General features: G+C 66.6%; 53 protein-coding genes and 1 pseudogene (2 of these 54 running past the window's edge). 31 read left to right on the top strand and 23 right to left on the bottom strand.

Features of this window, described 5'->3' with window-relative positions:
* On the bottom strand, window positions 1-766 hold the 5' portion of the coding sequence (locus ACO057_RS07050) for a Bug family tripartite tricarboxylate transporter substrate binding protein (protein ID WP_421990036.1). 221 nt of this gene lie to the left of the window's left edge; 766 of the gene's 987 nt are visible here — the first part of the coding sequence; it begins with the start codon at window positions 764-766; its stop codon lies off the left edge, out of view.
* Between the two features lie 135 nt (window positions 767-901).
* On the opposite strand from ACO057_RS07050, the gene ACO057_RS07045 reads away from it, so the two are divergent.
* Window positions 902-1,447 (top strand): carboxymuconolactone decarboxylase family protein, encoded by a 546-nt coding sequence (locus ACO057_RS07045; RefSeq protein ID WP_421990034.1) that lies wholly within the window; start codon window positions 902-904, stop codon window positions 1,445-1,447.
* A gap of 39 nt (window positions 1,448-1,486) precedes the next feature.
* Here ACO057_RS07045 and ACO057_RS07040 read toward each other — a convergent pair whose 3' ends face one another.
* Entirely contained in the window at window positions 1,487-2,296 is an 810-nt protein-coding gene (locus ACO057_RS07040; protein ID WP_421990032.1) for an SDR family NAD(P)-dependent oxidoreductase, read from the bottom strand.
* The gene (locus ACO057_RS07035; protein WP_421990030.1) at window positions 2,289-2,750 is read right to left on the bottom strand and encodes a MarR family winged helix-turn-helix transcriptional regulator; all 462 of its coding nucleotides are present in this window, start codon (window positions 2,748-2,750) and stop codon (window positions 2,289-2,291) included. The genes ACO057_RS07040 and ACO057_RS07035 overlap by 8 nt, the downstream gene beginning before the upstream one ends.
* Window positions 2,751-2,792: 42 nt before the next feature.
* Between ACO057_RS07035 and ACO057_RS07030 the strand changes: the two genes are divergently transcribed.
* Window positions 2,793-4,325 carry a tetratricopeptide repeat protein gene (locus tag ACO057_RS07030; protein WP_421990028.1) on the top strand — a complete coding sequence of 511 codons (1,533 nt, stop codon included), beginning with the start codon at window positions 2,793-2,795 and terminating at the stop codon, window positions 4,323-4,325.
* A 95-nt stretch (window positions 4,326-4,420) separates the two neighbouring features.
* On the top strand, window positions 4,421-5,365 hold the full coding sequence (locus tag ACO057_RS07025; RefSeq protein ID WP_421990026.1) for a cation diffusion facilitator family transporter: 945 nt from the start codon (window positions 4,421-4,423) through the stop codon (window positions 5,363-5,365).
* A gap of 19 nt (window positions 5,366-5,384) precedes the next feature.
* Here the strand turns inward: ACO057_RS07025 and ACO057_RS07020 are convergent, their stop codons facing one another.
* The 8 genes from ACO057_RS07020 to ACO057_RS06985 all read right to left on the bottom strand — a co-directional run bounded on the left by ACO057_RS07020 (window position 5,385) and on the right by ACO057_RS06985 (window position 14,439).
* Window positions 5,385-6,263 carry an ABC transporter permease gene (locus ACO057_RS07020; protein WP_421990024.1) on the bottom strand — a complete coding sequence of 293 codons (879 nt, stop codon included), beginning with the start codon at window positions 6,261-6,263 and terminating at the stop codon, window positions 5,385-5,387.
* Window positions 6,263-7,195 carry an ABC transporter permease gene (locus tag ACO057_RS07015; RefSeq protein ID WP_421990022.1) on the bottom strand — a complete coding sequence of 311 codons (933 nt, stop codon included), beginning with the start codon at window positions 7,193-7,195 and terminating at the stop codon, window positions 6,263-6,265. Before ACO057_RS07015 ends, ACO057_RS07020 begins: the two co-directional genes overlap by 1 nt.
* Window position 7,196: 1 nt before the next feature.
* Window positions 7,197-8,168 (bottom strand): ABC transporter ATP-binding protein, encoded by a 972-nt coding sequence (locus tag ACO057_RS07010; RefSeq protein ID WP_421990020.1) that lies wholly within the window; start codon window positions 8,166-8,168, stop codon window positions 7,197-7,199.
* On the bottom strand, window positions 8,165-9,133 hold the full coding sequence (locus tag ACO057_RS07005) for an ABC transporter ATP-binding protein (RefSeq protein ID WP_421990018.1): 969 nt from the start codon (window positions 9,131-9,133) through the stop codon (window positions 8,165-8,167). Before ACO057_RS07005 ends, ACO057_RS07010 begins: the two co-directional genes overlap by 4 nt.
* Window positions 9,126-10,691 (bottom strand): ABC transporter substrate-binding protein, encoded by a 1,566-nt coding sequence (locus tag ACO057_RS07000; protein ID WP_421990016.1) that lies wholly within the window; start codon window positions 10,689-10,691, stop codon window positions 9,126-9,128. The genes ACO057_RS07005 and ACO057_RS07000 overlap by 8 nt, the downstream gene beginning before the upstream one ends.
* 4 nt (window positions 10,692-10,695) lie before the next feature.
* Window positions 10,696-12,312, bottom strand: coding sequence for an ABC transporter substrate-binding protein (locus ACO057_RS06995; RefSeq protein ID WP_421990014.1), 1,617 nt, complete (start codon window positions 12,310-12,312; stop codon window positions 10,696-10,698).
* Between the two features lie 21 nt (window positions 12,313-12,333).
* A complete protein-coding gene (pehA, locus tag ACO057_RS06990; protein WP_421990011.1) occupies window positions 12,334-13,902 on the bottom strand; it encodes a phosphoric/sulfuric ester hydrolase PehA in 1,569 nt (522 codons plus the stop codon).
* Window positions 13,903-14,220: 318 nt separating this feature from the next.
* A complete protein-coding gene (locus ACO057_RS06985) occupies window positions 14,221-14,439 on the bottom strand; it encodes an excalibur calcium-binding domain-containing protein (RefSeq protein WP_421990602.1) in 219 nt (72 codons plus the stop codon).
* A gap of 829 nt (window positions 14,440-15,268) precedes the next feature.
* Here ACO057_RS06985 and ACO057_RS06980 point away from each other — a divergent pair.
* The 6 genes from ACO057_RS06980 (at window position 15,269) to ACO057_RS06955 (ending at window position 21,962) form a co-directional block, all read left to right on the top strand.
* Window positions 15,269-16,318 carry an SPFH domain-containing protein gene (locus ACO057_RS06980; protein ID WP_421990009.1) on the top strand — a complete coding sequence of 350 codons (1,050 nt, stop codon included), beginning with the start codon at window positions 15,269-15,271 and terminating at the stop codon, window positions 16,316-16,318.
* A 9-nt stretch (window positions 16,319-16,327) separates the two neighbouring features.
* On the top strand, window positions 16,328-17,011 hold the full coding sequence (locus ACO057_RS06975; protein WP_421990007.1) for a hypothetical protein: 684 nt from the start codon (window positions 16,328-16,330) through the stop codon (window positions 17,009-17,011).
* A gap of 5 nt (window positions 17,012-17,016) precedes the next feature.
* On the top strand, window positions 17,017-19,437 hold the full coding sequence (locus tag ACO057_RS06970; RefSeq protein WP_421990005.1) for a TonB family protein: 2,421 nt from the start codon (window positions 17,017-17,019) through the stop codon (window positions 19,435-19,437).
* A gap of 283 nt (window positions 19,438-19,720) precedes the next feature.
* Window positions 19,721-20,227, top strand: coding sequence for a DUF2924 domain-containing protein (locus ACO057_RS06965; RefSeq protein ID WP_421990003.1), 507 nt, complete (start codon window positions 19,721-19,723; stop codon window positions 20,225-20,227).
* On the top strand, window positions 20,224-21,567 hold the full coding sequence (locus tag ACO057_RS06960) for a recombinase family protein (protein WP_421990001.1): 1,344 nt from the start codon (window positions 20,224-20,226) through the stop codon (window positions 21,565-21,567). Before ACO057_RS06965 ends, ACO057_RS06960 begins: the two co-directional genes overlap by 4 nt.
* Before the next feature lie 14 nt (window positions 21,568-21,581).
* A complete protein-coding gene (locus ACO057_RS06955; protein ID WP_421989999.1) occupies window positions 21,582-21,962 on the top strand; it encodes a hypothetical protein in 381 nt (126 codons plus the stop codon).
* 248 nt (window positions 21,963-22,210) lie between these two features.
* Here the strand turns inward: ACO057_RS06955 and ACO057_RS06950 are convergent, their stop codons facing one another.
* Entirely contained in the window at window positions 22,211-22,642 is a 432-nt protein-coding gene (locus tag ACO057_RS06950) for a hypothetical protein (protein WP_421989997.1), read from the bottom strand.
* An 8-nt stretch (window positions 22,643-22,650) separates the two neighbouring features.
* Here ACO057_RS06950 and ACO057_RS06945 point away from each other — a divergent pair, with 8 nt between their 5' ends.
* From ACO057_RS06945 to ACO057_RS06935, 3 genes are all read left to right on the top strand, one after another.
* Window positions 22,651-23,391, top strand: coding sequence for a cytochrome b/b6 domain-containing protein (locus ACO057_RS06945; protein ID WP_421989995.1), 741 nt, complete (start codon window positions 22,651-22,653; stop codon window positions 23,389-23,391).
* A complete protein-coding gene (locus ACO057_RS06940; protein ID WP_421989993.1) occupies window positions 23,388-24,176 on the top strand; it encodes a molybdopterin-dependent oxidoreductase in 789 nt (262 codons plus the stop codon). Before ACO057_RS06945 ends, ACO057_RS06940 begins: the two co-directional genes overlap by 4 nt.
* A 100-nt stretch (window positions 24,177-24,276) precedes the next feature.
* Complete coding sequence (locus ACO057_RS06935) at window positions 24,277-25,386, top strand: pyridoxal phosphate-dependent aminotransferase (protein ID WP_421989991.1); 1,110 nt, start codon at window positions 24,277-24,279, stop codon at window positions 25,384-25,386.
* A gap of 1 nt (window position 25,387) precedes the next feature.
* Here the strand turns inward: ACO057_RS06935 and ACO057_RS06930 are convergent, their stop codons facing one another.
* From ACO057_RS06930 to ACO057_RS06905, 6 genes are all read right to left on the bottom strand, one after another.
* The gene (locus ACO057_RS06930; RefSeq protein WP_421989989.1) at window positions 25,388-26,428 is read right to left on the bottom strand and encodes an NAD-dependent epimerase/dehydratase family protein; all 1,041 of its coding nucleotides are present in this window, start codon (window positions 26,426-26,428) and stop codon (window positions 25,388-25,390) included.
* A gap of 13 nt (window positions 26,429-26,441) precedes the next feature.
* Window positions 26,442-27,140 carry a glycosyltransferase family 2 protein gene (locus ACO057_RS06925; protein ID WP_421989987.1) on the bottom strand — a complete coding sequence of 233 codons (699 nt, stop codon included), beginning with the start codon at window positions 27,138-27,140 and terminating at the stop codon, window positions 26,442-26,444.
* Window positions 27,137-27,901, bottom strand: a complete 765-nt coding sequence (locus ACO057_RS06920; RefSeq protein ID WP_421989985.1) for a TIGR04282 family arsenosugar biosynthesis glycosyltransferase — start codon at window positions 27,899-27,901, stop codon at window positions 27,137-27,139. The genes ACO057_RS06925 and ACO057_RS06920 overlap by 4 nt, the downstream gene beginning before the upstream one ends.
* A gap of 6 nt (window positions 27,902-27,907) precedes the next feature.
* On the bottom strand, window positions 27,908-29,239 hold the full coding sequence (locus tag ACO057_RS06915; protein ID WP_421989983.1) for a hypothetical protein: 1,332 nt from the start codon (window positions 29,237-29,239) through the stop codon (window positions 27,908-27,910).
* Window positions 29,240-29,336: 97 nt separating this feature from the next.
* The gene (locus tag ACO057_RS06910; protein WP_421989981.1) at window positions 29,337-30,476 is read right to left on the bottom strand and encodes a hypothetical protein; all 1,140 of its coding nucleotides are present in this window, start codon (window positions 30,474-30,476) and stop codon (window positions 29,337-29,339) included.
* A gap of 1,297 nt (window positions 30,477-31,773) precedes the next feature.
* Window positions 31,774-32,145: a response regulator gene (locus tag ACO057_RS06905; RefSeq protein WP_421989979.1), complete on the bottom strand. Its 372-nt coding sequence runs from the start codon at window positions 32,143-32,145 to the stop codon at window positions 31,774-31,776.
* Between the two features lie 360 nt (window positions 32,146-32,505).
* Here ACO057_RS06905 and ACO057_RS06900 point away from each other — a divergent pair, with 360 nt between their 5' ends.
* The 9 genes from ACO057_RS06900 to ACO057_RS06860 are packed head-to-tail and all read left to right on the top strand — an operon-like array spanning window position 32,506 to window position 43,676.
* Entirely contained in the window at window positions 32,506-34,290 is a 1,785-nt protein-coding gene (locus ACO057_RS06900) for a methyl-accepting chemotaxis protein (protein WP_421989977.1), read from the top strand.
* Window positions 34,290-35,708 carry a chemotaxis protein CheW gene (locus ACO057_RS06895; protein ID WP_421989975.1) on the top strand — a complete coding sequence of 473 codons (1,419 nt, stop codon included), beginning with the start codon at window positions 34,290-34,292 and terminating at the stop codon, window positions 35,706-35,708. Before ACO057_RS06900 ends, ACO057_RS06895 begins: the two co-directional genes overlap by 1 nt.
* An 8-nt stretch (window positions 35,709-35,716) precedes the next feature.
* A complete protein-coding gene (locus ACO057_RS06890) occupies window positions 35,717-36,802 on the top strand; it encodes a protein-glutamate methylesterase/protein-glutamine glutaminase (RefSeq protein ID WP_421989973.1) in 1,086 nt (361 codons plus the stop codon).
* Entirely contained in the window at window positions 36,799-37,647 is an 849-nt protein-coding gene (locus ACO057_RS06885) for a CheR family methyltransferase (RefSeq protein WP_421989971.1), read from the top strand. Before ACO057_RS06890 ends, ACO057_RS06885 begins: the two co-directional genes overlap by 4 nt.
* Entirely contained in the window at window positions 37,637-39,541 is a 1,905-nt protein-coding gene (locus ACO057_RS06880; RefSeq protein ID WP_421989969.1) for a chemotaxis protein CheA, read from the top strand. Before ACO057_RS06885 ends, ACO057_RS06880 begins: the two co-directional genes overlap by 11 nt.
* The gene (locus ACO057_RS06875) at window positions 39,538-39,786 is read left to right on the top strand and encodes a hypothetical protein (protein WP_421989967.1); all 249 of its coding nucleotides are present in this window, start codon (window positions 39,538-39,540) and stop codon (window positions 39,784-39,786) included. Before ACO057_RS06880 ends, ACO057_RS06875 begins: the two co-directional genes overlap by 4 nt.
* A 59-nt stretch (window positions 39,787-39,845) precedes the next feature.
* Entirely contained in the window at window positions 39,846-40,229 is a 384-nt protein-coding gene (locus tag ACO057_RS06870) for a response regulator transcription factor (RefSeq protein ID WP_421989965.1), read from the top strand.
* Entirely contained in the window at window positions 40,226-40,870 is a 645-nt protein-coding gene (locus ACO057_RS06865; RefSeq protein ID WP_421989963.1) for a chemotaxis protein CheX, read from the top strand. Before ACO057_RS06870 ends, ACO057_RS06865 begins: the two co-directional genes overlap by 4 nt.
* 40 nt (window positions 40,871-40,910) lie before the next feature.
* A complete protein-coding gene (locus ACO057_RS06860; RefSeq protein ID WP_421989961.1) occupies window positions 40,911-43,676 on the top strand; it encodes a PAS domain S-box protein in 2,766 nt (921 codons plus the stop codon).
* A gap of 361 nt (window positions 43,677-44,037) precedes the next feature.
* Here the strand turns inward: ACO057_RS06860 and ACO057_RS06855 are convergent, their stop codons facing one another.
* Window positions 44,038-44,217, bottom strand: a complete 180-nt coding sequence (locus ACO057_RS06855) for a CsbD family protein (protein WP_421989959.1) — start codon at window positions 44,215-44,217, stop codon at window positions 44,038-44,040.
* 755 nt (window positions 44,218-44,972) lie between these two features.
* On the opposite strand from ACO057_RS06855, the gene ACO057_RS06850 reads away from it, so the two are divergent.
* The 4 genes from ACO057_RS06850 (at window position 44,973) to ACO057_RS06835 (ending at window position 47,917) form a co-directional block, all read left to right on the top strand.
* Window positions 44,973-45,767, top strand: a complete 795-nt coding sequence (locus tag ACO057_RS06850) for a DUF3489 domain-containing protein (RefSeq protein ID WP_421989957.1) — start codon at window positions 44,973-44,975, stop codon at window positions 45,765-45,767.
* The gene (locus ACO057_RS06845; protein WP_421989955.1) at window positions 45,767-46,321 is read left to right on the top strand and encodes a recombinase family protein; all 555 of its coding nucleotides are present in this window, start codon (window positions 45,767-45,769) and stop codon (window positions 46,319-46,321) included. Before ACO057_RS06850 ends, ACO057_RS06845 begins: the two co-directional genes overlap by 1 nt.
* 316 nt (window positions 46,322-46,637) lie before the next feature.
* Window positions 46,638-47,165 (top strand): hypothetical protein, encoded by a 528-nt coding sequence (locus ACO057_RS06840; RefSeq protein WP_421989953.1) that lies wholly within the window; start codon window positions 46,638-46,640, stop codon window positions 47,163-47,165.
* Window positions 47,166-47,305: 140 nt separating this feature from the next.
* Window positions 47,306-47,917 (top strand): hypothetical protein, encoded by a 612-nt coding sequence (locus ACO057_RS06835; protein ID WP_421989951.1) that lies wholly within the window; start codon window positions 47,306-47,308, stop codon window positions 47,915-47,917.
* 215 nt (window positions 47,918-48,132) lie between these two features.
* On the opposite strand, the gene ACO057_RS06830 is transcribed toward ACO057_RS06835, so the two are convergent.
* Complete coding sequence (locus ACO057_RS06830; RefSeq protein WP_421989949.1) at window positions 48,133-48,642, bottom strand: hypothetical protein; 510 nt, start codon at window positions 48,640-48,642, stop codon at window positions 48,133-48,135.
* A 593-nt stretch (window positions 48,643-49,235) separates the two neighbouring features.
* On the opposite strand from ACO057_RS06830, the gene ACO057_RS06825 reads away from it, so the two are divergent.
* From ACO057_RS06825 to ACO057_RS06800, 6 genes and pseudogenes are all read left to right on the top strand, one after another.
* Window positions 49,236-50,030: a DUF3489 domain-containing protein gene (locus ACO057_RS06825; RefSeq protein WP_421989947.1), complete on the top strand. Its 795-nt coding sequence runs from the start codon at window positions 49,236-49,238 to the stop codon at window positions 50,028-50,030.
* Window positions 50,030-50,719, top strand: a complete 690-nt coding sequence (locus tag ACO057_RS06820; protein WP_421989945.1) for a recombinase family protein — start codon at window positions 50,030-50,032, stop codon at window positions 50,717-50,719. The genes ACO057_RS06825 and ACO057_RS06820 overlap by 1 nt, the downstream gene beginning before the upstream one ends.
* Window positions 50,720-51,073: 354 nt before the next feature.
* Window positions 51,074-51,412, top strand: a pseudogene (locus ACO057_RS06815) (transposase); the annotation flags it as partial.
* A 35-nt stretch (window positions 51,413-51,447) separates the two neighbouring features.
* Window positions 51,448-51,600, top strand: coding sequence for a hypothetical protein (locus ACO057_RS06810; RefSeq protein ID WP_421989943.1), 153 nt, complete (start codon window positions 51,448-51,450; stop codon window positions 51,598-51,600).
* Window positions 51,601-51,678: 78 nt separating this feature from the next.
* Window positions 51,679-53,223, top strand: coding sequence for a phytoene desaturase family protein (gene crtI / locus ACO057_RS06805; protein WP_421989941.1), 1,545 nt, complete (start codon window positions 51,679-51,681; stop codon window positions 53,221-53,223).
* Window positions 53,220-54,800 (top strand): phytoene desaturase family protein, encoded by a 1,581-nt coding sequence (locus tag ACO057_RS06800; protein WP_421989939.1) that lies wholly within the window; start codon window positions 53,220-53,222, stop codon window positions 54,798-54,800. Before crtI ends, ACO057_RS06800 begins: the two co-directional genes overlap by 4 nt.
* A 100-nt stretch (window positions 54,801-54,900) precedes the next feature.
* Here the strand turns inward: ACO057_RS06800 and ACO057_RS06795 are convergent, their stop codons facing one another.
* The 3 genes in view from ACO057_RS06795 to ACO057_RS06785 are tightly spaced (each overlapping or abutting the next) and all read right to left on the bottom strand, a layout consistent with a single transcriptional unit that may run on beyond the window.
* The gene (locus tag ACO057_RS06795) at window positions 54,901-55,386 is read right to left on the bottom strand and encodes a hypothetical protein (RefSeq protein ID WP_421989937.1); all 486 of its coding nucleotides are present in this window, start codon (window positions 55,384-55,386) and stop codon (window positions 54,901-54,903) included.
* Complete coding sequence (locus tag ACO057_RS06790) at window positions 55,383-56,663, bottom strand: site-specific DNA-methyltransferase (RefSeq protein WP_421989935.1); 1,281 nt, start codon at window positions 56,661-56,663, stop codon at window positions 55,383-55,385. The genes ACO057_RS06795 and ACO057_RS06790 overlap by 4 nt, the downstream gene beginning before the upstream one ends.
* Window positions 56,660-56,697: the final stretch of a hypothetical protein gene (locus tag ACO057_RS06785; RefSeq protein ID WP_421989933.1), read on the bottom strand. Its footprint extends 349 nt past the window's final position; the window shows 38 of its 387 coding nt (coding positions 350-387); its start codon lies beyond the right edge, outside the window; its stop codon occupies window positions 56,660-56,662. Before ACO057_RS06785 ends, ACO057_RS06790 begins: the two co-directional genes overlap by 4 nt.

Raw genomic sequence — 56,697 nt, 5'->3', positions numbered from 1 at the left:
AATAGACCACGCCGGTGAAGCCGGGGATCGTCTCGGCCACCGTGGGCACGCCCGGCCAGGCGGCGCGGCGCTCGGCGCTGGTGATGGCGATGGCGCGCACGCTGGGCGTGTTGCGCACCGTCTCGGCCTCGGGCAGGCCCATGCAGCGGGCGTGGATGCGGCCCGAGAGAAGGTCGGTCATGGCCTGGGTGCTCTGGCGATAGGGCACGTGCACCATCTCGAGCCCCAGGCGCTCGCCCATGTCCTCCATCAGCAGATGCGTGCTGGCGCCGACGCCGGCGGAGGCGAAGTTGAACTTGCCCGGATTGGCCTTGATCCAGCCGACAAGCTCGGAGAAATTCTCGGCCGGGATGGAGCGGTGAACGACCACCGCATGCGCCGTCGAACAGAACTGGCCGATGGGCAGGAAGTCCTTCTCCCAGTCGTAGGACAGGCTGCGATAGAGCAGGGCGTTCAGCCCGCTATTGGTGCCCATGGTGGCGATCATCAGCGTGTAGCCATCGGCCGGCGAGCGGACGAAGGCCTCGGCGGCCGTGTTACCCGCCCCGCCCGGACGGTTGTCCACCATCACGGGCTGGCCGAGGCGCTGCTGCAGCGCATCCGCCGTGACGCGGGAGACGATGTCGGTCTGGCCGCCGCCGCCATAGGGCACGATCAGGCGGATGCCGCGGTCGGGGAAGGCGGCGCGCGCGATCCCCGGGGCCGCCAGCGCCCCGGCCAGTCCGAGCGCGGCCCGCCTGGGGAGGCGGAGATCTCGGTGCATCATGGATAGCTTTCCTCTGTATAATCTTTGGGGACAATCTGTGCCGGAAATCCACGTGGGTCAAAGTGCCGGGGCGGCCTGTTCAAGCGCGCGCGGAGCGATCAGGCTGGACGCCAAGAACCCCTGGAGGAAACGCGCATGGCCCGGCTGCCCTATTTGAATCCCGAAGACCTCGCCGAGGCGGATCGCCCGCTGCTCAAGCGCATGATCACGCTGCACCGCTGCCTGGTGAACAGCCCCGGCGCGGCGCGCGCCTTCAGCGGGCTGGGGCAGTACATCCGCTATGGGATGAAGCTCGACGCGCGGCTGCGCGAGCTCGCGATCCTGCAGGTGGGCTGGCTGGCGCGCTCGCCCTATGAGTGGTCGCATCACGTGAAGATCGGCTACGACTTTGGCGTCACGGATGACGACATCGCGGCCCTGATCGCCGAGACGGACGGCAAGCCGAACGGGCTGGATCCGCTGGCGAAGCTGGTGCTGAAGGGCGCGCGCGAGGTCTATGCCGGCGGCATGTCCCCGGAGACCTTCGCCGAATTGCAGAAGCATTTCGACAACGAGGCGATGGTGGACCTGACGGTCACCGCCGCCTTCTACTGCGCCGTGGTGCGCACGCTGGCGAGCCTCGCGATCGACGTGGAGCCGGACTACCAGAAGTACCTGGACAAGTACCCCTTCCCGGGCTGAGGCGACGCCGGGGATTCGGGGCCGCGCCCCGAATCCCCGTCACCCCGCCAGGAACCCGCCATCGGCGCAAAGCGTGTTGCCCACGACGTAGCTCGCCTCGCCGGAAAGCAGCCAGCAGACCGCCGCGGCCACCTCCTCCGGCCGACCCATCCGGCGCAGCGGCAGCCCGGCGGCGACCTGGCGCATATCGGCGATGCCCGAGCCCAGCATCATCTCCGTCACCACGCGTCCCGGCGCGACCGCGTTGATGCGCAGGCCCTGGGGCGCATATTCCATCGCCGCCGAGCGCGTGAGCATCAGCGCCGCGGCCTTGGAGGCCGAGTAGAGCGACAGCCCGGGGTTGGGATTTCGCACCCCGCTCACGCTCGCATTGTTGACGATGGTCCCGCCGCCGCCGGCCAGCATCGCGGGGATCTGGTGGCGCATCGCGAAGAAGAGCGCGCGGAGGTTCGTGTCGAAGACCTGGGCGTAGACGGCGTCGGTCTGCTCGGCGAGGGGCGCGCGCTTCTCCTGGAATCCGGCATTGTTGAAGACGGCGTCCATCCGGCCGAACCGTTCCATCACCGCCGCGACGAGGGCCGCCACCTCCGCCTCGCGCGTGACATCCGTCGCGACGAAGAGCCCTTGCGTCCCGGCCGCGCATAGCTCCTGCGCGACGGCGGCGCCCAGCGCCGCGCGGCGGCCCGCGATCACCACCGCCCGCGCACCCTCCTGCGCCATGCGCAGGGCCGTCGCGCGGCCGATGCCGCTGGCGCCGCCCGTCACCAGGCAGACCTTTCCCGCGAGCTGGCCCGAGGCAGAGGGAGACGGTGCCGGCCCGGCCAGGGCGGTGAGGCTCTCCTCATCCATGGGCGTCGCTCCGGGATGCCGCCAGCGCCTGTGCATAGCCAGCGAGGCTATCCGCCAGCCGGGCCCGCCCGTCCGGCGCCATATGCGCCAGGGCGGCCAGGACCTGGCGGCGCGCGAAATCGTCGATGCCAGCCAGGGTCGCGCGCCCCTGCCGCGTCAGCGAGAGCGGCTTGGCGCGGGCGTCCTGGGCGCTCACGCCCTCCATCACCTCGCCGGCGGCCACCAGCTTGCGCAGCATCCGGCTCACGCTGGACTTGTCGAGCACGAGGAGCTCGGCCAGCGCGGCCGCCGTCATCGCGGGGCGCGCGCCGATCTCGACCAGCGCGTGGACCGCGGAGGCGGGCAGGGCGGTCCCGGCGAGGGTGGGGCGCAGGAAGCCCAGTTCCCGCACCAGCTGGCGGGAGGCGCCGCGGATGCTTTCGGTGAGGGGATCGGTGCCATATGGTTGCATCATGCAACTATATCGGCATCCGGCGTGTCGCGCTATGGGAGACCGATGGACCAGACGAGCCTTGCCGAAGCCGATCAGCAGCACCTCGCCGGTCGCTACGACGAAGCCATTGCCGCCTACGAGGCCCACGTTGCCGCCGACCCGGCGAGCTTCGACGGCTGGAACGGGCTGGGCCACGCCCAGGCCTCGCGGCTCGAATATGGTGGGGCCATTCCGGCGCTCCGCAACGCGCTGCGGCTGCGGCCCGACGAGGCCAAGGTCCGCGTCAACCTGGCCAAGGCGCTCTTCGCCATCGGCCATGTCTCCGAGGCCGTGCGCGAATATGCCCGCGCCTGGCGCGAGGGCGATGGGGAGACGCGCGCCGCCGCGCTGCGCAACCTCGCCGTGATCGCGCCCGGCGATCCCGAGCTCGGCCATGCCGCGGTCCGCGAGATCCGGCGCTATTGGGCGGAGGCCGAGGGGGCCGGCCTCGTACCGATCGCGCCCCGGCATCGCCCCGGCGCGAAGCTGCGCCTCGCCTATTACGGCGCCTTCTTCGACCGGCCGAACTGGATGAAGATGTATATGGGCGTCATCAACGCCCATGACCGCACGCGCTTCGAGCTGCACCTCGTCGCCGACGGCCCCCCGCCCTGTGCCGCCGCCGGCTACTGCGACCACCCCGAGGACCGCATCTGGCAGGTCGAGGGCATGCCCAATGCCGAGCTGGCGCGCCACCTCGCCGAGGCCGGGATCGACGTTCTCGTGGACCTCAACGGCTATAGCCACCCCGCGCGGCTGCCCCTGCTGCTGCATCGCGCGGCCCCCGTGCAGATCGCCTGGAACGGCATGTACGGCACCACCGGCTTCCCGCACCTCGATGCGCTGGTCGGCGACCGCTGGAGCATCCTGCCCGAGGAGGAGAGCTTTTGCAGCGAGCCGGTCCGCCGCGTGGGGCAGACCTATCTTCCGTTCCGGTTCTTCTACCCCACGCCCCCCGTCACCCCGCCGCCCTGCCTGGAGGCGGGACACATCACCTTCGGCAGCCTGAACTCGGCCTATAAGCTCACCGATCCGACCCTCGCGGCCTGGGCGGCGGTGCTGACGGCCGTGCCCGGTTCACGGCTGCTGCTGCGCAACCGCGCGCTGGACCACGCCTCGAACCGGGCGGACCTGCTGGCCCGCTTCGCGGCGCAGGTGCTGGGGCCGGAGCGGATCATCCTCGAGGGCGGCGGTTCCCATGAGGACTTCCTCGCGACCTACGGCCGCATCGACTTCGCCCTCGACAGCTTTCCCTATAACGGCGGCACCACCACGGCCGAGGCGCTGTGGCAGGGCGTGCCCGTGCTGACCACGATCGGCGACCGCTGGGCGGGGCGTACCAGCCGCTCGATCCTCATGGCGGCCGGGCTCGGGGAATTCGTGGCGCCGGATGTGGCGGGCTTCATCGAGCTGGCCACGCGCCTGTCGCGCGATCCGCAGGACCTGGCCCGGCGCCGCGAGAGCCAGCGCGCGGCCCTCGCCGCAAGCCCGGCCTGCGACCCGGCGGCGCTGTGCCGCGAGCTCGAAGCGATCTACCAGGAGACCGTGGCCTCGTAGAAACCGGCCCCGCAGGCAGCGCGGACAGCGAATGCGGGGCCGCAGCCGGACCTTGTGCTACGCACGGAGGAGAAGCCGGCATGGGAATAGAGCGTTTGAGACGCATTTTCGACCTGACCACCGAACGCGGGGTCCTGGCGACGTCGGTCGCGGTCACGCTGGTCGTGGCCTTTCTCGGGATCGGCTTCGGCCTGTTCTCGGGCTCCTTCTCCATCGTCTTCGACGGCATCTATTCGATGATCGACGCCAGCATGAGCCTTCTGTCGCTCGTGGTGGTGAATCTCATTTTGTCCCACGCGGTAACCGGAAGCCTGTCGCGCAAGCTCCGGGAGCGCTTCTCCATGGGTTTCTGGCATCTGGAACCCATGGTCCTGGGGCTGAACGGGACCCTGCTGATCAGCGCGGCGCTCTATGCTCTCGTGACGGCCGTGGGCAGCCTGCTGAAGGGCGGTCGCAGCCTCGAATTCGGTTGGGCCATCGTCTATGCGGCCGTCACGGTCATCGCCTGCGTGGGCATCGCCACCGTGGAGATCCGCGCCAATCGCAAGATCCGATCGGAATTCCTCCGCCTCGACGTGAAGGGCTGGATCATGTCGGCCAGCATCACCGCGGCGCTGCTGGTCGCCTTCAGCATCGGCTACTTCGTGCAAGGCACGCGATGGCAGTGGATTTCGCCCTATATCGACCCCGCGGTCCTGGCGATGGTCTGCCTGCTGATCATCCCGCTTCCGGTCTCGACGATCCGCCAGGCGCTGGCCGACATCTTCCTCGTCACCCCGCTCGACCTCAAGCTGCATGTCGACACGGTGGCGAAGGCCTTCGTCGTGAAGCACGGCCTGGCCTCCTATCGCGCCTATGTCGCGCGCGTCGGGCGGTCCAAGGATATCGAGCTCTATTTCATCGTTCCCGCCGACGCCCCCGCACGCACCATCGCCGAGTGGGATGCCTTGCGGGACGAGGTCGGCGATCTGGTCGGGGAGGCGGGGCCGAACCGCTGGCTCACCGTCGTTTTCACGGGCGATCCCGCCTGGGCGGAATGAGCGCGGCGTCTTGGGCCTGTCACCCCAGGGTCGGGTCCAGGCGATCGCGCAGCCAGTCGCCCAGGGCCGAGACGCAGAAGGTCGTCAGCACGATCACCGCCGCCGGGGAAAGCAGGATCCACGGCGCCCGGGTCAGGTATTCGCGCCCATAGCCGACCATGGAGCCGAGCGAGGTCTCGGGCGGCTGCACGCCCAGGCCGAGGAAGGACAGGCCGCTTTCGAGAAGGATGATCTCGGGGAAGGCCAGCGTCATCGAGACGATCAGCGTCGAGGCGATGTTGGGCAGGATGTGCCGCGCATAGATCCGCATCGGCGTGGCGCCGAGCTGCCGCACCGCCGCGGCATAGCCCTGGGCATTCGCGCCGATGGCCAGGCCGCGGGCGATGCGCGCATAGCGCTCCCAGGCGTGCAGGCCGAGCAGCGCCACGAAAAGCCCCAGCGAATTGCCGAAGAAGGCCAGCACCGAGAGCGCCAGGATCAGGAAGGGTAGGCTCGCCGAAAAGTCCACCAGCGCCATCACCGCCTGCTCCACCAGCCCGCGGAAATGCGCGGCCAGCAGGCCGAGCGTGGTGCCCAGCGCGGCGCCGATGATCGTGGCGCCGAAGGCGATGAGCAGGCTCGTGCGGATGGAGAAGATCAGCCGCGAGAAGACGTCGCGCCCCAGCTCGTCCGTGCCGAGCGGATGCAGCCAGGCGCCGCCCATGCCGATCGGCGGGGAGAGGCGGTTGCGCAGGTCCAGCGCGGTATAGGCATAGGGCGCGATGACATCGGCCAGCAGCGCGGTCGCCAGCATCAGCCCGAGCCAGGACAGCGCGAAGACGGCCAGCAGGGGCAATTTCTTGCGCGCGCGCCTCGGCGCGAGGATCGCAGGCGCGGACAGGAGAGGGGCCTCAGGCATCAATGCGCTCCCTTCGGGCTGGCGCGCAGGCGCGGGTCGAGGGCGCCGTAGAGCAGGTCCACGATCAGGTTCGAGGCCACCATGGTTCCGGCCACCACCAGCAGGATGCATTGCACGACGGCGAGGTCGCGATTGGCGACGGCCACCACCAGCAGCCGCCCGACGCCCGGCCAGGAGAAGACGCTCTCCACCACCACGGCGCCCGCGATGAGGCTGCCCACCATGAAGCCCACGATGGTCACGGTCGGGATGGCGGCATTCGGCAGCGCATGGCCCGTGACGACCAGCCGCCAGGGCACGCCCTTGGCCGAGGCCGTGCGGATATAGGGCTGCCCCAGCACCTCCAGCATGGCCGAGCGCGTGAAGCGCGCCAGCACCGCCGCGCCGCCGACGCCCAGCGTGATCACCGGCAGGATCGCATGCCGCCAGCTCTCCTGCCCGCCAGAGGGCAGCCAGCCGAGCTGCACCGCGAAGACCAGCACCAGCAGCAGGCCGAGCACGAAGGACGGCACGGTGAAGCCCGCGACGGCGAGCGCCATCACCAGCCGGTCCAGGAAGGAGTTCCGGTGCAGCGCCGCGACGATGCCGGCCGGGATGCCGATCGCCAGCTTGATGAGGAGCGCGGGAATGGTCAGTGCCAGCGTCGCGGGGATGCGCTCGGCCACGAGTTGGATCGCATCGCGTCCGTCGCGCATGGAGCGGCCCAGATCGCCGTTCAGGATGGCGCCGAAGTACCGGAAGTATTGCTGCCAGAGCGGATCGTCGAGGCCCCAGGCGGCGCGGAAGGCGGCGACGGCTTCCGGCGGCGCATCCGCGCCCATGATGATCTGCGCGGGATCGCCCGAAAGCCGCAGGACGAGGAAGGCGAAGGTCACGACCATGGCGATGGTCAGCGCGGCCCGGAAGAGCCGCGTGGCGAAGAAGCGGAGCATGTCAGGCGGCTTTCGCGACGGGCGCATGCGCCAGGTGACAGGCGACCCTGCGGCCATCCGCGCGGGCCAGCAGCGGCGGGGCCTCGACGCGGCAGCGCGCGACGGCCTCGGCGCAGCGGGGATGGAAGGCGCAGCCGGGCGGGCGTTCGGCGGGGTTGGGCGGATCGCCGGTCAGCAGGATGCGCTGGCCGCGCCGGCTCGGATGCGGAATGGCGGAGACCAGCGCGCGGGCATAGGGGTGCGCGGGGTCGTGCAGGACCTCGTCCGGCGCGCCCTCCTCGACGATGCGGCCGAGATACATCACCGCCACGCGATGGCTGACCTGGCGCACGGCGCGCAGGTCATGGCTGATGAAGAGCATCGCCATCCCGCGCCGCGCCTGCAGCTCCATCAGCAGGTTCATCACCTGCGCCTGGATGGAGACGTCGAGCGCCGAGATCGGCTCGTCGCAAACCAGAAGCTCGGGCGAGGTGGCGAGGGCGCGGGCCAGCACGGCGCGCTGCCGCTGGCCGCCGGAGAGCTCATGCGGATAGCAATCGCCCTGGTCCTCGCGCAGGCCCACCTCCTTGAGCAGCCCGGCCACGATCCCCGCGCCGGCGGGGCGGCCATGGATGACGAGCGGCTCGGCCACCTGCTCGCCGATCGTCAGCCGCCGATCGAGCGCGCCGAGCGGATCTTGGAAGACCATCTGCATCCGCGCGCGCTGGGCGCGCCAGGCGGGCGTTCCGGGGGGCGGCATCGGCGCGCCCTCGAAGCGGACGGCGCCGGCATCGGGCGCCTCCAGCCCGAGGACGAGGCGCCCGGTCGTGGACTTGCCGCAGCCGCTCTCGCCCACGAGGCCGAGCGTGCGGCCCTTTTCCAGCGTGAGGCTCACGCCGTCCAGCGCCCGGACCTCGGCGGCCTTGCCGAAGGGGCCCCGACGCATCCAGTAGCGGCGCATCAGGTCGCGCGCCTCCAGCAGCGGGGCGCTCATGCGAATGCCATCACGGGCTGCGCAAGCAAGCAGGAGGTGCGGTGCGCGGGCTCCATCGTGCGGAGCGCGGGCAGCTCGTAGTTGCAGCGCCCGCAGACTTTGGGGCAGCGCGGCGCGAAGGCGCAGCCGGGCGGCATGGCCCAGGGCTCCGGCACGCTGCCGGGAATGGCGGTGAGGGGCCGGCGCTCGCCGTTCAGCGGCGGCAGCGCGCCGAGCAGGCCCTGCGCATAGGGGTGAAGGGGCGCGGCGAAGAGGCGATCGACCGGCGCCTCCTCCACGATGCGGCCGGCATACATGACCGCCACGCGCTCGCAGGTTTCGGCCACGACACCGAGATCATGGGTGATGAGCACCAGCGCCATGTTCCGCTCGCGCCGCAGCGATTGTAGCAGCTCGAGGATCTGCGCCTGGATGGTGACGTCGAGCGCGGTGGTGGGCTCGTCCGCGACCAGCAGTTCGGGCTGACCTGCGAGCGCCATGGCGATCATCACGCGCTGGTTCTGGCCGCCGGACAGCTCATGCGCATAGGCATCCAACCGGCGCGCCGCATCGGGCATGCCGACCTGGTCGAGCAGGCGCTTGGCCTCGGCACGGGCGGCGGTGCCCTTGAGGCCCTGGTGCAACGCCAGCGCCTCGACGATCTGCTTGCCGATACGGCTCACCGGATTGAGGCTGCTGGCCGGGTCCTGGAAGATCATCGCGACGGTGCCGCCGCGCAGATGGTTCAGCCGGGCGGGCCTCGCGCCCAGCATCTCTTCGCCGCGGAGGGTCACGCGGCCGGTGACGCGGGCCTTCTTCGGCAGCAGACCGAGCGCGGCCAGCCAGGTGACCGACTTGCCGCAGCCGCTTTCGCCCACGAGGCCCAGGGCCTCGCCCGGATGCACGTCGAGGCTGATGCCCCGCAGCGCCGGCGACCCGCCGAAATCGACGGCGAGGTCGCGAATGGAGAGAAGGGGCTCAGACACCCCAGTTGCCCGGCCGGAAGTCCATGAGGAAGGACTGCGCGGCCTTCCACTTGATGTCGCGCCGCTTGCCGGTGAAGTTCGCCGCCTGGTGCAGCATGGCATAGGCCGGATCGTCATGCTCCAGCACGGTGAGCAGCTTGCGCATGGCGGCGCGGCGACGGGTCGGGTCCATCTCGGCCTCCAGCGCGTCGGCGGCCACGAAGGCCTCCTCGTTGCTCCACTCGCCGCCGGCCGTGAAGGAGCCGTTGCGGCCCCAGGTATTGGGCATGTTCGAGACCGGATCGGCGATGAAGACCGTGCTCGACCAGTCGCGCAGCCCGCGGCCGCCCGGCGCGCTGATCTGGGCCCAGTTCTCGCGCATCTGGATCTGCACGTTCAGCCCGGCCGCGCGCCACATCTCCACCAGCACCTGCGCCGTCGGCGTCTGGGCGGTGTAGTAGTTGTTGAGCAGGCGATAGGGGATGGGCTCGCCGCGATAGCCGGCCTCCCGCACCAGCTTGCGCGCCTCGTCCACGTCGAAGCGGGGCTTGGGCCAATCGGCGAGATACATGTCGCCGTAGAAGGGGAACTGCATTCCGCGCGGCACCTCGGTGCGGCCCGACCAGAGGCCCTGCACGATCGCGTCGCGATCGATGGAGAGCGAGAGGGCGCGGCGCATGCGCGGATCGGCGAGCTGGGCGTGGCTCTTGTCGAAGGTGATGAAGCGATGGTTGGCGATGAGCCCGCCCAGCACCTCGAAGCCGCGATTGCGCTCGATCTCGGGGATCTGGTCGGGCGGGATGTCGCAGGCGAACTGGTACTCGCCGGAGAGCAGGCCGGCGATGCGCGCCGACACTTCCGGAACCTCGACGAAGCGGATGCGCTTCAGCGGCGGGCGGCCGCCCCAGTATTCGTCGAAGGCCTCCAGCACCAGCATGTTGTCCGGGCGGAAATCGGCCACGCGATAGGGGCCGGTGCCGATGGGCTTGCGCGACCAGGCGAGCCAGTTCGGCGCCTCCTCGAGCGCGCGCTTGTTGACCACGATGCCGATGCGATGGCCGAGGCGCTTATCGAGCACGGGATCGGGCCGCTCGGAGATGAAGCGCAGCGAATGCCGGCCGGTGATCTCGACGCTGAGGCCCGGGAAGACGGCGCGGCCATAGCTGCTCACCTCGCGCGGGACGCGCGCGGCGGCGCCGGAGCTTCCGCCCATCAGGCGCTCGGGCCCGAAGGAGGCGGCGACGTCCTCGGCGGTCATCTCGTCGCCATTGTGGAAGCGCACGCCGGGGCGCAGCGCGACATCGACGCTGCGGGCGTCCTTGCGCTCCCAGCTCAAGGCGAGGCCGGGCCGGGGGCGCAGCGTGTCGATCCAGTCGGTGTCGATCAGCACTTCCGTGTAGCAGGAGAAATGCCGCGTCCCGACGTTGCTGTTCTCACGCGCGATGTCGAGCGTGTTGCTGTTCGCGATCTTCTGGACCGCGACGGTGATGCTGGGGCGGTCATCCGTCTGCGCCTGGCCGATGGCGGGCGCGGCGAGCGGGGCCGCAAGCGAGGTCGTGAGGAGGGTGCGGCGGTACATCGGTTCAGCTCCCGAAATTGCCGGGGCGGAAGTCCATGGCGAAGGCCGGGCTGGCCTTCCAGCGCGTCTCGCGGCGCTTGGCCGTGAAGGTCGCGTTCTGGTGCAGCACCGTATAGGCGGGATCCTCGCGCTCGCAGATCTCGAGCATGCGGCGGAAGGCCAGCTTGCGGCGGGCGCGGTCGATGCCGCTCTCGAGCTCGACGGAGAGGCGGTTCATCTCCTCGTTCGTCCATTCGCCGATCTGCTGCTGCTGCCCATTCGGCCCGTGCTGGTTCACCAGCGAGGACACCGGATCGTTGAAGGCGGCGCTGTTGGACCAGTCGCGCACGGCGCGCGTGGGGCCGCGCTCCATGATCTGCGACCAGTTCTCCTTCATCTCGATCTGCACGTTGAGGCCGGCGGCGCGCCACATCTCGGTCAGCACCTGCGCCGTCGCGGTCTGGTTCGTGTAGTAGTTGTTGAGCAGGCGATAGGGGATCGGCTCGCCGCGATAATTGGCCTCGCGCAGCAGGCGGCGGGCCTCGGCGAGATCGAAGCGCGGCACCGCCCAGTCCTGGATCAGCATGTCGCCGTAGAAGGGCCATTGCAGCCCCTTCGGCACCTCGGTGCGGCCGGCCCAGAGCGCGTCCACGATGGCCTGGCGGTCGATCGAATGCGTGAAGGCGCGGCGGATGCGCGGGTCGCGCAGGGTGGCGTGGTTCTTGTCGAAGACCGTCAGGCGATGGTTCAGGATGGTGCCGCCCTGCACCTCGAAGGCGCGGTTGCGCTCGATGCCGGCGATCTGGTCGGGCGGGATGTCGCAAGCGAAGGTGTAGTCGCCGGAAAGCAGGCCGTTGATGCGGCTCGCCACCTCCGGCACCTCGACGAAGCGGATCTGCTTGATCGGCGGGCGGCCCCCCCAATAGGCGTCATGCGCGGCGAGGGTGAGCACGGCGTCGGCGCGGAAGTCCACGACCTTGTAAGGGCCGGTCGTGACGGGCTTGCGCGCCCAGTCGAGCCAGGTCGCGGCCTCTTCATAGCCACGGCGGCTGACGATATCGGCGCCGAAGCGGGAGAGGCGGCCTTCCAGCGTCACGTCGGGCGTGGCGTTGTGGAAGCGCACCGTCATCCGGTCCACGATCTCGACGCGCTCCAGCGCGGGGAAGGCGCGGCGGGCGACGGCGGGTACCTCGGGCGGCAATTCCTTGCCGGGACGCGGCGCGGGGACGTTCTCGCCATAGGGCAGGGTGCGTCCCTGGGCGGTGGCCAGGGTGTCGCCGAACATGCGCGAGCGGCCGAAGGAGAAGGCCACGTCCTCGGCGGTCATCTCGTCGCCGTTGTGGAAACGCACGCCAGGGCGCAGCGAGAGCTCCAGCACGCTGTCGGACACGCGGCGCCATTCGGTCGCGAGACCAGGACGCGCACTCAGGTCGCCCAGCCAGTCACGCCCGATCAACCCCTCCCAGAGCGAGGAGTAGAAGACGCGCTCGCCCACATTGGACTGCTCGCGCAGCGGCTCCAGGGTGTTGCTGTTGGTGATCTTCTGGACCGCGATGGTGATCGACGGCCGATTGTCCGATTGCGCCAAAGCGGGCGCGGCCAGCAGAGTCGGCAAGGCGAGGAGGGGGCGGCGGGAGATCATGATGGGACTCTCGTTCCGGGGTTATTCGGCGGCATCGCGCAGGGCGGGAAGGGTCGGCGCGACGTGCCGTTCCTCCAGCCCCTGCGGCGTGGCGCGGAAATGGGTCAGCGTGCGTTCGGCATGCGACAACCGCCAGGACAGCGCCTTCTGCGCGTAGTCCTTCACGAGCGAGGCATAGGCCGGGTCTTCCGCCAGGTTGCGGAACTGATGGGGGTCCGCCTCAAGGTCGAAGAAGAGCGGCGGCAGGGCAGCGAAGTGCACGTATTTGTAGCGCGCGTCCTGCACGGCGCAGAGGCTGCTCTCATCCAGCGAGAGGCCGAGCGCGCTTTCCGGCTTGGAGTAGAAGACGTCGCGGAAATCGTACTCGTAGTGCAGCAGGTCGCGCCAATCGGCGGGCGCGGGGCCGGCCAGCAGCGGCAGGAGCGAGCGGCCGTCGCAGGCGCGCGGGATCTCGCCGCCGAGATGCTCGAGGATGGTCGGCATCACGTCCACGCTTTCCGTGAAGGCGTCCTCGATCTGGCCCGCGCGAGGGGTCTTCCCGGCCTGCTTCACCACGAGCGGAATGCGGAAGCTCTCGTCGAAATAACCGATCTTGCCGAGCAGGTAGTGGTCGCCCAGCTGCTCGCCATGGTCCGAGGTGAAGATGATCGTCGTCTCTTCCCACTGGCCCGTCTGTTCCAGGTATTCGAAGACGCGGCCGAGATTGTTGTCGATCTCGGTCATCATGCCGGCATAGGTCGCGCGCATCTGGCGGATACTGGCTTCGTCGAGCTCCGTCGCCGCGCCGCCGGCGCCATGGAAGAAGCTGCCCTGGCTGATGCCGCGCAGATAGAAGTCGAGCAGCGGGTGCTGCGACGCCTCCGCCTGCCAGTCGGGCGCGCGGACGGGGGCGGGCATGTCCTCCGCGCGGTACATCGCGTGATAGGGCGCGGAGGCGATGAAGGGCGGGTGCGGCCGGTAATAGCCCAGATGCAGGAACCAGGGCTTGTTGCCGACGCCCTTCAGATAGGTCAGCGCGCGCTCGGTGAAATAGGCCGTGTCGGAGAGCTCGGCGGGGATGCGGCTGGGGCGGGTGGTGACGCCGGGCTCGCAGTCCTCGCCTTCAGGAAGCCAGATGTTCTCGCGCTTCTCCGGCAGCTCGTAGCCCTTGTGCGCCAGCCAGCCGAAGTAGCCGTCCATCGTCGGCTCGAAGGCGCCGACGCTGCGGAAGCCGTCCATCAGGTCACCCAGATAGGTGAACCGCGGATCGCGCTCGCTGCTCGTGCGCGGATCGGGCGTCGAGGTGGTGTAACCGATCAGCGCGGGGTCGTAGCCGATGCGCCGCAACTGCTTCGCGAGGTTGGTGTGCCGGGCATCCAGCGGCACCGTGTTCTGCACGGCGCGATGGTTCATCAGGTAGAGGCCCGTCAGCAGGCTCGCGCGCGCCGGGCCGCACGGCACGGTGGTGGTGACGTGGTTGCGGAAGGTCACGCCCTCGCGGCAGAGCCGGTCCAGGTTCGGAGTCCGCAGGAAATCCGCGCCGAGATTCTTCAGGAAATCGGCGCGCCACTGATCGACCACGATCAGCAGCACGTTGCGTCGTCCAGTCATCTAACATCGTCCCATTCTGCAGGGGCGGGCCTAGCGGCTTGCTGCGAAGAACCGATGACGGACTGGTTTCAGATCGGTGAAACCCGGGTGTATCCGGGCTTTGGAGTTGCCCCGGATACGAGCTGCTCGTGCAGCCAAGGATCGGCTCACGACACTTATAGGCTCTGGGATAAGTTTGGAGCCACATGGTCGCGACCGTTACCGCCGACTCCTTGCGATTGTTCGGGATCGACAGGGACGGGATGTGGCGCAGATCCTAATACAGGAGCGGCATGCACGGCCCTATGATGGGCGGGGAAGGCGGGAGGGATGGTGTGGCTAGGCCAATATGACCCCGATGGTCCGCGTCACTCGCCGTCCTGATCGCTCCTTTCGAAACCGCCCACCGTTCGATCTGCCGCCCCATACGTCGAGCTCGCAGGGGATGCCGTCCCGGTCCGCATCCAATCGCGACTGGCCGCATTGCTCATGTGGGCCGTGCCTCTTCACAGCTTCACATCTCGCGACAGTTGACCGTGCCGCGGCAGCGCTAGGAATTGGAGGCGGTGCGCCCTGGGGTGACCTCGAATGATGGCCTGCGCCTTCGCGGGAGACAGATAAGCACTTTCCAAGTTCAGTGGGGATTTGGGATGCCCTTCGCGCGAGAGGCGTAACTCACGCTGTGGATGGATCGCTACGTGCTGACGATGCGCAATGGGCGAAGATGGAAACACATTGTTTGGTAGGCTGACCGATCCGGGTGGAGCGGGAGCGACAACCGCCTATTCGTGAGGCGGTGCCGTGGATCGCACGGACCGGCAGCCCGTGGTGTGATCTGCTGGCCGTGTTGGGCAATTGGCGCACGGCGTTCCGACGCTACAGCGATTAGGGCAAGGCGGATGTGTTCGTAAGGCTTCGAGGCCTGCTGGGACGAGCCGGACCTAGAATACCCGATGGTCAATGCGAATTATCAATGGTCGACCGCCACGGGCAGGGAGCAGAAGGGACTTAGAGCCAGAACATAGGCCGCTCCAATGCGCGAGCCGCCGATTGATATGAAGCACACGCGGCTCTCGATGGTTTTCCACCGTCGGTTGGAAGTCGATTCGGGCCATGCTTGGCTGTGTTGATGCTCGTCATCCAGGCACGCGATTCCTGAACGTCACCTGCTTCTACAGGAGATATTTCTTCTTTTGGGAGGCGCAAAACACCCTATCACGGCGTATGAAAACTGCACATAATCGAATTCAGAGATGATTCGGCACGAATATATGAAAAATCATGTATAAAATATAGATTGGAAAGTTGTTTGCAGACTTTCAATCGAAAATCCGCTTACATTCGAAGCTAAAATTATGCGCTTAGAGTTCTATGTTGGAGGATTACGATGGCCGTCATTGATTTTGTGAAATGGAATGGCGCGCCCGATATATTGGCTTGGAAATTTCCATCAGAAGAACTGTCAACCTATACTCAGTTAATCGTAAATGAGTCCCAAGAAGCTTATCTCGTGAAGGGGGGCGTGTACGAGGGTCCTTTCGGCGCTGGTCGTCATACGCTGGCAACGGAGAATATACCGATCATCAGGGCTCTGATTGGTATTCCTTTCGGCGGGCAATCGCCATTTTCTGCGGAAGTATGGTTTGTCAACAAGCAAGTCAATATGGATATCAAATGGGGAACGCCAGACCCTATTCAGCTGCAAGATCCTAAATTCGGCTTGATGGTCCCAGTGCGATCCTTTGGGCAGTATGCCGTTAAAGTCAAAGATTCAAAGAAATTTCTTCTCAAGCTTGTAGGTACGTTACGTTATTTCGACGCCGAAAGCGTCATGTCTTATTTTCAGGGCATTTTCATCACTCGAATTAAAACCGAAATTAGTCGGCAAATTGTTAACAATAAAATATCAGTACTGGAGATATCCTCAAATCTCGATCAAATGTCTCGGCTTTTGATGGAGACCTTGACGGGAGAGATGGACGAATATGGCCTTCACCTAGAAAATTTTAATATTAACTCGATCAACCTGCCCGAAAATGATCCCGGTGTCGTAAGCCTGAAGGCAGCCCTCGCGAAGCGCGCCGAAATGCAGATCGTCGGCTTCAATTATCAGCAGGAGCGTGGCTTCGACGTCATGGAGACCGCTGCCGGCAACGAAGGCTCTGCGGGAACGGTGTTGGGGGCGGGTATGGGCATCGGTCTGGGGGCCGGCATCGGCCTGCCCATGGGACAGGCCATGTCCCGCATCGGCGCGGAGCTTCCTAATTTCGGCCAGAGTGCCCCTTTGACGGCGGGCCAGCCGGAGGCGTCCGCCAGTGCCAGGATGTCACCGACCGAGAAGATCAAAATCCTTCGGGAGTTAGGGATGCTCCTCGCAGAGGGACTCCTCACCGACGTAGAATTCGCTGCAGAAAAGCAGAAAATTCTTTCGGCATAAGGCACGAAAATGAACCTCTATTTGAAATTATCGGGATTTCTGGCGACGGCTCTGGTCACTATCGTCGGAATTCTCGTGTCCTGGCCGCATACAGATAGCACTTTCGTCGTGTTCCAGCTCAATTTTGGCATTTCATTGGGCCTGCTGGTCTGTCCGCCGACGAGCATGTTGGGCAGACGACACAATATTTCACGTTCCATTTTTGCCATTGGGCCCTTAGGCTCCATTCTGACTATTTATGCTGTCCTGGCCGCGACGACAGTTGTGCTTAATTTTTTGAAATTCCCAGTGACCTTTTGTATAGCAGTATTTGTCTTGTCCATCACGATTCCGATCATCCTTCTTATGATATTGCGGCTTTCGGCCGATGTCGCATTTCCTCCCGGCTCTGACACGGGAAATGGGACGACTCTCCGGGATATCAAATCGTCCATTGTTTCAATTCAGTCTCGCGTCCCGGTAAAATATGTCCCAGACGTCCAGCGCCTGCTGGACCGCCTCAACTATGAACCCAGCGATCTCGACGCGCACTCACTTCACTACAACGAGGCCATCCGTACGGAAATTCGAGAGTCATTGCCCAATGCCATAAAAGATGGTGACGAGACCGCCACCACGGCTTGCTTGACCCGTGTGAACGACCTTCTGATGCTTCGGGCTGATGAAATAAATCGGCAAAGGTCGAAGGTATAATAGGAATGAATGGTTTCGGTGGCGCTGACGCCTTGGGCCCCGATCGCATATTCAACTGCGATTCATGCGGGGCCCAGCAAAGTTTTTCTGCCGGGGCGCATTCGCTCAAATGCGAATTTTGTGGGCGAGCGACGCTGCTGACGTCGGAAAGCGAAGTCATCCCGGATGGATTCGATGCCATCTCGCCGATGAAGGTAACCACTAGGCAGCTCGAACTTTCCGCCCGCGAGTACATGGCCGGCGGCAAATATACGCGCGACGATTTCGTCAGCGGTGCCGAGATTACAAAGATCGAGCGAGCCTACAGGCCGTTCTTTCGATACCTCGGAAGCTACGAAGGCACCTGGACGGCGAGCTTCGGTTTCGAACGCCAGGAGCCCTATACCGAATGGGTCCAGGAGGGAAACAACCGAACGCGGCCCGTCACGCGGTATCGCACCGTGGTGGACTGGTCGCCGGCCCATGGCAATTTTTTCGGCCCCTTCGATTTCCTCGGCTATGCCGGCGACGCAATACCCGCGAGCGTGGCCCGGTTCATGGAGTTGAATCATTCGGGGGAGTTGAGCACGCAGATCGCCAATTTTGCTTCCGGATTCGATATCGAAAAGGCGGTCATTCACCAGCGCAATGTATTCGACGAGACGGTTAGGGCTCGCGTCAATGCCGAAATGGAGAGCAACGTCCACGGAAACGCCCAAGGCGACCGCCAGCGGGACTGGAGTTGGCGCGGGACGCACGACTACGAGACAAGCTGCGTGCTATTGCCCGTCAGCCGGATAACATGTGTTTTCGAATCGATACAATACCAGATCTGGGTAGACGGGCGCGATATTCGTCGAGTCATCGGGGACGCCCTGCCCGAGGATGGCGACCGGAAGCGGGCGGTAGCGCTGGGATTCCTGCCAGCCGCCGCCTCTGCCGTGGCCTTCGCCGCCATCGCCGCCAGCCTGAACAATCGCGGCGCGCCTCCAGGCCCCTATTGGATCGGCATCGCCATCTTCGCCGTAGCTCTGGGTTACGGCTTCGTCCGCCGGCACGCGATCCTGAGCCATTCGGCAGCCGTGCGGTCCGCAATCCTAAATCTCGAGAAGGCTTCCCGGTCCAATGTCGCCGTCGCCTCTGCCGATCAGGGAGACAATGACGGCGCTCGCTTCAATATCCCCGATAAGTCCTGGCTCGCGCGGGCGGGCCATGGGACGGTCATCGTCCCCCTGGTCCTTGCCTTGGCGGGCCACTTCGTCGGCGCCAGGGAGTACCTTCAGGACCGCCATCAGCAAACCGCCGCTTCCTTAGGGGCATACGATTCCCGCCCCGCACCGAGCAGCCGACCCGCGGGCCCAAACGCCACATCCTTCGGTTCCGTTGCGCCGCCGGCTCTGCCACCGCCGCGCATCAATCCCCCGGAGCCTGCTCCGGCGATGGCGCCGCCACCCGCGCCGGCGCCTTCGTCACCGCCTCCTGCGCCACCGCGTCCCGCCGAGGCGCAGGCCTTGCCGACGGACTATCTCGCCTCCCTGATGACAGCTGTGCAGCGGCGCCAGGAATATCCCTATGGCGCGCGAGCGCGCGGTGCCCAAGGCCTTGTGGTCTTGAGGCTCGGCATCCGCCGCAACGGAACCTTGGACTTCTGGCGGATCGTGCAGAGCTCCGGCGACAGCGAACTCGATGCCGCTGCCGGTGCGGCCGTCTCCCAGTCATCGCCGCTGCCGTCCTTGCCGGGCCAGTTGCCGGACGAGATTATCCAAGTCACCGTTCCCATTCGCTTCAGCCTGCGCCCCCCAGTGGCCCCAGCTAACGCCGAGCCAGCGAGTCCTGGGTCAGCAATGGCCAGGCCGGCTGCCGCAAGCGACTCGGCGCCTCAGCATGCATGTGACGAGCTGGCCGCCAACCCCACGGACCGAGGCAGGCTCCCCGGCATCCAGGCGGTGGCATTCCCGCAACTGCGGCGGCAGGCGGAGGCCGCCATCAGGGCTTGCCAGGAAGCGGTGCAGCGATTCCCGAGGGTGCTACGTTTCCACTACCAATACGCCCGAGCCCTGCAATTCGTGAACCGGCCGGCAGCCTTCGACGTCTTCCTCGGGCTTTCCCAGCGCAGCTATGCAGCGGCCTTCGACAATCTGGGATGGATGCTCATCCAGGACCGGCAAAATACCTTCGAGGCGATCCGTAAATTCGCCGCCGGTGCGCAGCTGAACGATCCCGACTGCTGGGTGAGCCTGTCCGAAATGATCGATCGGGGAATGCTAATCGTAGATATGCCGCAGGAAACGCGCATCGTGATGTTCCGGCGCGCGGCGGAACTTGGGCATTCGAACGCGGAACGGGCCTTTGCCGCGGAGATCGCCAAGATCGGCCGAACCGTCAGCGCGCAGGAAAGCGCGCGGCTGCTGTCGGCGGCGATCGAAGCGGCGTCACGCATCCGGTAGCTGTCGCAAGGGCGGCCGGCTGCGGTGGTCGGCTCGGCAGTCGAAGGCAAGGGGCTGCGGCCGGCATCGAGGACCGGGGCCTGCCGGTGAAACCAGATAAGCAACCTTCCTATCTCCCCCCTCATCTGCACGAGGTGTGTGAAATGCTCGCCCGCGGATTAGTGCGGCTGCGGAGTCGCACCGCTGATGATATCGCGCGCGGCATCGCGGTCCACAGAGAGACTTCGCTACACTTCCTGCCCGACCAGAGCGGTCATGCGCCCCCCGCAACTCGGAGAGACGCATGACCCGGACCACGAGGACCAAGGCCGAGACCAGCCTCGGACCGACCATCGCCGCCATCCCGCCGGCCGATGTGCTGGGCCGGCTGGCGGCCCTGACAACCGCCTCCACGCCCGACCTCAAGCAGCAGTGGAGGGAGCTCTTCGCGGCCGAGCCGCCGCCCTACAACCGCCGCTACCTGGAGAGCCGCCTGGCCTATCGCGTCCAGGAGCTGGCCTTTGGCGGCCTGAAGCCCGAGACGCTGCAGCGCCTGGAGGCACTAGGGGAGCAGCTCGACGGCGGCAATCCGGTCGTCCGCCGCATCCGCGGCGACGATAAACCGGTCGCCGGCACGCGGCTCATCCGCGAATTCCAGGGCGCCGAGTATTCGGTGACGGTCCTACGGGAAGGGTATGAATTCCAGGGGCGGCCCTATCAGTCGCTGTCCGCGGTCGCCCGCGCCATCACCGGCACGCGCTGGAACGGCTGGACGTTTTTCGGCCTCAAGACCCGGAGGTCCGCGGCATGAAGCGCAAGCCGGAGCCCAGCGCTACCATGCCAGCCACCGTCCGGAGGGTCCGCGCCGCCGTCTACACGCGCAAGTCGAGCGAGGAGGGCCTCGACATGGAGTTCAACTCGCTCGACGCCCAACGCGAAGCCTGCGAGGCGTACATCGCCAGCCAGCGCTCCGAGGGGTGGGTGCTGGTACCGGACCGCTACGACGATGGCGGCGTGTCCGGCGGCACGCTGGAGCGGCCGGCGCTGCGGCGCCTGCTGGCGGATATCGAGCGCGGCCTCGTCGACGTGGTGGTGGTCTACAAAATCGATCGGCTGTCGCGGGCGCTCATGGATTTCGCGAAGCTGGTCGAGGTGTTCGACGCCAACAGTGTGACCTTCGTCTCGGTAACGCAGTCGTTCAACACAACGACCAGCATGGGACGGCTGACGCTGAACATCCTGCTCTCCTTCGCGCAGTTCGAGCGTGAGGTGATCGGAGAGCGCATCCGGGACAAGGTGGCGGCGTCGAGGGCACGGGGGATCTGGATGGGTGGGTTCGTGCCCCTCGGCTATGACGCGCGGGATCGGAAGCTGCTGGTGAATGATATCGAAGCGGCCCTGGTGCGGCGGATCTTCGAGGGCTTCGTGGAGACGGGGTCCGGCACCAAGCTGGTCCAGGCCCTGCGCGCTGAAGGCCATCTCACGAAACGCGGCCGCATCTTCACCAAGAGCGACGTCTACAGAGTGCTGAGCAACCGGACCTATCTCGGCGAGGCGATGCACAAAGGGACGTCGCATCCCGGAGAGCATGCCGCCATCGTGCCGCGGGCGATGTGGGACGCGGCGCATGCCGTGCTGACCGTGAGCCCAAGGGTCCGTGCCAACCGCACGCGCTGCCAGACGCCTGCGCTGCTGCGCGGCCTCATCTTCGGCAGCGACGGCCGCGCCATGTCGCCGACCCACACGCGCGGGCGCCGTGGCCAGCAGTACCGCTACTACGTCAGCCAATCGGTGCTAAAGGGTGGCGCCGCTGACGGGCCGACTGTGGCGCGCATATCGGCCAAGGAGATCGAAGGCGCGGTAATCGCGCATGTCCGAGGCCTCCTGCGCCAGCCGGAGGTGATGCTGGGGACTTGGCAGGCTGCGCATGCGACACAGCGGGACGTATCTGAGCAAGAGGTGAGGGGGGCGCTGGAGCAGCTTGACCCGCTATGGGATCAGCTCTTTCCAGCGGAACAGGCGCGCATCACGCAGCTGCTGGTGGATCGGGTAGATGTCGGCGCTGACGGAGCGGATGTCCGGATGCGCGTAGAGGGCTTGGCGACGTTGGCGCGAGACCTCCGGTCCTCGGCAACGAGAGCCGCGGCATGATTGCATCGGAGCAGATGCTCACCGTCCGGGTTCCGCTCAATATTCGGAAGCGGGGAGGGCGCAAGCTGGTGGTGGCTCCAGCCGGCCATGTCCTGCACGTCCCGGCGCGGATGGACGTGACCCTCGCGAAGGCGCTGGGGCGTGCCTTTCGGTGGCGACGGCTGCTGAACGAGGGGCGCTACATCTCGCTCGAAGACCTGGCGGCCAAAGAAGGAATTAGCCCGTCCTACGTCTCACGGGTGCTGCGGCTCACGCTACTGGCACCCGTCGTCATCGAGGCGATCTTGGACGGGCGGCAGCTCAATGGCCTTTCGTTTGCGGCGCTGATGGAGCCGTTTCCGGTCAGTTGGGAGGCCCAGGTCGCTACTTTTGCGGGTGCTCCATGCCATTATTGAACGGGGGACCGACGGCGGCTTCGCCCGTTCCGGTCGTTGAACTGCGAATGCCCGCAGCGCGAAAGCGGACCTCGTGAAAATCAATGCGGTCGAGTGCGAAGCGCCGCAGAATGACCGAAGGGTGCGGCAATCATCAGCAACCGATCCATGCTACATCGCGAGCGTGCGACCTTTCATGTCATGCGACCCGAATGCGCCGTCCTTGGGATCATCACTCGACGCGTCGCAACAACATTTCAAACAGGCGCTCAGTTCCTCGCGAGCCCCATGCGCAGCACAGTGTCGGGTGGCAGCAGTTCCGGCATCACCACCTCTGGCAGCGTCACGAGTTGCGCGGGGGCCAGATCCTTCAGGACGATCAGCTGGCCGAGCAGCGCTAGCGCGTCCAGCGGCACCAGGATCCGCCGCGTGCCGAAGCCCAGGATGCCGCCGTGCTCCATGAGCAGGACCGTTCGTCCGTCCGCGCCGCGCGCCGCCGCGATCGCGCGGCCCAGCACGGCCTGTTGCTGAGTATCCTCGATCACCCGCCTCCCGGCTAGGTCGCCGGCGCGCACTGGCTGCGGGTACCGCGCCAGGGCCGCCTCACTGCGCGGCCGATCGGGCGTCGCCTCGCCCGCGGAATGCGCTCCCTGGGCCAAGGCGAGGCCGGGGATAATCAGTATCAGGAACGCGACCGCCAAGCGCATAGATGATCCTCCGCCATGTCTTCCTCTTCGCCGTATCGGACCAGGGTGTAACCAACATCACCCGCCGGCCGAAGAATAAATGCAGGGACAAGGAGGCGACGATGGAAGCCGCGACCATGCCGCGCACCGGGCGCCGGTTGCACCCCTGGCCGGTGCGCATCATGCACTGGATCAACGCAGCCGCGATGATCGTCATGATCCTCTCCGGCCTGGGCATCTACAATGACGAGGCGATTCTCGGCTGGGTTTTCTTCCCGCATTGGCTGCTGCTGGGTAGCTGGGCGGCGGAGCATTTGCTCTGGCACTTCGCGGCCATGTGGGTGCTGGTCTTCAACGGGCTGGCCTATCTGCTCTACGGCCTTATCGCCGGCCGCTTCCGGAGGAAGCTCCTGCCGATCAGCGCGCGCGCGGCGGTGCACGACATCAGGGACGCGCTACGGTTCAAGCTCGCCCATGACGACCTCACCGTCTACAATTCGGTGCAGAAGCTACTTTATATCGGCGTGATCCTGGCGGCGATCGTGCAAGTGCTCTCGGGCATCGCGATCTGGAAGCCGGTGCAGTTCTCCAGTCTGACCGCGCTCTTCGGTGGGTTCCAGGGCGCGCGGCTCGCGCATTTCCTCGGCATGGCAGGGATCGTCGGCTTCCTCTTCGTGCATGTCGCGCTGGCGCTGCTGGTGCCGCGCACGCTGCTCGCCATGGTGAATGGGGGGCCAGTCGTTCCGCCGGAGAAGCGCGCATGACCAAGTCGGTCTCGAAGTCGCGCTTCCGCCCTGGCGCGGCGCCCGACGCCACCATCTTCCAGCAGCACGCGCCCTTGCTGCGCGAGATCGAGCGCCGCGGCCTGCTGCGCGGCAGCCTCTCGCTCGGCGCGCTGGCCATGCTGGGCGGTTGCAGCCCGAAGGATTCCGATACGATCCAGGCCACGCTGCGCGCCATCTCTCGCTTCAACGACCGCGTCCAGGCCTGGCTCTTCGATCCCACGAAGCTGGCGCCCACCTATCCGGAATCGATGGTCGTGAAGCCCCCGCGCTTCAACGCCTTCTACGAAGTGGGCGACGTCCAGCCCGTCGACGGCACGACCTGGAAGCTGGAGCTCGCCGGCCGCATCGCCGAGCGCCAGCCCTGGACGGTGCCGCAGATCATGGCCCTGCCCGAGCAGGAGATTATCATCCGCCACATCTGCGTCGAGGGTTGGGACTATATTGGCCAATGGTCGGGCGTGCCGCTGCGGCTCTTCCTCGAGCGCGTCGGGGCGGACCTTTCCTGCCGCTACGTCGCCTTCCGCTGCGCCGATGGCTACTGGGGCAGCATCGACATGGCGTCGGCGCTGCATCCGCAGACGCTGCTCGCCACGAAATACGCGCGTGAGGCAATCGCCGATCCCTTCGGCTATCCGCTACGGCTGCGCACGGCGGTGAAGCTCGGCTTCAAGAACCCGAAATGGATCACCTCCATCGAGGTCACCAACGACTATCCCGGCGGCTATTGGGAGGATCGCGGCTTCAACTGGTTCAGCGGCCTCTGACGCGGATTTCTCACCCGATCGTCATGGGCGGAAGCGTCAGATCGCGCGTCCAGACGCAGCCCTCGCGCGTTGCATTCCTGTGCGTCATCGCGGAGTGCCTATGACTCGATCCAGCACGGCCATCTGGCGGCTCACCACCCCGGGCGGGGCTAAGCGGTACAACCTTGCGGAGAGCACCGTGCGGAGCCTGCGCTTCGGCGAGCTGATGGAGCTGGGCGAGGGCCTCGGCGAACTCGCGCTGGACTATGGCGATCCCTCCGGTGCGCCGGCGCTGCGCGCTGCCGTGGGCGCGAACTGCGGCGTCGCGGCCGGCGAGGTCCTGACGGTCCCGGGCACCATGCTCGGCCTCTTCCTTCTCGCTTCGCTGACGGGCGGCGAGGCCGTGCTCGTCACCCCCTGCTTCGGGCCGATGCGCGACGCGCTGGAACGCGCGCGCGTGCCGGTCCGCGTCGCGCGTCTGCGCTTCGAGGACGGCTACCAGGCGGATGTGGACCGCATCGCCGCCCTGCTCGGCCCGGACACCCGGCTGGTCTGTCTGGCTGATCCGCAGAACCCCAGCGGCGTGCGCGTGCCGCGCGCGGCGATCGAGGCGCTGCTGGCGGAGATGGCGCGCCGGGCCCCCCAGGCCTTGCTCTTCCTGGACGAGACCTATCGCGAGGCCACCCATGGCGGCCCCCCGCCGCCGAGCGCGGCCGGGCTGGACCCGCGCGTGGTCACCGCCGGCTCGCTCTCCAAGGCGCATGGCGCGCCGGGCCTTCGCATCGGTTGGCTCACCCTGCGCGACGCCGCGCTGCGCGAGCAGCTCGTGGCGGCCAAGGAATCCCTGGTCATCTCCGGCTCCGTGCTCGACGAGGCGCTAGCGGCCCTGCTGCTGCGCCGGCCCGACCATGTGCTGGCCGTCCGGCGCCGGGCGCTGGGGGAGGCGCTGCAGGCGGTGCTGCGCTGGCATGGCACCGCGTCGGGCCTCGTGCAGATCATCCGCCCCGATGCCGGGGCGCTCTGCTGCCTGCGGCTGCATCCGCGGCGGGTGAACGGCGCGGGCGTCGACCGCTTCTGGGCGGCCCTGCCGCAGGAGGAGCTGCGGCTCGCGCCCGGCCCGTGGTTCGGCGAGGCGCAGCGGGTGTTCCGGCTGGGCTTCGGCCATTTGCCGCCGGTGGAGCTGGAGGCGGCGCTGCCGGCACTGTCGCGGGCGCTGGAAGCCGCGGCCTAACTCAAGCGACCGGCTGGTGCGCCAGCTCGGTCATGCCATCGGGGAATTCGACAGAAGGCGCCCAACCCAGCTCCCGACGCAGCTTTTCGGAATCGGCCGTGATGTGCCGGACATCACCAAGCCGGTATTGCCCGGTGACGACCGGCTCTGGCCCGTCGAGCGCCTTCGCCAGCGCCACGGCCATCTCGCCCACCGTGCGCGGCGTGCCCGAGCCGACGTTGAAGGCGTGCACGCCCGCTGTGACCTTCTCGCAGGCCGCGACTGTGGCCGAGGCGATATCGCGAACATGCACGAAGTCGCGCCGCTGGCCGCCATCCTCGAAGACGCGCGGCGCCTTCCCGGCACGCAGCGCCGAAGTGAAGATGGCGGCCACGCCGGCATAGGGCGTGTCGCGCGGCATGCCGGGCCCGTAGACATTGTGGTAGCGCATCGCGGCCACGGATCCGCCGGCGACCCGCGCCCAGTTCGAGGCGTAGAATTCCTGCGCCATCTTGCTCGTCGCATAGGCGTTGCGGGGATCGAGAGCCACGGACTCGCCGACCAGCGCGGTGCCGAGGGCTTTGCCGCAGACGGGACAGGGCGGCTCGAAATCGCTGGCGGCCAGCGAGGCTTCCAGACGCGGACCAGGCCGCACCGCGCCATGCTCGGCGCAGAGGCCCACGCCCTCGCCATAGACCACCATGGAGCTCGCGATGGTGAGCCGCGCCACGCCGTGTCTGGCCATCCCAGCCAGCAGCTCGCCCGTGCCGGCATCGTTGGAGGAGGCGTAATCTGGCATGTCGGCGATATCCACGCCGAGCCCGACCTTGGCGGCGAGGTGCACCACGGCCTCCATGCCGGCCAGCGCCTTGTTGCAGGCCGCCGCGTCGCGCACGTCGCCGATCTGCAGTTCGACGCCGTCGGGTGGGGGCCATCCCTTGCCATCGCGGTGCACGTCGGGGCGCAGGGAATCCAGCACGCGCACCTCGTGACCGCGGTCGAGGAGCCGGGTCAGGACGTGCTGGCCGATGAAGCCGGCCCCTCCGGTCAGCAGGACGCGCATGCGGTTCTCCGGATCACTGTTTGCGAAGAGCTAGGGCGAGGCGCAGGAAGGTCGTGCTGATCTTCCACGCGGCCTTCATCCCTGCGGCGAGGTTGCCCGAGACCTTGGACTCCCCACCGCGGCGGCAGCGATGGTCGACCGGGACCTCCAGGCAGCGCAGCCCGCCCGCGGCGGCGCGCATCTGCATCTCAAGGTTCCAGCCATAGGTCTCCTCGCGCATGCCCAGCAAGGCGAGGCGGTCGGCGCGCATGGCCCGCAGCGGCGACATGTCGGTGAAGCGCACGCCATAGGTCGCGCGCAGCAGAAGCCCCGCGAGACGCCCGGCCAGGAGCTGCTGGGGCGTCATGCTGCCCGGCTCGCGACGGCCGCGCAGTCGCGAGCCCATGGTGAAATCCGCGCGGTCCTCGGCGATGGGGCCGACGACGGCCGCGATGAATTCCGGCACGTCGCTGCCGTCGCCGTCCATGAAGCAGATGATCTCGCCCTGCGCGGCAGCGACCCCGGCGGCGCAGGCGCGGCCATAGCCGCGCACGGGCTGGCTCACCACGCGCGCGCCGGCGGCGGCGGCCAGCTCCGCGGTGCGGTCGGTGGAGCCGTTGTCCACGACGATCACCTCGCCGACGCCCTGGGCCAGCGCCTCGCGCACGACCTCGGCGATCGGCTCCTCCTCGTTCAGGCAGGGAATGACCAGGGAGACGGCGGCCAGCGTCACGCGGCGTTGCCCGCCCGGCGTTGGGCGAGGAAACGGCGCGTCGCCGGGGCGTCTTGCAGCGGCATCGCGGCATCGGCGAAGGCCGGGCGCTCGCCCGCCATCTCGGCCTCGAGCGTGGCGTAGGAGCTGGCGTCGTCGATGTCGTACCAGGGGTCGAGGACGACCACCGGCAGGTCCATGTCCCGGGCGCGGTCCAGCGTCTTCTGGAACACGACCTCCGTGCTCCAGGGGATGTCCTCGAAGAGGTGCCGGTGCGCCTCGGAGAGGCCGATCAGCGTGTAGCCGCCGTCGATGGCGGGACAGAGCACCACCCGGTCGCCGGCGGCGGTGGCCTCGACCGCCGCCTGCAGGATGGCGGGCGGCAGAGTGGGGCTATCGGAATTCACCATGATCGCGCCCGCATGGCCCTCGGCCAGCAGGTCGGCGATGCCCTTGTGGAGCCGGTCGCCGAGATTGCCCTCGCCCTGCAGCACCAGGCCGAACTCACTTGGCAGCAGGCGACGCAGCTCGGTCTCGGAGCCGGCGGGCGTATAGACCGCGTAGCCGGCAGCGGAGGCGGGATCGAGCCCGCCGATGGTGCTCGCGAGGTCCTGGATGAAGCAGGCGGAGATCGCCGCGCATTCCTCCGGCCGCAGGGGCGGCGAGAGCCGGGTCTTGGACTTTCCCGGGGCCGGCGTCTTGCAGATGATCGCGACGGCGACGGTTCCCTGGCGCGAGTCCTTCCCGGGTGCCGGCTGCGTCGCGCTGTTTCGGATCGTCATGTCCATTCAGCCGACTCCCACCACCGGGCGCCTGGTCTTCGAGCGCCACGCTGTCCACAGCAACGCGCCGATGACCGCGAGGTTCATCGCGCCGTCGCGAATCCAGAAGGCAATCTGCGGGTCGCCCTGGACCTCGTCGTAGAGGAGGTAGCCGGCGAGCGTCGCTGCCCAGAGGTGCGGCGAGCCGAAGAGCACCAGGAAGGGCAGCAGGCAGAGGTAGTACCAGGGATAGCCCGGCGAGAGGGCATAGACCCCTGCGAAGACCAGCCAGGACAGGCGCCGAAGCCGTGTTTCCGCATCGTCTTCGACCGCGAAGGCCAGGCGGAAAGCCAGGGCCAGGACCAGGGCGGCGGCGGCCAGGAGATAGGCCGTCCGCAGCCCCGGCACCGGCCCGAGCAGGGTGGTGACCAGCCAGACCGGCCAGAAGGCCTCGCCCGAGGCCAACGCCTCCTCCTGCACATAGCCACCGACGAAGGCGAACATCCCAGTGCCGACCGAGAGATACGGGATGTAAAGCAGCACGACGGTGGCGATGGCGGCGACGGGTGCGCGCCAGTCCCAGGGCTTCCAGGCGATCGGCAAAGCGAGCGCGGCCAGCGGCTTCATCATCGCCGCCACCGCGATCACGGCGGCAGCCAGGACCAGCCGGCGCGACTCCACGGCCAGCCAGATGCCGAGCGCCATCAGCGACAGCATCGCCGCGTCGATATGCGCGCTCCCGGCGATCTCCCAAACCGCCAGCGGATGCCAGGCATAGGTGACGATCCGCGTGGCCGGCTGGCCGATGCGGCGCAGCAGGTCGAGCAGGACCAGCGCCGTCACCGCCTCGAAGGCGAAATAGGCGAGCTTCAGCGCCACCAGCCCATCGGCAATGCGGCCCACCAGGAAGAACAGGATCTCCGCGGCAGGCGGGTAGATGGTAACCGCGTAGCCGGCGCGGTTGATGAAGGGATAGATCGCCGCGTCGCGCAGATGAGCGAGTTCGGGCGCGGCGGGGACGTAGCGGTAGGGGTTGATGCCCTCGCCCTGGACGCGGCCGTCCCAGACATAGCGGAAGGCGTCGCTCGATAGGTGAGGGTGGACGAAGAGCAGCGCCAGCCGCAGCGCGACCGCGATGCCGAGAATGATCCACAGCGCCCGCCGGTCCCCGATCCGCGCCGCCAGGCAGAGAGACCAGATCACTAACCCCCCTTGCAGCAGCGCCAGCGCGCCGAAAGCGAGGTCGCCGGCCTGGCGGTGCAGCGTTGGGCCGAGGAGAACCAGCGCGAGCAGTGCCAGCCCCACAAGCGCGAGATATAGGTCCGCGCGGCCCCTCGGAGCCAGGGAAAGCTCGCTCAAACCAGCTGGATGCCGGCCGCCTGCTGGCGTTCGCGGCCCTGCGGGATCGCGTCGCGGCTCTCGATGGCCGTCGTCTTCATGGGGCACTCCAGACGCTTCAATCGCCATTCGGCGAGGCAGGGCGCAAGGTTACGTTGCTGGGCAGGGGCCGCGACGCCAACCCCCGCCGTGTGTCCCACCAGCCCCCCAACAGCGCGGCGAAGACGGAAAGCTGCATGGCGGCGTCGCGGATCCAGAAATCGATGGAGGGGTCGCCCGGCCGGATATCGTAGAGCAGGAAGGCGCCGATGGTGGCGGCCCAGAAGGCGGGCGTGCCGAACAGCGTCACGAAGGGCAGCAGGACCAGATAGTACCAGGGGTAATTCGGCGAGAGCGCGAAGACCCCGGCGAAGACAACCCATCCAAGTGCGCGCAACCGGGCCTCCGGCGCGTCCATACCGAAGCAGAGCCGCAGCGTCAGCAGGGCCAGGACCGCCGCCAGCCCCGCCAGGAAAAGCGGCCGGATCCAGGGCTGCGGACCGATTAGGTGGTTGGCCAGCCAGACCAGCCACAGCCCGCCGCCATTCGCGATGTCCTCCTCCTGCATATAGGTCGACAGGAAGCCGAGCGCGCCGCTGCCGACGGAGAGGTAGGGCAGGTAGAGCAGCACCGCGACGCCGATGGCAACGGCAGGCGCGCGCCAGTCCCACGGCCGCCACGCGAAGGGCAGCGCCAGGGCGGCAAGCGGCTTCATGAGCGTCGCGACCGCGATGGCGACCGCGGCCAGGACCGGCCGCCGCAGTATCGCCATCAGCCAGAGGCCTAGCGTCATGAAGGCCACCATCGCGGCGTCGATATGCGCGCTACCGGCAATCTCCCAAATCGCGAGCGGGTGCCAGGCGAAGGCCACCACCCGCGTCACCGGCCGGCCAAGGCGACGCAGCAGGTCGATGAGCAACACGATGGTCAGCGTCTCCATGGCCAGCAAGGCGAGGCGCATGGCGAGCACGCTGTCGCCGATGCGACCAACCAGGAAGAACAGCATTTGCGCTGCGGGCGGATAGACCGTGACCGCGTAATCGGCGCGGTTGATCCAGGGGAAGACGATCGGATCGCGCAAAAAGGCGAGCTCGGGTGCGGCCGGAATGTAGCGAAAAGGGTTGATCCAGTGGCCCTGTACCCGCCCGTCCCAGACGTAGCGATAGACGTCCGTCGAGAGGGTCGGCAAATCCAGCAGCGGAACAACGCTGAGGGCCACTGCTACGACGATGATGACGCCAAACGCCCATTTTCCGGCACGCGCGGCCAGGGTCGTCGCCAGAATGGCAAGACCTCCCTGGATCAGCGCCAGGGCGTTGAACGGAAGGTCGCCATAGGCTTCGATGATCGGGATACCGGCTGCGGTAAGGGCAAGGATGGCCAGTCCAACGGAAAGAAGCCCAATGAGCGCCGCCGGCCGATCCACCTCCTGCGGAACTTGTGCGCGAGTTCCCTCGGCCTGCGGTTCAGGACCGCGCGATTGAGGCTGGCCGATTTCCGCTATCGTCATTTGTTGAGCCATTCATCGTTCGTCGGAGAGAACACCCGGCAAGCGGAACCCCTTCCTGACCCCTGGGTTACACGCAAATGGGTGATCCGAGTCCGAGGGGCTGTCACTCCGTACCGGCGCCTGTAGACAAGATGTCTCCCACACGGCACCTCAAGTTCTGCGCGGCACCGAGGCGAAGACGTTCAGCGCCGCGGCCGTCCGCACCGCTCGTCGGTTCCGCTGCGTCACTTTGTAGTGGGGCCGACCTGCGTCCGCTTCCAGGCTGAATTGCTCGAGAGCAGAAGGGCCGCTTCCGGCCACCTACTGCCCGAAGGCGGATGAACCGCTCAATGCTAGGGTGTTCGCTCTACAGCGACGGATTCGGGCAAGTGGGGTTCGAATCCAAGCAAGTGCCGACCGCGCTGAAACCAGCCTTTTACCTAGGAATTTGAGCTCTGAACTAAATCGGCCAAGTTCGGAGGTCCGGAGAGAACTGGCCTCCGGAGAGCGATTTTCCGCTTTCTCCGCGCCGGGCCGGTCAACAGGTCAGCCGCGAAAGCCCGAGGAAACCTGCCACTCAGCGCGGCGGTCGGTCAGGCGGAGAACGCTAGTCGTATGGGAACTGGCGGAGGAGGTGTGCCTGGGTGCGAACTACCTCTCGCAGGATTTCGCACGGCTACTTTCGCCAAGGACTCAGAAGAGGATCTGCAACCTCACTTCCCCGTCAGCTCATCGACAAGGCAAGCTCAGAGTGCGGAATTGAGAGACAAAATTGCTCCAATGTGAAAAAATAGATCTTATTTTCGGTTCTAAATGGGGACAGGCGCCATTTCAGCTTTTGGTTGCCGTATGAGCAGCGTGCGGAACAGACTCGTTTTGGTTGCAACTGGACGTACCAACTAGGTTTACGGTCTTATGTTGGATCGATCGCGTAAGTCGCGCATTCGACCAACTTACATAAATCCGGACATAGCTCGGTCCGCTGCGTTTGACCTGACACGATTGCTCTCCGGCCTCAGGCTTATCATCAGTTGACCAACAGTTTCTCGATTTCTCGATGTAACTGATCCCGATCATAGGGCTTGCCTAGCCGGGGGACGGATTCGAAACCCTCCGGAAGCTCCGAATGACCTGTCGCGATCAAGGCTGGAAGGCTGGGACGAAGCGCTTGCGCAGCCCTCACGAGCTCAGTCCCCGTCATCTTCGGCATCGACTGGTCCGTAATAATGAGGTCAATCACGGCGTTGCTTTCCAACAGCTTGAGCGCCTGGGCTCCTGAATGCGCTTGCAATACTCTGTAGCCGAGGTCTGAGATCATGGTGCTTGCGACCATGGCGATCAGCACCTCGTCCTCAACGAAGAGAATGGTCGCTGGAAGGCTTGCATTGACGGCTGGCATCTTAAACTCCGAGCACTACGAACATCTCCGCCACAGCCACACCATGCGGTGGCTGTCGCACATACACCGCAATGTCCATCCGCCAAACATTTGAGCACACTTTATCCAGGACCGACCTACGTGCATCAAGCCGCTCCCAATCTCCATCAGATGGGCGCAGACCGCCAAATGTGCTTGCATGATGAATGACGGGAACACCGGACGACAGGATCGAACATGGCGCTGGTTAAGACGACGACACTAGCGACCCGACCGAGGCAGCCTCCCACAGTGCCCCGGGAGCAGCCTATTGCAAGCGGTCCGGTAAAGCGTCCCACGGCTCGCAAACCTGCATCGCGCCAGGAGAATGCCGGCGAGCGAATGGCCGCTGCTAGCCTCGAACTAGCCGGCGGAATCACTCAGGCGGCCGCTGCCGTCGAGGAACTGCGGCGCGCGCTTGGCCAGATCGCCTCTGGCGCCGAGGAGGCGGCCGGCGCCGCGCATGAGTCACTGGCCGCCGTCGTTGCCATGACGACCTCCTTCCGCCAGGCCCGCGAGCGCGCCGAGGCCTCCCGTCAGCGCACCGAGGCGATGCAGGTGCTGTTGACACAGGTGGGCTCGGCCATCGACGCCTCCGTCCGGGCGGTCAGCGCCAATGCACATCGCCAGATGAGGAGCGTCGAGGTCATCTCCGCCCTGGAGGGCCATGCATCGCGGATCGACGAAATCACGCAGGGCGTGGCCGATATCGCCGACCAGACTAACCTTCTTGCCCTGAACGCTGCCATCGAGGCTGCGCGGGCCGGCGATGACGGCCGCGGCTTCGCGGTGGTCGCGGACGAGGTCCGGGCGCTGTCGCAGACGGCGGAGAAGCGCTCCCTCGACATCCAGCCGCTGGCCAAGGGCATCGCGACCATGGTGCGTGAGGTAGCGGGCCGCCTACGGCAGGCCGCGGCGGAAGCCGAGGCGAAGGCGAAGGCGGCGGCGAGAGTGAACGAGACACTCGGCACCGTACGCAGCGAGATGGCCTCGCTCGCCGGCGAGAGCCAAGCCATCCTCCTTGCGGCCGTCGAGGCGGTTACGGCCGCCACCGAGACGCGGCTTGGCGCAGAGAGCGTCTCCGGCGCCGCCGAGGAGCAAGCCTCCGCCGCGGCCGAGGCGCAGCGCTCGGTCCAGCAGCAGGGCGAATCGTTGGAGCAGAGCCAGACCGCTTCCGCAGCTCTGGCTGAGATTACGAACCTCCTGCTCAAGGGCGCTGGCGGGACGCAGTCGGCTCAAGAAGCCGCGGCAGCTGCCGAGGAGCTCTCGGCCACGGTTCAGGAGCTCTCCGGCTCGGCCGGCGAGATCCTCGTCGCCGTCGAGCAGATCAGTCGGGGCGCGCAGATCCAGGCGGCGGCGACGCAAGAGGCGGGCACGGCCATGACGCAGATCGAAAAGGCCGCCCGCGCCGCCTCCGCGACGGCCGGGGCCAGCGCAGCACGCGCCTCGGTGGTCGCGGAGCTCATCGCCGATGGCCGGAAGGCCGTGGACTCGCTCATCATCGGCGTGGACACGGCTCTGGAAGGAAACACGGCCGTGCAGGACGCGATCGAGCGGCTGGAGGCGGAGGCAGGCGCTATCGGCAAGATCGTGGACGGGTTGGCGTTAATTGCGGTTCAAACAACGATGCTGGCAACCAGCGGCGCCGTTGAGGCGGCCCGGGCCGGCGAGGCTGGCCGAGGCTTCGCGGTAGTCTCGGGCGACATTCGCACCCTGGCGCGCGACGCCGCGCAGAACGCGGAAACGGCCAAGGAGCTGGTAACGACCATCATCGCACAGATCGGCAAGGTGCGGCGCGAGGCTGACCAGATTTCGGCCTTGACCGAGGCGGAGGTGGATAAGAACCGCGCCATCGTCGAGCGAATGGAGCAGATGGCGGCCGAGACCGCCGCATTGCGCGCCAGTGCCGACGACATCGCCCGCGGCAGCGAGGAAATTCTCACCACCAGCTCCCAGGTGCTCTCCGGCATCGGCCAGATCGCCGCGGTGGCCGACGAGGCGAGCAGTGCCGCGGCGCAGGCCGCAACGGCCGCACGGCAGCAGTCGCAGGGCGCCGAAGACCTGGCGGCCGCGATCGAGGAGATCGCCCTGATGGCCAACGAGTTGCACCGCTCGGCCGAAGGCTGATGTCCGCCACGACCGCGCATCGGCTGACGGTAGTGGCGGGTGGGACGCGTGTCTTGCTAGAGGCCGCCCGCGTCGCCGAGGTGATCCGCAGCCCGTGCATCACTCGTGTGCCGAACGGACCGGCCGGATTGCTCGGCGTCATGCATCTGCGCGGCACGGTACTTCCGGTGATCTCGCTGCGCCGCCTGCTAGGCGGCGGCGACGCATCAGCCGGCGCGGCACGAATTGTAGTGCTGCGTCAGGATCCACCGATCGCCCTCGCTGTGGACGCCGTGGAGGCGCTGCGGACGGCCGAGGGCGAGGGGGCCCAGCCCTCGCACGGAAGACTTCTGGTTGACAAAGAGGGTGGCGCCCGCTGGCTCGACCTCGACGCCGCGCTGCGGGAGCATTTCGGTACCTTACGGGCCCATACGCGTGCCACGCCGGCCCGTACCGAGACTCGGCCCGCAGCCGCGGTCGAGGAGCTGTCCTTCCTCGCCTTTAGCCTGGCCGGCCAGGACTATGCCGTGCCGCTCGGCGCCGTGGCCGAGGTCGTGGCGCTGCCTAAGGCCCTCACAGCACTGCCGCGGACGGAAGAGGTGCTGATGGGCGTCTTTTCCCTGCGCGGCGCCGTGCTGCCGGCGCTCTCGCTGCGCGCGCTTCTCGGCCTGCCGGGCTGCTCGCTTATCGGAGGCGAGCGGGTCGTCGTCGCCCGGATAGGCCGGCACCGCCTGGCGCTAGTGGTGGACCGTGTGGACGTTATCCTGCGCGCCCCGCGCCACCGGGTTTCGCCCGCGCCCGGCCTGTTCAACCGCGGATCCGGTGAGGCACGGATTGATGCGGTGCTGCGGCTGGCCGATGGGCGGGGCCTTGTCTCGCTTTTATCGCCGGAGCGCGTGCTGGCGGATGAGCGTGTCGCGCGTTTGATCGCGGACACAGACCACGACAAGGACGAGATCATGGCTAACCTCGCGCCCGACGTCGCCCGCGAGCGATTCCTGGTGATCCGCCTCGGCGCCGAATCCTACGGCCTTCCCATCGTGAACGTGGACGAGGTGGTGCGCCTCCCCGAGGCGCTCACGCGCCTGCCCAAAGCACCTTCATATGTGCGCGGCGTGATGAGCCTGCGCGGGCGGGTGATCCCGGTCATAGACCAGCGCCTGCGCTTCTCTATTGAGGGCGAGAGTTCCAATGGGCGCGTCGTCATCGTCACGCTCGGCGCTTTGCAAGCAGGCTTCGCGGTGGATGCCGCATCCGAGATCCTGGAAGTTGAGGCGGCGGACCTAATGCCCGCGCCAGACCTCTCCAAGGGCGGCGGCCGGCTGTTCGACCGAGCCGCGCGGCTCGCGCGCGGTGGAGAGGTCATCCTGCTCATCGACCCCGCCGCCCTGTTGGACCGCGCGGAGGCCGACCTGCTGCGCGACCTTACGGCGAATTGACGGCCCACGTGATCAAGCTGCTCATCGTCGACGATTCAGCTCTCATGCGACGCGTGCTGGGCGATGTCTTCCGGCAAGAGGGCGGTTTCGAGGTTGCCTTCGCCCGCGACGGCGTGGAGGCGCTGGAGCTGCTTCACGCTTTCCGCCCGGACGTGATCACGCTCGACGTCCAGATGCCTCGCATGGACGGCCTCGCCTGCCTCGATCGGATCATGATCGAGCGGCCCTGTCCCGTCGTGATGGTCTCCTCGCTCACCGCCGAGGGTGCAGAAGCTACGCTGGAGGCGCTGGAGTTGGGCGCTTTCGACGTAGTTCCCAAGCCGGATGGCGCCATCTCGCTCACCATCGATGAGGTCGCGCCGCTGCTCCTCGAGAAGGTGCGCGCGGCCGCCGTCTCCGGCGTTCGGCGCTCGCACCGGCTGGCCGAACGGCTCCGCGCGCGCCGGGCGACCACCCCGTCTGCCCCCTCCACTGCGCCCCGGCCGGCGCCCTGGCAGCCGGCCTCCGCTGGGCAACTCCCAGGCGTGGTGATCATCGGGACCTCCACGGGCGGCCCGCCCGCGCTGGAGACGGTGCTGACCGAGTTGCCCGCGAATTTCCCCTGGCCGGTTCTGGTGGCGCAGCATATGCCGGCCGCCTTCACCGCCTCCCTAGCCAGCCGCCTCAACGGGCTTTGCGCGCTCCATGTGATGGAAGTCGTGCGGCCCACGCCCATTGCGGCGGGTGTCATCTACATCGCCCGTGGCGATGCTGACATGACAGTCAGCCTGCGCGCTGCCGGACCCGTCGTGCTGCCGACGCCGGCCAACGCCGAATATCGCTGGCATCCGAGCGTGGACCGCCTCATGGCGAGCGCGCTGGCGCATCTCGCGCCCGAGCGTATGATCGGCGTGCTGATGACGGGGATGGGCCATGACGGTGCGGCGACGATGGCGGCGCTGCGCACGGCCGGCGGCCGCACCATCGCCGAATCCGCCGATACGGCCGTGATCTGGGGCATGCCCGGGGAACTCGTTCGCGCCGGTGGCGCAGATCTGATCCTTCCGCTGGAGGCGATCGCCACTCGGCTGATCCAGCTCGTGACGGCCGCGTGAGCGAGACCCTGTTCCTGAGCGCGGCGGAGCTGCGGCGCCTCTGCGCCTTCCTCTACCGCGAGACGGGCATGCTCTTCGGGGAGACCAAGCGCTATTACATCGAGCGGCGCGTGGCCGACCGGCTCGCGGCCACACGAACTGCAAACTTCGCCGCCTATTTCGGCTCGCTACGCGCGGATGCGCAGGAGCGCGAGGCGCTCATCAATGCCTTCACCGTCAATGAGACATATTTTTATCGCGAGGAGCACCAGCTCGCCTGCCTCAGCCGCTCCCTGCTGCCCGACCTCATCACGACGCGGCGGCCGGGCGACAGGATCCGCATCTGGTCGGCGCCATGTTCAACCGGCGAGGAAGCCTATTCGATCGCGATCTGGCTGTTGGAGAACTGGAGGCTGGTGGATGCCTACAATATCGAGATCGTCGGATCGGATATCGACACCCGGGTGCTGGAGGCGGCGCGCGAGGGCCTCTTCGGCGAGCGCGCTCTCTCCCGCATGCCCCCACAGTTGGTCGATGCCTATTTCGGCCCGGTGCAGCGCCACCGCCGCGAGATCATCCAGGACCTCAAGGAATCCATTGCTTTCACCCAGGCCAACCTGGTCGACGGGCCAAGTCTCGCGGCGCAGGGCATATTCGACGTCATATTCTGCCGTAACGTGCTGATCTACTTCGACGACCAATCGCGCCTCATCGCGGCGCAAAACCTTTATGATCGTCTGGCGCCGGGCGGCTATCTGTGCCTGGGCCATACGGAATCCATGAGCCGCATCAGCGACCTTTTCGCAGTGCGCCGCTTCGAGGACGCCATTGTGTTCCAGAGGCCGGAGGGCTTCCGTGAGCGATGAGCTGATGGTGCAGTTTCTTGTCGAAGGTCGCGAGCTGGTCGCCGATGCGACGCGCGACCTCGCCACCCTGGCCCGTGCGCCGGCAGATGCTGTGGCGTTGGACGGCTGCTTCCGGGCCATCCACACTCTAAAGGGCTCGACCGGCCTGTTCGATCTTGCGCCAATGGCGCTGACTCTTCACGCGGCGGAGGACCTGCTGGCCGCGATCCGCTCCGGCCGGCTCGGTGGCCCGCCGGATTTCGCCGCTCTGCTGGAGGCGGTGGATCAGGTAGATCGCTGGCTCGACGCGCTGGAGCGCGATGGCGCTTTACCGGCAGGAGCCGCCCGGGCGGCGCAAGACGCCGTGTCGCGCTTCGCCAGCGGGGAGGCCGCCGCGGCTTCGGCGCTCTCGCCCGAGCCCGCGGGCTGGCCCGTGCCTCCGGAGTTTGCCGACTTGGTCGGTACTGCCATCCGCTACGTTCCGCGCGCGGACGCCTATTTCTCCGGCGACGATCCTATCGCGATCATCGCCACCGTCCCGGCCCTGATGGCCCTGCGCTTGCGGCCGCGCGAGGCCTGGGGGCCCCTTGAATCCTACGACCCCTTCGCCTGCGACCTCGTGATCGAGGCGGTCTCCGCAGCGTCGCGCCCGGCCGTCCAGGCCGCGCTGCGCCTTGTCGCTGACCAGGTGGAGCTCACTGAGCTTGTATCCGCCGAGCCGACCGCCGCGGCTGACGCCGGAACCGCGCGGCGGACGCTACGCGTCGATGCGGCACGGGTGGACAGGCTGGCCAGCCTAACCGACGACCTCGTGGTCGCGAAGAACGGCCTGTCGGAGCTGGCGGCCGAGGCCGAAAGGCTCGCCGGCGGCCATGTCCTCGGCCAGCTGTTACGGGCAAGGCAGGCACAATTCGACAAGCTGGTCGGCGACCTCTATGCGACGGTCGGCCAGGTGCGGCTGATGCCGCTGGCGCCGCTCTTCGGTCGCTTGCCGCGCCTCACCCGCGACATCGCCCGCGCACTAGGGAAATCCGTCGCGCTGGTAATCGAGGGAGGCGAGGTCGAGGTGGACAAGTCCGTCGTCGACGGACTCTTCGACCCCTTGCTGCACGTGCTGCGCAATGCTGTGGACCACGGCGTAGAAGCCCCGGCAGTGCGGCTGGCCGCCGGCAAACCGAAGGAAGGCGTGATCCGCCTAACCGCCCGGCCGGATGGGGATCGCGTGATCATTGAGGTGACGGATGACGGGGCAGGCATCGATCCGGATTGCATCCGCACCCTCGCCGTCGCGCGCGGTTTGCTGGCCCGCCAAGCCGCCGACGAGCTGGAGGATACGGCGGCGGTCGACCTCATTTTCACGCCGGGCTTCTCCACCGCCGCCGCGGTTAGCGAGGTGTCGGGGCGCGGCGTCGGCATGGACGTGGTGCGTGTAGCCGCCGCCACCCTGGGCGGACGGGTTGAGCTCGCCGGCGCTCTGGGCCGCGGCACGGCGGTGCGCTTCGTCCTCCCCGTCACCGCCCTGCTCAGCAAAATTCTGGTCGTCGCCTGCGGCTCGGACCGATACGGCCTCACGCTCGACAGCGTGGTCGAGACTACGCGCGTCAAACCCGATCGCATCCATCGGGTCCGCGCTGGCCGGGCCTTTCTCCTGCGCGACCAGCCCGTGCCCCTCGTCGAGCTTGGATCGCTGGTCGGGGCCGCCGCGCCGCTCGCCCGGGCGGCTGAACGGGTCGTTGTCGCGCGGGCGCGGGGCGAGCTGGTGGGCTTCGCCGTGGACGCCATCCTCGACCGGCTCGACGCCGTGATTCGTCCCATGGCCGGGCTACTCGCCAGCGTGCCGGGCGTAAGGGGCACTACCCTCCTAGCGGACGGCGCCGTGCTGATGATCCTCGACCCGTCGGAACTCCTGGCATGAGCGTCGTGCAGGACGGCAAGGTGATTCGGTTGGAGGGTTACTGCCGCGTCGAAGAGGCGGAGATCCTGACGGCCCTGCTGCAGCGGAGCCCCGGCTCGACGCTTGACCTCGCCCGATGCGATGGGCTGCACGCTGCGGTCGTTCAGGCGATCCTGGCGTTCTGTCCCCCGCTGAGTGGAAATCCTGCCGACCCTTTCCTGCGGGATTGGTTGATCCCTGCTATGGCGGGCGAGAGACAGCACTAGCCACACCGGCTATAACTGGGGTTATGGCCGATATACGGCCGTCGGCAGGAGCGAGACTCATGGGGACGACGGTACTTATCGTCGACGACAGCAAGCTGGCGCGCATCGTGGTCGGCAAGGCCGTGGCCGCCCTGCAGCCCGACTGGCAGCGCGTGGAGGCAGGCAATGCCGACGAGGCCGTCGCCGCCATCGCCGCGCAAACGGTGGATGTGGTCATCATCGACTACAACATGCCCGGCCGCGACGGGTTGGCTCTCGCCGAGGAGCTCCGCGCGCGCTTTCCCGCGATGCCGATCGCCATCGCAACCGCCAATATCCAGGACGAGATCGTCGCGCGGGCACGAGCCGCGAACGCTACGTTCATCGCCAAGCCCGTCACGGAGGAGAGCGCGCGAGGCTTCCTCTCGGGCGCGGCCCTACGGCTGCGCTCGGCGCGCGCATGATCGACCATGTCGTCCCGTTGGAGGAGATGGAGCGGGATGCGCTGACGGAACTGGTTAATATTGGCGTGAGCCGCGCGGCCGCGAGCCTTCGCAAGATGGCCGGCCAGCAGGTGTTGCTCTCAGTTCCGTCGCTGGAGGTCGTCACCCGCGGTGCAGCCGCCACCCTCATTCGCGAGCGCGAAAGCGGGGAGCTGATCGCGGTGCGGCAGGATTTTGAGGGCGTCTTCTCCGGCCGTGCTCTGCTCATTTTCCCAGAGTCCAACAGCATGGCGTTGGTGCGCGCCGTGGCCGGCAGCGCCCTCTCCGATTCGGAAGCCGTGGAGATGGAGGACGAGGCGCTCACCGAGACAGGTAACGTGGTTCTCAACAGCTGCCTGGCCACCATGGCCAATATGCTCCAGCAGCCCCTGACCATGTCCCTGCCGCAGGTCATCCGCGGCAACGGTGCCGGGCTTTTCGACATGAGTCCCAGCGGACCAGAAGCCGAAGGCGGCATCGTACTGTTCCTCTACATCAACTTCGCGATTAACGACCGCGACATCCGCGGCTATATCGCCATGCTGATGGATCTGCCCTCGCTGCAAGCGTTGCGGCTGCTGATCGCCGAATTTATCCGGCGTGTGATCGGCGATGAGGTCTGATCATGAAGGAACCCGCGCGACCGCCAGGCGTTAGGGCGCGGTGAGCGACAATCCGGAGCGGAAAGTGGGCGATATCCTGGCCGCCCGAGGCGAGGCCCTGGCTGCGCTCGGAGGACCTTGGCTTAAAGCGCTGACGGTCTCGGGCATGGCCACCTTGGTGACGGATGCATATCTTCCGGACGAGCCCATTATACTGGTGAACGCCGCCTTCGAGTCACTGACCGGATATTCACGCGCCGAGGTCGTTGGCAGAAATTGCCGGTTCCTGCAGCCGGAACCGGCGGACGCGGAGGCCCGCTCACGCATTCGAAATGCGCTTGCGTCGGACACACCCATAACAATCGACCTGCTCAATCGCAGACGGGACGGTGACAGGTTTTGGAACCGTATCAGCATCGCGACCATCCAGGACGCTCAAGGCGTAGCGGCTTTTAGGCTGGCAACGCTGGCGGACGTCAGCACGGAATACGCGGACGACGCGACGGCTCGGCAGTTGCGCGCCACTCAGCGGCGGCTGACCGAAGTCCAAGATCGTCTAAGGATCGTCCAGACCGTCGCAGGCACGGCCGGCGCCTGGGAGTGGGACATTTTGGGCAAGCGGCTTGTGGCGGATGCACGCTTTGCCGCCATCTATGGTCTGGATGCCGTAGCTGCGGCCGCCGGCCTGCCGACATCCACTTACTTCGGCCCGGTCCACGACGAGGATCGGATGCGGCTCCGGATTGCTGTGGCCGGGGCACTACATGGCGCGGAAGTCTTCGCTCGGGATTATCGCGTGGTAGTGAACGGTGAAGTCCGCTGGGTATCCGCCCGCGGTCGGACTTTCCTGGACGCTGCGGACCAGCCCGTGCGCTTTGCTGGCGTGCTAAGTGATATCACGGAACAGAAGAAGGTTGAGGAGCGCCTGCACATCGCCCAGACCGCGGGCGAGGTTGGATCCTTCGAATATCTGGCAGGGTATGGAACCGCCGATGTGTCCGAGCAATTTTGCCGGTTGCTCGGGCTGCGGCCAGCGCAGAGCCTGCCAGTCCGTACGATCAACGCGGTCGTTCATCCCTCGGATCCAGCCCTCATCCAGAACCGGGACGGCCGGATTACAACGGGAACCGCCTTCCATGAGTTCCGCGTCACTCGCGCTGACACGGGGGAAGAACGGTGGCTTGCCTCGCGAGGTGAATACCGGGCGGGCCTCGCGGGAGGGACCATCTTCACAGGCGTCATCTACGACATCACGCTGACCAAGCGCACGGAGGCGGCGCTGCTCCAACTGACGGAGACACTGGAGGAGCGGGTAGAAGAACGTACGCAGGAACGTGACCGGCTGTGGAACCTCTCTCGCGACCTACTCAACGTCATCGGCCCCGACGAGCGTCAAACCGCCCTCAACCCAGCCTGGGAACTCATGCTGGGCTACGGCGAGACGGAGCTCATCGGAACGCCCCTGGAGGCGCTGACCCATCCGGAGGACGCGCCCATCGTCAGGTCGCGCCTGGCCTCCCTACTGCGCGGCGTGACGGTCCCGGAATTCGACATCCGCATCCTGGCCAAGGATGGCAGCTATCGCTGGGTGAGTTGGACGGCTGTGCCCGAGAGCGGGATGATTTACGGGATCGGGCGCGACGTCACACAGCGCAAGCTGCTGGAGGAGCAACTCCGCCAGAGCCAGAAGATGGAGGCCGTGGGCCAGCTCACCGGTGGCCTCGCGCACGATTTCAACAACATGCTAACCGGCATCCTTGGCGGCATCGACATAGTGCGACGCAGGTTGAACCAGGGACGCCTGGATGACGTGGACCGCTTTTTCGATGCCGCAATGCAGTCAGGCCAACGCGCTGCGGCTTTGACTCATCGCCTCCTTGCCTTCTCCCGGCGCCAGACGCTCGACAGCCGCCCACTCGACGTGGCGATACTGGTTGGCTCTATCGAGGATCTGCTCCGCCGCACCTTGGGCGAACAGATAGAGCTGATTATCGATCTGGACCCCGATCTGTGGTTGGCGGTGGCCGACGATAATCAGCTTGAGAGCGCGATCATCAATCTGGCGATCAATGCACGGGACGCGATGCCCGACGGAGGCCGTTTGGTCATTGCTGGCTATAACAGGCAACTGTCTGCTCGCGACCTATTACGCAGCGAGCGCGGCCAAGCCGGCGACTTTGTCGAGATCAGCGTTGCTGATTCGGGCCTTGGCATGACGGCGGACGTGGTCGCAAAGGCCTTCGATCCTTTCTACACGACGAAGCCACAGGGGCAGGGCACCGGGCTCGGGCTTTCAATGGTTTATGGTTTCGTCCAGCAGTCGCGCGGCGATATCTTTATCGAAAGTCAGGAAGGGCTAGGAACAACGATCCGACTGTTCCTACCAAGGCATTCGGGGCCGCTCGAGGCGTTGGCCACTGCGACCGCGGCACCGACACTGCTAGGGTCAGGCGAAACAGTGGTCGTGATCGAGGACGATCCGGCAGTCCGTCTGCTGGTGCTGCAAGTGCTACAGGAGTTGGGGTACCGCGCCATTGAGACCGCAGACGATCGGGACGCGTTGCCAATACTCCAATCCGAATGTCACATCGACCTTCTTATTACCGACGTCGGTCTTCCGGGTATGAATGGACGTAAGCTCGCCGAGATCGCGCGCGCGAGCCGGCCTACGCTGCCTGTGCTTTTCATGACTGGCTACGCCAAGGAAGCGGCCGATCAAGCGGCGTTCCTTGCGGCGGGCATGGAAATTATCACCAAGCCCTTCGCAGTGGACGAACTTGGCCGGCGAGTGAACCGCATTCTTCGCCACAGCCGTGAGTTGAAATGATGAGCACTTGAGGAAAGACGGCAGCTTGCCCAACGCGCTTTCATCTCCGAACGGCACGGTCTCTGCCAACAACAGGCTCAAACAATGCGACCGGTGAGTTGAACAGCTAGTGCTCTCCAGAGAAGCAGTCGGCCTGTTCTCATAAGACTTGGCTGGCCACCCTGATTGCTCTGGTATTTGTCTAAGCCACAAACGCACTCCGTATCAGCGGCTCGTCAGGTTCCATAAATATTGCCGAAGCGAAGCATGCTTAAAACAACTAAATCTCTTCCGCCCGAAAGGCGTGCTGATTCACCTGCTGAGGAACAACGAAAACCGGCGAGTTGCCCCGCCGGCCGTAGCGAAGTCAGTAGGCGAGAACTTACTTAGTGGCGTCGCGCACAGCGTCCTTCGCGCCACCAACAGCGTTCTGAACCTTGCCCTCGGCCTTCTCGGCCTTGCCTTCGGCCTGCAGCTTCGCGTCGCCCGTCACCTTGCCGGCAAGGTCCTTAACGGCGCCCTTAACCTGCTTGGCGAGACCCTCAATGCGATCCTTATCCATGATTCTGTTCCTCAGATGTGCGGGCCAGGCTGACCTCGCTCTCACCGGAAGCAACTCGGTGAAACGCCGGCGGTTGCCGGCGGCCGTTGCCTTGCCGCGATCGGACTTCTGACGCGCCCCTTGCCCAAAAGTGGTAGCTCTGCGCTTGCGCAGCTTCTTCAGCGTGCGGTGACCCCGTATTGGCTCAGATGGGCGGAGCACAGCCCCTTCGACTTTAAGGGCATTCTTAAGGCACGCGGCTACCGGTGGAATGGGGATGGCAATGGCTCGCCACGGGCCTGGTACATCGACGTGGAAGATTCAGCGCGAGAAGCCGAGGTGGCTTTGCTCAAGGCCGAAATCTATCAGCGCGATGTCGACATTTCGCCGCGACGGGTTGACGCGTACGACCACTTTTCTGATCGGTGCTGATGTGGCCCGTGTCGTCGAAGCTTGGGCTTGAGTACGGAAAAGTGGGCGTTTCGCAAGCGAGGTTGAAGGTGTTCTCACGGCTCCGAGGCTGGCTATCGGGGTCGACGCGATGGCCTGCGTGTCCGCAACGGCATCGCAAAGCCATTCACTCATAACCAACCCGTCCATCGTCAATCGGCAATCGCCGATGCTCGCATCGCGCAGACTTGATCCGCATCGATAGTGCTTGGCTTCCGCACGATACAGAGCGAAGGCTCGCTCACGCGCTGCACTTCGCGCGGCCTCGCTGAGCGGGGCTCGGGCTCGTAGCACCCGGCTCATCGGGTGCCGAACGGAGCCCGACGATGACCAAGCTTTCCGACACCCAGGCCACCATCCTCAGCGAGGCCAGCCGCCACCCGGCGCTGCTGGCCAGCGCGCCGAAGCTGCCCGCCGCAGCGCGCCAGGCCGTCGTCCGCAGCATGCTGAAAAATCTGCTGCTGGAGGAGCTACCGGCGCCGGCCGAACACCGTGACCTCGGCTGGCGACAGGATGACGAGGGCGCGTGGGTTGCCCTACGCATCACGGCCGACGGGCTGCGTGCCATCGGCATCGAGCCCACGAAGCCCAGCGACATTGGCACCGAGCCCCGCGAGCTGACCGCCGACGAGGAGGCCGCCGAACTCAAGCTGCAGCAGGAGGCGCTGTACGCGGAGCACGCGGCGGAGACGGCGCTGGGCGAGACCGCCTTGGTCGCAGCGGCCGCGCAGCCCCGCATGAGCCTGCGCGAGGCCTCCACGGCGACGGTGGCGGCCTGGGAGTCGCAGGAGGGCCTGGAGGCAGCCCTGACGGCCCTCAAGGCGGTGCTCGCCGGCCGAGCCCCCGCCCGCACGCCTGGCGCCCCTCGCAAGCCGCGTGAGGGCACCAAGCAGGAGGCGGTGCTGACGCTGCTGCGCCGCCAGGAGGGCGCCACCATTGCCCAGGTGATGGAGACCACCGGCTGGGCCCAGCACACGGTCCGCGGCTTCTTCGCGGGGCTGAAGAAGAGGGGCCACACGGTCGAGGTGATGGAGCGGGTGAAGCAGGTCGGCACGGGCAAGCAGGGCGCCAAGGGCAGCTACAGCATCTACCGCGTCGCCAGCCCGGTTGTGGCCAGCTGATGCGCGCGAAGGGAACACGTTACGCGGTCGGGCTCTACCGGGTCTCGACCGCGGAGCAGGGTCAGAGCGGGCTGGGTCTGGAGGCCCAGCAGGCTAGCGTCAGGGCCTTCGTGGCGAGCCAGGGCTGGACACTGGTGTCGGAGCACTCGGACATCGCGAGCGGCAAGGACGACCGGCGTCCCGGCTTTCAGGGGGGCCTGCTGAAGTGCCGGCAGCTCGGCGCGGTGCTGGTCGCAGCTCGGCTGGACCGCATCACGCGCCGCGCGCACACGTTGTCGCAGCTGCTGGAGGATGGCGTGTCTATCGACGTCCACGTCCAGCGCCTGGCTCCGGCCGAGGCGGCGGGCCTGCTCCTAATTCGCGCGGACCTCGGCGATGTCCGATTCGTTCTGGCAGTGCCAAGGTTCCCTAGGTGTTTGATCCCGGTCTTTGATGGTGCAGTCTTCTCGCAGGAATGGAGGGACGCGCTATTGGTCGAATGGGCTGGGGTTGTTCAGGTGTTGCTCCGTAATGTCGTCAGTATCCGCTGGCTGTCACCGCCGCGTGATGATTGAAGCAAGCTACGGACGCGCCATGCTCGTCGGTGCCCGTTGCGGACGGGCAGGAGATTATAATGAATGTCCCCGCAATGCACCGCGTTGAACAATGATGGGATGAAAGGCTCATCGATATATGGCCGTGGCGGTAGGCATCGGCATTCTAGGCCGGATTGACATTCACGATTCCCAAACGTTGTGATGTTTGATTCATGGGTCTCCGTGTTGGTTCTCAGCCGGTTGACGATACGGAACGAGCCGTGGGAGCAATAGCCACGCCGATTTTGTGACTGCCAACTAATCAACGCTTCGGCTCTAGGCGGGAGGATAGGGCATGCAGCGACGATGGCCCTACTTGGGAATTGCGACATTCATTCTCGTCGCGATCGCCTCTGGTGCCCTAGCCGCGGAGCAACGCCATCGATTCCGCCCGGCGGATGGTGCCGCGTTGCGGGCTTGGGACGACCTCCTGCAGCGGGATACCCATATAAGGCAGGATGCCCGTCGCCATCGTTTCCGTGCCCGCCGCGACCTGAGTGCGTTGCGGGTCGATCTGGGCGGCGACCACCAGCCGGAATTGATCCTCTACGCCGACCTCATCTCCTACTGTGGCAGCGCCGGTTGCGTCGCGCGGATACTGACGCGCCGAGAGGGTCGCTGGGTCCTGGCCTGTGAGACCCATCTTGAGGGCGGAAACGGCCTGATCGTCGACACGGTCCGGACCGCGGGCTGGCGCAACCTGCGCGGCACCTATCGGATGACCTGGCGCGAGGACGCGATCAGCCCCGCAGGCGTTGCCTGCATGGAGGGGGAGACAGTGCCGCGGTCCCAGCAGGCCCGTCCTGACCCAAACTCCCGGTGATAGGCTATCTATTCCCAATCACCCGCCGCACCCTGCTCGCCGCGCCCGCGCTGGTGAGTGGACCGGTGATGGGAGGGACGAGGGGGGAAACATCCCCCGCGCTCACGGTCCGCTTCCTGCCGGGGAGCGCACCATCTTCCGTGCACTCGGTAATCGAGAACCATCCTTTACGTCTCGCGCGCCTGCGTTTTTCGGGACCCGACGCGCCGACGGGCGAAGTGGTCATCCCTACTCGTTACGGCGGCACGCCCCCTCTCAAGATCCTCCCACTCGGCGGGCGGGAGGTACTGTTAGCGGAGATCGACGGCAATGGCGGTACCGGTATCTCCCAGCGCCTCGTCGCTCTCATCGGGATCGACGATGCCCGGCGCCTGCGGGTGATCGGCATCGAGAACCTGGAACTCCTCGACGCCACAACATGTGAAAGCGAGGCCAGCCTGAGGGCCACGATCTCGCCGGCTGCGTCCGGAGTGCTTCGCCTGGACGTCACCTTTAACCGCATGCGGGGCGAGTGCGGCTTTCGCTGGCGCGGGCGGCCATATCGGGAGCGATGGACCGAGGTGCTTTCCTGGGATGGTCGGGCCACCGTATCGGCGGCTGCCCCGTCCCGCGATTTCGGCCCGGTGCGCCGGGCCATTTCCACCTCACGAGGCCGGATCCTGGCTCTCCTCGCTTCCCCCGTCACCGACCTGCGCCGGCTCCGACTGGACCGGACTGGCCTCTACGACCTCGCCAATCTTCCCAGGGGTTAGATAGCGGATAGTCGCTCGGACAGCCCGGATCCGAATGCTGCGTCTGCCATCTTGAGGCCAAGTCAGAACTGCCGGATTGCTTGCCACGAAGCGGGCAATGAGCGACCACCGCCAGGGCGGTGATCGACCCCGCATCTGCCCATCGGCCGCCTCACTCGATCATCTACACTGACCCAGTCGGTGCTGTAACTCCCAATGTGAGATAATGGCGGCTACTACTCACCGAAACGCAGTCTAAAAAATACCCAAGTCGCGACAGTCCATTCAGTCCAGTCGCGTAGATCGTGCTTGACAATCCACGCATTGACGTCAGCAGTAATGTCACGACCATGGAGATACCATCCCTGCGATCCGCAAGCCCAGCTGATGGCTGGGCCATTAGCGCGATGGCGTAGATCGTCGAGATACCATTCCTGAGTGCCATCGGCATGGGTGTAGGCGGGTCCACCCGTGCGGTGACGCTCACCGTGACAAAACCATTCCTGGTCGCCGTTGCCCCGAATGATAGCAGGGCCGTCAACCCGATGCAGATTACCGTGGACATACCAGTACTGTGTGCCGTCCGCCTCCGTGACAGCCGGACCATCGGTGCGATGACACTTGCCATCGACATACCAATAGTGTGTGCCGTCCGCTTCTGTGACCGCCGGTCCATCAGTGCGATGGAGATTACCGTTAGTATACCATTTATGCGTGCCGTCGGCGTCGATAACTGGGCGCTCCATTATGATCCTCACTAGATTTCAGACTGAAAGTACTGCCTCGACCCCACGGGCCATTCGGGCGCATAGTCCTGATAGGGCAATACACGCATGAGCCTTGGCGATAATGTCGGTGCCGCACAGATATCATGCCAGCGTGCCATCGGCGTAAATGGCAGCCTCTCGGAGCCCAACTGGCTGGCCACATGTGAACCGCACCGGTTTCGCCGGAGGCTTCAACTTCTGAGTGATTGTTTGAGAATTCAGCGGTGGGCGACCCTTCGCAGGAGGAGGCCACCCATTGCGAGGTGGATCATGGCTTCTGAGACGTCGAGGCGTTGCTCGCCAGACTCCCCACCTGTCAGCCAGTGCGCCAGCGCGAATTCCTTGGCTGGGAGGTATCGAGGATCCAGCCCAGCCCACGGTTCGTGGAGTGATCGCGCCAGCGGAGTTCCCCCGTCGCCACCAATAGTAAGCGACCTCATGATCCCAACTTCGCTTGATTTCTTCGCGACACAGAGCGAATGCTTATCCACGCGCAGCATTCCACGCGGCCTCGCTGAGCGGGGCTTGGGCTCATAGCACCCGAATGATCGGGTGCCGAACGGAGCCCGACGATGACGAAGCTTTCCGATACACAATCCATCATCCTCCGCGAGGCCAGCCGGCATGACGCGCTGCTGGCCAGCGCGCCCAAGCTGCCCGCCGCGGCGCGCCAGGCGGTCTTCCGCAGCATGCTCAAGAACGAGCTGCTGGAGGAGGTGCCGGCACCGGCCGAGCACCGCGTCCTCGGGTGGCGGCAGGACGATGCGGGCGCCTGGGTCGCGCTGCGCATTACCAACGACGGCCTGCGCGCTATAGGCGCAGTGCCCGAGCAGCCCAGCGATACCGGCACCGAGCCGCGCGAGCTGACCACGGGGGAAGAGGCCACGGAATTCGCCCTGCAGCAGGAAGCCTCGGCGGCCGAGGGCGAGGCGGAGCTGGCGCTCGGCGAGACTGCCCCGGTCGCAGCTGCCACACGAACCCGCACCGGCCTGCGCGAGGCTGCCACCGCGACCGTAGTGGCCTGGGAGGCGCAGGAGCACCTGGAGGATGCCCTGGCGGCCCTCAAGGCGGTGCTGAGCCGCGGAGACTATACACGGATGCCCGGTGCGCTCCGCGAGCCCCGTGAGGGCACCAAGCAAGACGCAGTGCTGGCACTCCTGCGCCGGGAGGAGGGTGCGACCATTGCCCAGGTGATGGAGGCGACCGGCTGGGCTCAGCACACGATCCGGGGCTTTTTCGCGGGCCTGAAGAAGAAGGGCCTCCCGGTACAGGTGCTGCAGCGGGTGAAGCAGGTCAGCGCAGGCAAGCAGGGCGCCAAAGGCAGCTACAGCATCTATCGCGTCGCCAGCCCCGCGTTGGCCAGCTGATGCGGGCGACGGGAACACGCTACGCGATCGGGCTGTACCGGGTCTCGACCGCGGAGCAGGGGCAGAGTGGGCTGGGTCTGGAGGCCCAGCAGTCCAGCGTGCGGGCCTTCGTGGCCAGCCAGGGCTGGACGCTGGTGTCGGAGCATTTCGACATCGCGAGTGGCAAAGACGACCGGCGCCCGGGCTTCCAGGCGGCGCTGCTGAAGTGCCGGCAGCTCGGTGCGGTGCTGGTGGCCGCGCGGCTCGATCGCATCACGCGGCGCGCGCACACGCTCTCACAGCTGCTGGAGGACGGTGTCTCGATCCGGGCGGCGGACATGCCAGGTGCGGATGACCTGATGATGCGGATCTACGCCGCCATGGCGCAGAGGGAGCGGGAGCTGATCAGCGCGCGGACGAAGGCGGCGCTGGCGGCGGCGAAAGCGCGGGGGATTGTGCTGGGTGGGGACAGGGGCTGGCGTCCAGCGAGCGGGCCCAATGCAGCGGCTGCTGCGCTGTCCAGGGTCGAGGCGGCCACGCGCACGGCGCACCGCCTTGCGCTTGAGGTAGATGCTGAAAGAGCCGAAGGCGCCTTGAGCATGACGGCGATCGCCCAGGGCCTAAACCGACGCTGCGTATCGACGCCGACCGGCTGCGGTAGCTGGACACACACCACTGTGGCGAGAGTGATGGCGCGCGCGGCCAGCTGACGATGGACCGCCGCACCTATCGATTCTCACTTGATGCAGTCGGACGCAGCATCCGAGCGGGAGAAGGGCGCCGGCCTCGCCGGTCACTCCAGTCTGGCGGTCACCTGGGCGTCAGGCAGGGCACCGCATTGTCACGCCGTTGGAGACACCGCCGGGCGTGGCGATGTTGGGCGAGCGGACGGTGTTGCAGGAGGCCCTGTTCTACAGCTTCAACCTTGATCGCCACGTGCCGATGGATCACCTGCTCCGCTCGATCGATCGCTTCGTCGACCTGTCGGGCATGGCTGGTGCACGAGCGCGGCATAGAGCCGCATGCCGCTCACCACCAGCGGCACGCTGGTCAACGACGGCGCGACGCTGCTCTACCGCGCCAGCAAGATCGACTGCGACACCTGCGTGCTCAAACAGCAGTGCTGTCCCAAGGAGCCAGCGCGCAAGTTGCCGCGGTCCATCCATGAAGGAGCCCGCGACATGGCTCGCCGCCTATCCGACGACGATGAGTGGCGCGTCTCGCGCTGCGAACGCAAGAAGGTCGAGATGCTCTTCTCCCATCTCAAGCGCATCATGCGCCTGGACCGCCTCCGATTACGTGGTCCCCGTGGCGCCCGTGACGAGTTCCACCTCGTAGCCGCCGCCCAAAACCTCCGTAAGCTCGCAAAGCTGATCCCGACGCCCAACCCGGCCGTCGCCTGAGGCCTAACGCCCTCGCTCGTCCTGCATCAGCGGCAATGTCCGACTCTGCCGAAAACCGCCTTTTTCAACACAATCGGCCGATTGCGGACTTCTACCGCGCCCGGCTCCTGCCGCGCGCCCAGGCCCATTGCACGGAAATACTGGAGGCGGCCGAACTGCTCGCCTTGCTGCCCGAGAATCCCACCTGAAGATTGCCGCCGAGGGCAACCCTTGCGCGTTTATCCGGCCACCACATCTCCAGATATGAACATATGGTCAGGTCTTGAATGAACGCTCCGTTGACCGCCCCGCACTTGCGCCGGGAGCGGCCGTACGTCGCCGTGATCGGTGCCGGTCCTGGGGGTTTGGCCGCGGCCATGCAACTCGCCGCCTCAGGCGCAAGGGTCACCCTGTTTGAGAAGGATGAGGTGGTCGGGGGGCGCTCGCGTACCCTAACCTCGCCCGAGGGCTATCGCTTCGACCTGGGCCCGACCTTCTTCCTCTACCCGCGCATCCTGAAGGAAATCTTCGCGGCCTGTGGCGCCGATCTCGACCAGGAGGTCGATCTGATCCGCCTCGATCCGCAATACCGGCTGATCTTCGAAGGCAAGGGCAATGCGGTGCTGGAAGCCACCTCGGACATCCCGCGGATGGAGGCTGCCATCGCCGCCATCGCGCCGGGCGACGTTCCTGGGCTGCGCCGCTTCATGGAAGACAACCGCCGCAAGCTGGAGGTCTTCCGCCCCTTCCTCGAGCGTCCTTTCCTCCGGCACCGCGACATGATGTCGCCCGGCGTGATGAAGAGCCTGCCGCAGCTGCGACCGCACCAGCAGGTGGAACAGAATCTGCGCCGCTATTTCGCCGATCCGCGTGTGCGCCTGGCCTTCGGGTTCCAGACGAAATACCTCGGCATGTCGCCGTTCAAGTGCCCGTCGCTCTTCACGATCCTGAGCTTCCTGGAATACGAGCACGGCGTGTTCCATCCGCGCGGCGGCTGCGGTGCGGTGAGCGACGCGATGGCGCGCGTGGCCGAGCGCCTGGGCGTGGAAATCCGGCTGAACACGCCGGTCGATCGCATCGCCTTCACGGGCCGCCGCGCGAAGGGCGTGGAGGTCGCAGGGACGCATATCGCTACCGACGCCGTGGTGCTCAACGCTGATTTCGCGCATGCGGTGCCCAGGATGGTGCCCGACTATATCCGCAAGGACTGGTCCAACCGGAAGATCGAGAAGGCGCGCTATTCCTGCTCGACCTTCATGCTCTATCTCGGCGTCGAGGGAAGCTTTCCGCAGCTGTCGCATCACAACGTGCTGCTGGCCGAGGAATATCAGCGCAACATCCACCAGATCCAATCAGGCGAGCTGCCCGATACGCCGAGCCTCTACGTGCAGAATCCCTGCCTCACCGATCCCAGCATGGCGCCGCCCGGACATTCCGCGATTTATGTTCTGGTGCCCGTGCCCAACCTGCGTCACGGATCGGACTGGAGCGCCGAGGCACCGCGCTATCGCCGTCTCGCGCTGGATCGTCTGAAGGCGCTTGGCTTGCACGACATCGAATCCCGCATCCGCTACGAACGGATGGTCACGCCCCAGTCCTGGCAGGATGATTTCGCCGTGGGCTATGGCGCCACCTTCAACCTAAGTCACGATCTCATGCAGATGCTCAGCTTCCGCCCGCGCAACCGATTCAACGACACGCAGGGCCTGTACCTGGTCGGCGGCGGCACGCATCCCGGCTCGGGCCTGCCGGTGATCTACGAAGGCGCGCGCATCACCGCGAAGCTCGTGCAGGAGGAGCTGGCGCTCTCGCCGCATCCGGTGCTGGCATGAGCGCGCATGTCGTCGTGGTCGGCGCGGGGCTGGGTGGCCTCGCCGCCGCCTGCGTCGCCGCAGCGCGTGGTTATCGCGTCACGCTGCTCGACAAGAATCCCTGGCTTGGTGGCAAGGCGGCGCAGCTGTTTCTCGACGCGCCGGACGGTTCAGGCCAGTTCCGCTTCGACATGGGGCCGACCATCCTAACGGTGCCGCGCGTCCTACGCCGTATCTACGCGGAGGCGGGCCGCGACCAGACGAAGGAGCTGCCGCTCATCCGCCTCGACCCGCAATGGCGCTGCTTCTTCGATGACGGCACGCGCATCGATCTGATGGAGAATGTCGGCGCCATGGCGCAGGCCATGGACGAATTCGCGCCGGGTTCGGGAGTCGGTGTGGGCTACAGAAAATTCCAGGACGTCTCGAAGCATCTGCATGGCGTGTCGGAAAAATTCTTCTTCTGGAAGTCGGTCGAGGGCATCGGCGACACGCTCGACGTGAAGCAGAATTTCTCGCCGAACACGCTAAAGGATGTGCTCGCGCTGCGCATGGGCCAGACGGTCGCGAAGGTGATCCGCGGCCATGTGCCTGATGAGCGCCTGGCGCAGATGCTGGACCACTACTGCCAATATGTCGGCAGCAACCCCTATCTCGCGCCGGCCGTGCTCGCCTCGATCGGCGACATGCAGGCGAGCGAGGGCGTGTGGTATCCGGTCGGCGGCACGCGCGCCGTGGCCGAGGGCCTGGCCAAGCTCGCAGGCGAGCTCGGCGTGGAGCTGCGCACCGAATGCGACGTGGCAGGCTTCGGCATCGACAAGGGCGCCGTGCAATCCGTCACGCTCACCACGGGCGAGCGCATCGCCTGCGATGCGGTCATCTCCAACATGGACGCGATCCGTACGTATAAGGAATTGGTGGGCGGTTCCACGGGCGAGAGCTATGCGAGGAAGGGCTATGAACCCGCCTGCTCCGGCGTCGTGCTCTATCTCGGGTTGAACCGCCGCTACGAACATCTCGCCCATCACGACTTCGTCTTCTCGCGCGACGCGGAGGAGGAGTTCGATGCCATCTACAAGCGCGGCGAACCCGCCCCCGATCCGACCGCCTATCTCGCCGCGACGGCCAGCACCGATCCGACCAGCGCGCCCGAAGGTTGCGAGTCCCTCTACGTGCTGGTCCACACGCCGCATCTGCGCCCGCATCACGACTGGAACGAGCTTTTCCCCGGCTATCGCCAGAAGATCCTCGACAAGCTCAAGCGCACGGCTGGCCTCGAGGACATCGAAGAGCGCATCGTCGTGGAGCGCCGCCTCACTCCCGTCGATATCCACGAGCGTTACCGCGTGCTCGACGGCGCGATCTACGGCCTGGCCTCGCACGGCGCTTTCACCGGCGCCTTCAAGCCCGGCAATCGCAGTCGCGCGGTCAAGGGGCTCTACCTCGCCGGCGGCGCGGCGCATCCCGGCCCCGGCATGCCCATGGTGATGATGAGCGGCTGGATCGCGGCCGATAGCCTCGACCGCGATCTCGGTGGCCGCGGCATGGGCAGCGAAGCGGAAGTGGCGGGGCGGCGCGAGGCCGAGCTGCTCGGGTGACGAGCCCCCTCGACCTTCGGGCCGCCGCCCCCGTCCGCTCCCTGTTCAACACCGATCAACGGTCGTTGGTCGGTGGTGAACAGATGCGATTGAGGCACGGCTATGCCTTCGCCTTCGGGGCGTAGCGATCCGTCCATTCTTTCACGGTCATCTCTGGCGCGACATCAATCGCGAACCTCCCAGCGCGCGGCGTCCTCGGATCGTCTTGATGCTGGCCCCGACGAATGATCTGCATCAGTTCTTCATCGGTCAGATCCTCAGCAGGGTGCCCGCCGCTGATCACGGCGCCTCGCGCGAACTCGTGCTCGACCTGCTGCTTCTCCCGCCACCCCGCGCGCGCCTTCATCCAGAAGATCGCGGCTGCCACGTTCTTCCCCTCCGTCGCCATCCGAAACAGCGACTGCGCCACCTTGCTCGTGGCCTCGATCGAGCCCTTGTCGATCTCGTTGCGGAAATGCTTGCGCAGCGTCTTGGCATCGATGTCGAAGAACGTCGCGATGTCCTCCTGTGGGATGCCGTAGCCCGACATGGCTCGCACCGTCCGCCGCTGCTCCTCGGTTGGGCAGTAAGCCAGGCCCTGGGTCATGTCGGCGCTCCGGCGGCAGGCACAGGCTCCTGGGCACGCTCGGCAGCCGTGGCGGCGTAGCTGGCACCATCGGCCTCCAGCACCGCCAGCTGCCCGGTGAAGGCCTGCCAGCGCAGCACCGCTACATCGACGAACGCAGGCGAGAGCTCGATGGCGTGGCAAGCGCGTCCCGACATTTCCGCCGCGATGATGGTCGTGCCAGACCCGCAGAATGGCTCGTAGATCGCCTGGCCCGGCGAGGAATTGTTCTCGATCGGACGCCGCATGCATTCCACGGGCTTTTGGGTGCCGTGGGTAGTGGTGGCGTCCTGGTCACTGGACGGGATGCTCCAGAGCGTCGTCTGCTTGCGATCGCCGGCCCAATGGCCGGTGGCGCCGCCGCGGACCGCGTACCAGCAGGGCTCGTGCTGCCAGTGATAGTGCCCACGGCCCATCACCAGGCGCTCCTTGGCCCAAATCACCTGCGCGCGGATCTCAAAGCCGCAGCTGGTGAGGCTGTCGGCGACCGTGGTGGCGTGCAGGGCGCCGTGCCAGACATAGGCCACGTCGCCCGGGAACAGGGCCCAGGCCTCGCTCCAGTCGGCCCGGTGGTCGTTGAGCACCTTGCCGGTGCGCGCGGTGTTGGCGCCGGGCAGGGCGGCGTTGCGCCAGGCTGGGTCGTAGAGCACGCCATAGGGTGGATCGGTCACCATGAGGTGCGGCCGGACGCCCCCGAGCACGGCCTCGACCACAGCGGGGTCGGTGCTGTCGCCACAGATGATGCGGTGCCGGCCGAGGACCCAAATGTCGCCGGGCCGCGAGACCGGGATCTCCGGCGGAGCGGGCACCTCGTCGGGATCGGTCAGCCCGGTGGTCGGCTCCAGCAGGAATTCGGCCAGCTCATCCTCTCCGAAGCCCGTGAGCGCCAGGTCGAAGCCCTCGCTGTGCAGTTCGCCCAACTCCAGACGCAGCATCTCGTCGTCCCAGCCGGCGGAGAGCGCCAGGCGATTGTCGGCGAGCACGTAGGCCTGCCGCTGGGTGGATGTCAGGTGCGACAACTCGATGGTCGGCACCTCGGCCAGGCCCAGCTGGCGCGCAGCCATGACGCGGCCGTGCCCGGCGATGATGCCGCGCTCACCGTCGACCAGGACGGGGTTGGTGAAGCCGAACTCGCGGATGGAGGCGGCGATCTGCGCGACTTGCGCCGGGGAGTGGGTGCGGGCGTTACGCGCATAGGGCACGAGGTCCTCAACACGGGCGCGGTTGTAGGCCGGAAAGATGGGCGAGGCTGCGGTCACGAGGCTTCTCCTTCCAGGATGGCCTGGGCCTGTG

Origin of the sequence: Roseococcus sp. (assembly GCF_965227005.1) — a bacterium.
In the GTDB taxonomy this organism is placed as follows: domain Bacteria; phylum Pseudomonadota; class Alphaproteobacteria; order Acetobacterales; family Acetobacteraceae; genus Roseococcus.
This window is presented reverse-complemented; position numbering and strand designations above follow the sequence as displayed.

Coding starts and splice junctions, on each gene's coding strand:
- crtI (WP_421989941.1), top strand. CDS start 51,679: ATGAACGCTCCGTTGACCGCCCCGCACTTGCGCCGGGAGCGGCCGTAC.
- ACO057_RS06975 (WP_421990007.1), top strand. CDS start 16,328: ATGAACCTCTATTTGAAATTATCGGGATTTCTGGCGACGGCTCTGGTC.
- ACO057_RS06930 (WP_421989989.1), bottom strand. CDS start 26,428: ATGCGCGTCCTGCTGACCGGAGGGGCCGGCTTCATCGGCCAGCACGTC.
- ACO057_RS06965 (WP_421990003.1), top strand. CDS start 19,721: ATGACCCGGACCACGAGGACCAAGGCCGAGACCAGCCTCGGACCGACC.
- ACO057_RS07045 (WP_421990034.1), top strand. CDS start 902: ATGGCCCGGCTGCCCTATTTGAATCCCGAAGACCTCGCCGAGGCGGAT.
- ACO057_RS07010 (WP_421990020.1), bottom strand. CDS start 8,168: ATGAGCGCCCCGCTGCTGGAGGCGCGCGACCTGATGCGCCGCTACTGG.
- ACO057_RS06895 (WP_421989975.1), top strand. CDS start 34,290: ATGTCCGCCACGACCGCGCATCGGCTGACGGTAGTGGCGGGTGGGACG.
- ACO057_RS06800 (WP_421989939.1), top strand. CDS start 53,220: ATGAGCGCGCATGTCGTCGTGGTCGGCGCGGGGCTGGGTGGCCTCGCC.
- ACO057_RS06825 (WP_421989947.1), top strand. CDS start 49,236: ATGACGAAGCTTTCCGATACACAATCCATCATCCTCCGCGAGGCCAGC.
- ACO057_RS06900 (WP_421989977.1), top strand. CDS start 32,506: ATGGCCGCTGCTAGCCTCGAACTAGCCGGCGGAATCACTCAGGCGGCC.
- ACO057_RS07015 (WP_421990022.1), bottom strand. CDS start 7,195: ATGCTCCGCTTCTTCGCCACGCGGCTCTTCCGGGCCGCGCTGACCATC.
- ACO057_RS07000 (WP_421990016.1), bottom strand. CDS start 10,691: ATGTACCGCCGCACCCTCCTCACGACCTCGCTTGCGGCCCCGCTCGCC.
- ACO057_RS06840 (WP_421989953.1), top strand. CDS start 46,638: ATGCAGCGACGATGGCCCTACTTGGGAATTGCGACATTCATTCTCGTC.
- ACO057_RS06945 (WP_421989995.1), top strand. CDS start 22,651: ATGATCCTCCGCCATGTCTTCCTCTTCGCCGTATCGGACCAGGGTGTA.
- ACO057_RS06920 (WP_421989985.1), bottom strand. CDS start 27,901: ATGACGATCCGAAACAGCGCGACGCAGCCGGCACCCGGGAAGGACTCG.
- ACO057_RS06870 (WP_421989965.1), top strand. CDS start 39,846: ATGGGGACGACGGTACTTATCGTCGACGACAGCAAGCTGGCGCGCATC.
- ACO057_RS07030 (WP_421990028.1), top strand. CDS start 2,793: ATGGACCAGACGAGCCTTGCCGAAGCCGATCAGCAGCACCTCGCCGGT.
- ACO057_RS06940 (WP_421989993.1), top strand. CDS start 23,388: ATGACCAAGTCGGTCTCGAAGTCGCGCTTCCGCCCTGGCGCGGCGCCC.
- ACO057_RS06865 (WP_421989963.1), top strand. CDS start 40,226: ATGATCGACCATGTCGTCCCGTTGGAGGAGATGGAGCGGGATGCGCTG.
- ACO057_RS06850 (WP_421989957.1), top strand. CDS start 44,973: ATGACCAAGCTTTCCGACACCCAGGCCACCATCCTCAGCGAGGCCAGC.
- ACO057_RS06875 (WP_421989967.1), top strand. CDS start 39,538: ATGAGCGTCGTGCAGGACGGCAAGGTGATTCGGTTGGAGGGTTACTGC.
- ACO057_RS06810 (WP_421989943.1), top strand. CDS start 51,448: ATGTCCGACTCTGCCGAAAACCGCCTTTTTCAACACAATCGGCCGATT.
- ACO057_RS06980 (WP_421990009.1), top strand. CDS start 15,269: ATGGCCGTCATTGATTTTGTGAAATGGAATGGCGCGCCCGATATATTG.
- ACO057_RS06855 (WP_421989959.1), bottom strand. CDS start 44,217: ATGGATAAGGATCGCATTGAGGGTCTCGCCAAGCAGGTTAAGGGCGCC.
- ACO057_RS06795 (WP_421989937.1), bottom strand. CDS start 55,386: ATGACCCAGGGCCTGGCTTACTGCCCAACCGAGGAGCAGCGGCGGACG.
- ACO057_RS06845 (WP_421989955.1), top strand. CDS start 45,767: ATGCGCGCGAAGGGAACACGTTACGCGGTCGGGCTCTACCGGGTCTCG.
- ACO057_RS06960 (WP_421990001.1), top strand. CDS start 20,224: ATGAAGCGCAAGCCGGAGCCCAGCGCTACCATGCCAGCCACCGTCCGG.
- ACO057_RS07040 (WP_421990032.1), bottom strand. CDS start 2,296: ATGGATGAGGAGAGCCTCACCGCCCTGGCCGGGCCGGCACCGTCTCCC.
- ACO057_RS06935 (WP_421989991.1), top strand. CDS start 24,277: ATGACTCGATCCAGCACGGCCATCTGGCGGCTCACCACCCCGGGCGGG.
- ACO057_RS06955 (WP_421989999.1), top strand. CDS start 21,582: ATGCTCACCGTCCGGGTTCCGCTCAATATTCGGAAGCGGGGAGGGCGC.
- ACO057_RS06970 (WP_421990005.1), top strand. CDS start 17,017: ATGAATGGTTTCGGTGGCGCTGACGCCTTGGGCCCCGATCGCATATTC.
- ACO057_RS06830 (WP_421989949.1), bottom strand. CDS start 48,642: ATGGAGCGCCCAGTTATCGACGCCGACGGCACGCATAAATGGTATACT.
- ACO057_RS06995 (WP_421990014.1), bottom strand. CDS start 12,312: ATGATCTCCCGCCGCCCCCTCCTCGCCTTGCCGACTCTGCTGGCCGCG.
- ACO057_RS06820 (WP_421989945.1), top strand. CDS start 50,030: ATGCGGGCGACGGGAACACGCTACGCGATCGGGCTGTACCGGGTCTCG.
- pehA (WP_421990011.1), bottom strand. CDS start 13,902: ATGACTGGACGACGCAACGTGCTGCTGATCGTGGTCGATCAGTGGCGC.
- ACO057_RS07035 (WP_421990030.1), bottom strand. CDS start 2,750: ATGATGCAACCATATGGCACCGATCCCCTCACCGAAAGCATCCGCGGC.
- ACO057_RS06905 (WP_421989979.1), bottom strand. CDS start 32,145: ATGCCAGCCGTCAATGCAAGCCTTCCAGCGACCATTCTCTTCGTTGAG.
- ACO057_RS07020 (WP_421990024.1), bottom strand. CDS start 6,263: ATGCCTGAGGCCCCTCTCCTGTCCGCGCCTGCGATCCTCGCGCCGAGG.